Origin of the sequence: Nocardiopsis sp. L17-MgMaSL7 (assembly GCF_003182025.1) — a bacterium.
Taxonomy (GTDB): domain Bacteria; phylum Actinomycetota; class Actinomycetes; order Streptosporangiales; family Streptosporangiaceae; genus Nocardiopsis; species Nocardiopsis prasina.
The window spans coordinates 114,005-171,675 of the sequence record NZ_QGTF01000005.1 but is presented as its reverse complement, the minus strand read 5'-3'; the positions used below and the strand labels follow the sequence as shown (position 1 = coordinate 171,675).

General features: G+C 70.9%; 46 protein-coding genes, 1 pseudogene and 1 riboswitch (2 of these 48 running past the window's edge). Of the genes and pseudogenes, 29 read left to right on the top strand and 18 right to left on the bottom strand.

Going from position 1 to position 57,671, the window contains the following annotated elements; translation table 11 throughout:
* Positions 1-384, top strand: partial view of a SagB/ThcOx family dehydrogenase gene (locus tag BDW27_RS10660; RefSeq protein ID WP_110049191.1) — the 3' portion only. Its footprint begins 975 nt before the window's first position; 384 of the gene's 1,359 nt are visible here — the last part of the coding sequence; its start codon lies beyond the left edge, outside the window; its stop codon occupies positions 382-384.
* Between the two features lie 186 nt (positions 385-570).
* Here BDW27_RS10660 and BDW27_RS10655 read toward each other — a convergent pair whose 3' ends face one another.
* Both BDW27_RS10655 and BDW27_RS10650 read right to left on the bottom strand, forming a co-directional pair.
* Positions 571-1,746 carry an iron-containing alcohol dehydrogenase gene (locus BDW27_RS10655; RefSeq protein WP_017545986.1) on the bottom strand — a complete coding sequence of 392 codons (1,176 nt, stop codon included), beginning with the start codon at positions 1,744-1,746 and terminating at the stop codon, positions 571-573.
* The gene (locus BDW27_RS10650; RefSeq protein ID WP_233515717.1) at positions 1,743-3,008 is read right to left on the bottom strand and encodes an aspartate aminotransferase family protein; all 1,266 of its coding nucleotides are present in this window, start codon (positions 3,006-3,008) and stop codon (positions 1,743-1,745) included. Before BDW27_RS10650 ends, BDW27_RS10655 begins: the two co-directional genes overlap by 4 nt.
* Positions 3,009-3,376: 368 nt before the next feature.
* Between BDW27_RS10650 and BDW27_RS10645 the strand changes: the two genes are divergently transcribed.
* The 3 genes from BDW27_RS10645 to BDW27_RS10635 all read left to right on the top strand — a co-directional run bounded on the left by BDW27_RS10645 (position 3,377) and on the right by BDW27_RS10635 (position 5,555).
* The gene (locus BDW27_RS10645) at positions 3,377-4,099 is read left to right on the top strand and encodes an AfsR/SARP family transcriptional regulator (protein ID WP_026129502.1); all 723 of its coding nucleotides are present in this window, start codon (positions 3,377-3,379) and stop codon (positions 4,097-4,099) included.
* Between the two features lie 203 nt (positions 4,100-4,302).
* Entirely contained in the window at positions 4,303-4,662 is a 360-nt protein-coding gene (locus BDW27_RS10640) for a RidA family protein (protein WP_110049190.1), read from the top strand.
* Positions 4,659-5,555 carry a tyrosine recombinase XerC gene (locus BDW27_RS10635; RefSeq protein ID WP_110049189.1) on the top strand — a complete coding sequence of 299 codons (897 nt, stop codon included), beginning with the start codon at positions 4,659-4,661 and terminating at the stop codon, positions 5,553-5,555. Before BDW27_RS10640 ends, BDW27_RS10635 begins: the two co-directional genes overlap by 4 nt.
* A gap of 465 nt (positions 5,556-6,020) precedes the next feature.
* Here BDW27_RS10635 and BDW27_RS28145 read toward each other — a convergent pair.
* Positions 6,021-6,416: pseudogene (locus BDW27_RS28145) on the bottom strand (peptidoglycan DD-metalloendopeptidase family protein); the annotation flags it as partial.
* A gap of 351 nt (positions 6,417-6,767) precedes the next feature.
* Here BDW27_RS28145 and rpsB point away from each other — a divergent pair.
* The 6 genes from rpsB to BDW27_RS10600 all read left to right on the top strand — a co-directional run bounded on the left by rpsB (position 6,768) and on the right by BDW27_RS10600 (position 12,546).
* Positions 6,768-7,730, top strand: a complete 963-nt coding sequence (gene rpsB, locus BDW27_RS10625) for a 30S ribosomal protein S2 (RefSeq protein ID WP_110049188.1) — start codon at positions 6,768-6,770, stop codon at positions 7,728-7,730.
* Between the two features lie 132 nt (positions 7,731-7,862).
* Positions 7,863-8,699: a translation elongation factor Ts gene (tsf, locus tag BDW27_RS10620; protein ID WP_017545992.1), complete on the top strand. Its 837-nt coding sequence runs from the start codon at positions 7,863-7,865 to the stop codon at positions 8,697-8,699.
* Positions 8,700-8,923: 224 nt separating this feature from the next.
* On the top strand, positions 8,924-9,667 hold the full coding sequence (pyrH, locus tag BDW27_RS10615; RefSeq protein ID WP_040694415.1) for a UMP kinase: 744 nt from the start codon (positions 8,924-8,926) through the stop codon (positions 9,665-9,667).
* Between the two features lie 65 nt (positions 9,668-9,732).
* Positions 9,733-10,290 (top strand): ribosome recycling factor, encoded by a 558-nt coding sequence (gene frr, locus BDW27_RS10610; protein ID WP_017545994.1) that lies wholly within the window; start codon positions 9,733-9,735, stop codon positions 10,288-10,290.
* 3 nt (positions 10,291-10,293) lie between these two features.
* Positions 10,294-11,247, top strand: coding sequence for a phosphatidate cytidylyltransferase (locus tag BDW27_RS10605; RefSeq protein ID WP_110049187.1), 954 nt, complete (start codon positions 10,294-10,296; stop codon positions 11,245-11,247).
* A 117-nt stretch (positions 11,248-11,364) separates the two neighbouring features.
* Positions 11,365-12,546, top strand: a complete 1,182-nt coding sequence (locus tag BDW27_RS10600) for a pyridoxal phosphate-dependent aminotransferase (protein WP_017545996.1) — start codon at positions 11,365-11,367, stop codon at positions 12,544-12,546.
* 329 nt (positions 12,547-12,875) lie between these two features.
* On the opposite strand, the gene BDW27_RS10595 is transcribed toward BDW27_RS10600, so the two are convergent.
* From BDW27_RS10595 to BDW27_RS10570, 5 genes are all read right to left on the bottom strand, one after another.
* Positions 12,876-14,309 carry an APC family permease gene (locus BDW27_RS10595; RefSeq protein WP_110049186.1) on the bottom strand — a complete coding sequence of 478 codons (1,434 nt, stop codon included), beginning with the start codon at positions 14,307-14,309 and terminating at the stop codon, positions 12,876-12,878.
* Positions 14,310-14,569: 260 nt separating this feature from the next.
* Positions 14,570-16,714: a 1,4-alpha-glucan branching protein GlgB gene (gene glgB, locus BDW27_RS10590; protein ID WP_394341356.1), complete on the bottom strand. Its 2,145-nt coding sequence runs from the start codon at positions 16,712-16,714 to the stop codon at positions 14,570-14,572.
* A gap of 455 nt (positions 16,715-17,169) precedes the next feature.
* A complete protein-coding gene (locus BDW27_RS10580) occupies positions 17,170-18,549 on the bottom strand; it encodes a phosphotransferase (protein ID WP_110049183.1) in 1,380 nt (459 codons plus the stop codon).
* Position 18,550: 1 nt separating this feature from the next.
* Positions 18,551-20,464, bottom strand: a complete 1,914-nt coding sequence (treS, locus tag BDW27_RS10575) for a maltose alpha-D-glucosyltransferase (RefSeq protein ID WP_110049182.1) — start codon at positions 20,462-20,464, stop codon at positions 18,551-18,553.
* Between the two features lie 104 nt (positions 20,465-20,568).
* Positions 20,569-22,536: an alpha-1,4-glucan--maltose-1-phosphate maltosyltransferase gene (locus BDW27_RS10570; protein ID WP_110049181.1), complete on the bottom strand. Its 1,968-nt coding sequence runs from the start codon at positions 22,534-22,536 to the stop codon at positions 20,569-20,571.
* 743 nt (positions 22,537-23,279) lie between these two features.
* Between BDW27_RS10570 and BDW27_RS10565 the strand changes: the two genes are divergently transcribed.
* The 11 genes from BDW27_RS10565 (at position 23,280) to BDW27_RS10515 (ending at position 37,534) form a co-directional block, all read left to right on the top strand.
* On the top strand, positions 23,280-25,457 hold the full coding sequence (locus BDW27_RS10565; RefSeq protein WP_110049180.1) for a transglycosylase domain-containing protein: 2,178 nt from the start codon (positions 23,280-23,282) through the stop codon (positions 25,455-25,457).
* Positions 25,458-25,670: 213 nt separating this feature from the next.
* A complete protein-coding gene (locus BDW27_RS10560; protein ID WP_110049179.1) occupies positions 25,671-26,558 on the top strand; it encodes a glycoside hydrolase family 19 protein in 888 nt (295 codons plus the stop codon).
* A gap of 181 nt (positions 26,559-26,739) precedes the next feature.
* Positions 26,740-26,847, top strand: a riboswitch (TPP riboswitch).
* A gap of 83 nt (positions 26,848-26,930) precedes the next feature.
* On the top strand, positions 26,931-27,572 hold the full coding sequence (locus BDW27_RS10555) for an ECF transporter S component (protein WP_017546005.1): 642 nt from the start codon (positions 26,931-26,933) through the stop codon (positions 27,570-27,572).
* 3 nt (positions 27,573-27,575) lie between these two features.
* On the top strand, positions 27,576-29,120 hold the full coding sequence (locus BDW27_RS10550) for an ABC transporter ATP-binding protein (protein WP_110049178.1): 1,545 nt from the start codon (positions 27,576-27,578) through the stop codon (positions 29,118-29,120).
* A 23-nt stretch (positions 29,121-29,143) separates the two neighbouring features.
* Positions 29,144-29,908 (top strand): energy-coupling factor transporter transmembrane protein EcfT, encoded by a 765-nt coding sequence (locus tag BDW27_RS10545; RefSeq protein WP_110049313.1) that lies wholly within the window; start codon positions 29,144-29,146, stop codon positions 29,906-29,908.
* 47 nt (positions 29,909-29,955) lie between these two features.
* Complete coding sequence (locus BDW27_RS10540) at positions 29,956-30,756, top strand: enoyl-CoA hydratase-related protein (RefSeq protein WP_017546008.1); 801 nt, start codon at positions 29,956-29,958, stop codon at positions 30,754-30,756.
* Positions 30,757-31,197: 441 nt separating this feature from the next.
* Positions 31,198-33,615 (top strand): protein kinase, encoded by a 2,418-nt coding sequence (locus BDW27_RS10535; protein ID WP_233515716.1) that lies wholly within the window; start codon positions 31,198-31,200, stop codon positions 33,613-33,615.
* A 408-nt stretch (positions 33,616-34,023) separates the two neighbouring features.
* Complete coding sequence (locus BDW27_RS10530) at positions 34,024-34,803, top strand: electron transfer flavoprotein subunit beta/FixA family protein (protein WP_199560611.1); 780 nt, start codon at positions 34,024-34,026, stop codon at positions 34,801-34,803.
* Between the two features lie 33 nt (positions 34,804-34,836).
* Complete coding sequence (locus BDW27_RS10525; protein ID WP_049570769.1) at positions 34,837-35,781, top strand: electron transfer flavoprotein subunit alpha/FixB family protein; 945 nt, start codon at positions 34,837-34,839, stop codon at positions 35,779-35,781.
* Positions 35,782-36,164: 383 nt separating this feature from the next.
* Positions 36,165-37,085 (top strand): non-homologous end-joining DNA ligase, encoded by a 921-nt coding sequence (ligD, locus tag BDW27_RS10520; protein ID WP_110049175.1) that lies wholly within the window; start codon positions 36,165-36,167, stop codon positions 37,083-37,085.
* Positions 37,086-37,306: 221 nt separating this feature from the next.
* Positions 37,307-37,534 (top strand): DUF397 domain-containing protein, encoded by a 228-nt coding sequence (locus tag BDW27_RS10515; RefSeq protein ID WP_110049174.1) that lies wholly within the window; start codon positions 37,307-37,309, stop codon positions 37,532-37,534.
* Here BDW27_RS10515 and BDW27_RS10510 read toward each other — a convergent pair.
* Positions 37,497-38,231: a bifunctional 2-polyprenyl-6-hydroxyphenol methylase/3-demethylubiquinol 3-O-methyltransferase UbiG gene (locus BDW27_RS10510; protein WP_110049173.1), complete on the bottom strand. Its 735-nt coding sequence runs from the start codon at positions 38,229-38,231 to the stop codon at positions 37,497-37,499. The two genes, BDW27_RS10515 and BDW27_RS10510, sit on opposite strands and share 38 nt — an antisense overlap.
* A complete protein-coding gene (locus tag BDW27_RS10505) occupies positions 38,228-38,983 on the bottom strand; it encodes a class I SAM-dependent methyltransferase (RefSeq protein ID WP_370446478.1) in 756 nt (251 codons plus the stop codon). Before BDW27_RS10505 ends, BDW27_RS10510 begins: the two co-directional genes overlap by 4 nt.
* Before the next feature lie 139 nt (positions 38,984-39,122).
* Between BDW27_RS10505 and BDW27_RS10500 the strand changes: the two genes are divergently transcribed.
* The gene (locus BDW27_RS10500; protein WP_110049172.1) at positions 39,123-41,135 is read left to right on the top strand and encodes a hypothetical protein; all 2,013 of its coding nucleotides are present in this window, start codon (positions 39,123-39,125) and stop codon (positions 41,133-41,135) included.
* Between the two features lie 5 nt (positions 41,136-41,140).
* On the opposite strand, the gene BDW27_RS10495 is transcribed toward BDW27_RS10500, so the two are convergent.
* The gene (locus BDW27_RS10495) at positions 41,141-42,448 is read right to left on the bottom strand and encodes an acyltransferase (protein WP_110049171.1); all 1,308 of its coding nucleotides are present in this window, start codon (positions 42,446-42,448) and stop codon (positions 41,141-41,143) included.
* 157 nt (positions 42,449-42,605) lie between these two features.
* Between BDW27_RS10495 and BDW27_RS10490 the strand changes: the two genes are divergently transcribed.
* From BDW27_RS10490 to BDW27_RS10475, 4 genes are all read left to right on the top strand, one after another.
* Entirely contained in the window at positions 42,606-43,526 is a 921-nt protein-coding gene (locus tag BDW27_RS10490; protein WP_110049170.1) for a DUF3068 domain-containing protein, read from the top strand.
* 198 nt (positions 43,527-43,724) lie between these two features.
* Positions 43,725-44,639 (top strand): decaprenyl-phosphate phosphoribosyltransferase, encoded by a 915-nt coding sequence (locus BDW27_RS10485; protein ID WP_110049169.1) that lies wholly within the window; start codon positions 43,725-43,727, stop codon positions 44,637-44,639.
* On the top strand, positions 44,636-45,994 hold the full coding sequence (locus BDW27_RS10480; protein ID WP_110049168.1) for an FAD-binding oxidoreductase: 1,359 nt from the start codon (positions 44,636-44,638) through the stop codon (positions 45,992-45,994). The genes BDW27_RS10485 and BDW27_RS10480 overlap by 4 nt, the downstream gene beginning before the upstream one ends.
* A gap of 43 nt (positions 45,995-46,037) precedes the next feature.
* Complete coding sequence (locus BDW27_RS10475; RefSeq protein ID WP_110049167.1) at positions 46,038-46,790, top strand: SDR family NAD(P)-dependent oxidoreductase; 753 nt, start codon at positions 46,038-46,040, stop codon at positions 46,788-46,790.
* A gap of 27 nt (positions 46,791-46,817) precedes the next feature.
* Here the strand turns inward: BDW27_RS10475 and BDW27_RS10470 are convergent, their stop codons facing one another.
* Positions 46,818-47,420: a TetR/AcrR family transcriptional regulator gene (locus BDW27_RS10470; protein ID WP_110049166.1), complete on the bottom strand. Its 603-nt coding sequence runs from the start codon at positions 47,418-47,420 to the stop codon at positions 46,818-46,820.
* Positions 47,421-47,518: 98 nt separating this feature from the next.
* Between BDW27_RS10470 and BDW27_RS10465 the strand changes: the two genes are divergently transcribed.
* Positions 47,519-48,706 carry a DUF418 domain-containing protein gene (locus BDW27_RS10465; RefSeq protein ID WP_233515715.1) on the top strand — a complete coding sequence of 396 codons (1,188 nt, stop codon included), beginning with the start codon at positions 47,519-47,521 and terminating at the stop codon, positions 48,704-48,706.
* On the opposite strand, the gene BDW27_RS10460 is transcribed toward BDW27_RS10465, so the two are convergent.
* Positions 48,679-50,175 (bottom strand): DHA2 family efflux MFS transporter permease subunit, encoded by a 1,497-nt coding sequence (locus BDW27_RS10460; RefSeq protein WP_110049164.1) that lies wholly within the window; start codon positions 50,173-50,175, stop codon positions 48,679-48,681. The genes BDW27_RS10465 and BDW27_RS10460 overlap by 28 nt on opposite strands.
* Before the next feature lie 80 nt (positions 50,176-50,255).
* Between BDW27_RS10460 and BDW27_RS10455 the strand changes: the two genes are divergently transcribed.
* On the top strand, positions 50,256-50,912 hold the full coding sequence (locus tag BDW27_RS10455; RefSeq protein ID WP_017546023.1) for a TetR/AcrR family transcriptional regulator: 657 nt from the start codon (positions 50,256-50,258) through the stop codon (positions 50,910-50,912).
* Positions 50,913-50,955: 43 nt separating this feature from the next.
* Here the strand turns inward: BDW27_RS10455 and BDW27_RS10450 are convergent, their stop codons facing one another.
* The 5 genes from BDW27_RS10450 to BDW27_RS10430 form a co-directional block, all read right to left on the bottom strand.
* On the bottom strand, positions 50,956-51,966 hold the full coding sequence (locus BDW27_RS10450; RefSeq protein WP_110049163.1) for an oxygenase MpaB family protein: 1,011 nt from the start codon (positions 51,964-51,966) through the stop codon (positions 50,956-50,958).
* A gap of 253 nt (positions 51,967-52,219) precedes the next feature.
* Complete coding sequence (locus BDW27_RS10445) at positions 52,220-52,804, bottom strand: ATP/GTP-binding protein (RefSeq protein WP_110049162.1); 585 nt, start codon at positions 52,802-52,804, stop codon at positions 52,220-52,222.
* Complete coding sequence (locus tag BDW27_RS10440) at positions 52,785-53,228, bottom strand: DUF742 domain-containing protein (protein WP_017546026.1); 444 nt, start codon at positions 53,226-53,228, stop codon at positions 52,785-52,787. The genes BDW27_RS10445 and BDW27_RS10440 overlap by 20 nt, the downstream gene beginning before the upstream one ends.
* An 8-nt stretch (positions 53,229-53,236) precedes the next feature.
* Positions 53,237-53,698, bottom strand: coding sequence for a roadblock/LC7 domain-containing protein (locus BDW27_RS10435; protein ID WP_110049161.1), 462 nt, complete (start codon positions 53,696-53,698; stop codon positions 53,237-53,239).
* A 2-nt stretch (positions 53,699-53,700) separates the two neighbouring features.
* Positions 53,701-56,313 carry a nitrate- and nitrite sensing domain-containing protein gene (locus tag BDW27_RS10430; RefSeq protein ID WP_255421475.1) on the bottom strand — a complete coding sequence of 871 codons (2,613 nt, stop codon included), beginning with the start codon at positions 56,311-56,313 and terminating at the stop codon, positions 53,701-53,703.
* 464 nt (positions 56,314-56,777) lie between these two features.
* Here BDW27_RS10430 and BDW27_RS10425 point away from each other — a divergent pair, with 464 nt between their 5' ends.
* Positions 56,778-57,671 carry the 5' portion of an RDD family protein gene (locus BDW27_RS10425; RefSeq protein WP_110049159.1) on the top strand. Its footprint extends 186 nt past the window's final position, so the window shows 894 of its 1,080 coding nt (coding positions 1-894); it begins with the start codon at positions 56,778-56,780; its stop codon lies off the right edge, out of view.

Below are 57,671 nucleotides of genomic sequence, written 5' to 3'. Positions count from 1 at the left end.
GCGGTCGACTCCGTGCTGGGCCCGCTGGGCGGGCACGGCAGGCTGGTCCCGCCCAAGGACCCGAGGGTGGCCACCCGGATCGGGGCCCCGGGACACCGGCTCAACCTGTCGCTGGCGGGCGTGGTCGTTCCGGTCCTGGAACTGCCCGAACTGGTGCGGAAGCACGGCCCCGGCGCCTTCCGGGTGGGGGCCGTGGCGGTCGGCGTCTCACTCCAGGCGGCGGCCCTGGTCGCGGCCGACCGCGGTTTCGGGACCTTCCCGCTGTGCGCCTACGACGGCCCGGGGATCGAGGCCAACCTGGAGCTGCCCGAGGCGTCCACGATGTGCGTGGCGCCGATCGGTGTGGCCGCGCACGTCGGAGCCTCACTGGAGGTGCCGCTGTAGGCTTCCGAGAACGGCCCGGTCCCGGTGGTGGGGGATGCCGACGGGACCGGGCGCACGTGGGGCCGGTCCGGTCGAGAGGTTCTCGACCGGACCGGCCCTCGCACGTCGGAGTAGGGCGAAGGGGTTCGCGGACGCGTACCGGTCGAGGCTGCGCCGCCACCGACGAAGCGTCCGGAAAGAGACGCCCTAGACACCCTCGAAGAGGGAACGCACCTGCTCCCGGGTCCTGGGCCGCAGCGGCTCGGACCAGGCCCGCCACGTCTGCTCGGTCAGCTCCTCGGCGGTGGTGTCCAGGCCCAGCTCCTCGAACTCCGTGGGGAAACCCCAACGGCGCAGGAGGTCGGTCAGCGCGTCCGCGACCTCGGCCGGGGTCACGGACGTCCCCGTGAGACCCAGTGCGCGGCCACCGAGGTCGGCGAGCCGGTCGGCGTGCCCGGCCAGCTTGTCGCCGTCGACCACCATCCGCGCCCACCGGGTCAGCAGGACCCCGAGGGCCGGACCCTTGCGCAGTCCCTGCGCGGTGAGCGTGTTGGTCGGGTACCAGACCCAGAACGAGTGCAGGTGGCGGCCGATCTGGTGCAGCGTGAACGTACTGACGCTGGCGGCCAGCGCGATGGTGCCGCGCGCCTCCAGGTCGTCGCCGTCGGCCAGGGCCCGTTCGGCGGCCGGGATGACCGCCCTGATCTGACCGATCGCGACCTCGTCGGGCAGGGCCGTGGTCGGCGGGTCCGACACCATGGGGACCAGGAGGCGGGCGACCGTTTCGAGCGCGCCCTCGGCGGTCAGCGCGGGCGGCAGGGACGTGTGCAGCATCGGGTCGATCACCGCGACCCTGGGGAACAGGGACCAGTGGACCAGGAAGCGGCGGTCCGTGCCGTCGGCCAGGCTCGCCTTGGCGTTCACCTCGCTGCCGGTCGCCGCCGTGGTCGGTACCGCCACCACGGGCAGGCCGCCCCGCGTGACGGGCTCGGGCATGACGAACCCGCCGCCGGGCTTCCAGCCGGTGAGGAGACCGGGCAGCGCCACCGCCGCGGCGGCCGCCTTGGCCAGGTCCATCACCGTTCCGCCGCCGATCGCGCAGACGGAGCGCACACCCTCCGCGCGCAGGCGGTTGGCCAGGTCCTCGGCCTCCTGCCGGGTGGGCGTGGAGGCGGCGCGGCGGACGATCACCTCGGGGGCGAGCCGTTCCAGCAGCTGGGCGACGCCGGGGACGGCCGTCGCCGCGTGGTCGTCGACCACGACCGCGACCGGTCGGCCGGTCCGTTCGATCTCCAGCGGCACGTCGCGCAGACGGCCGGCGCCGAAGTCGACCCTGGTGGGTACCCACCAGTGGGGGTTGATGGTGGAGCCCGCTTCGGTCATCGTGACCTCACCGCCTTCAACGCGCCGGCCAGCCGGGCCGCGATCTCGTCCACTTCGGCGTCGGTGACGACGAGCGGGGGGAACAGGAGCAGGCAACGGCGGCTCAGGTGCACCAGGAGCCCGTTGCGCTGGCACAGGTGGCTGATCATCGCCATGTCCATGGGGGACAGGGGCTCGCGGCTCACCGGGTCCCGGACCAGTTCGACGGCCAGGGCCAGGCCCTCGCCGCGCACCTCACCGACGATGTCCAGTTCGAGGAGCGCGTCCAGGTGCTGCCGCAACCGGGCCCCGGCCTTCGCGGAGCGCTCCACCAGGTTCTCGTCCTCCATGACGTCGAGCGTGGCGAGGGCGGCGGCGCAGGCGGCGGGGTTGCCGGACTGGGTCTCCCCGTGGGTGAGATAGGTCCCCGAGGCCTCGTAGGCCTCGTACACCTCGGCGGGGAAGAGCGTGGCGGCCAGTGGGAGGTACCCGCTGTTGATGCCCTTGGACAGGGTGACCACGTCGGGTCGGACGCCGGTGTGCTCGCTCGCGAACATCCTCCCGGTGCGTCCGAACCCCGTGGCCACCTCGTCGACGATCAGGTGGGCGCCCATGCGCCTGGTGGCTGCGGCGACCTCCTCAAGGAAGCCGTCCGGCGGCATGAGCACACCGCCCGAGCACAGGATGGGTTCGACGATGACCGCCGCCACCTGGTCTCCCTCGGTTCGCTCCAGTTCGGCCAGGGCCTCGCGGCAGGTCCGCTCGTCGGGGCCCAGCCCGCGTTCGGCGGCGAAGGGGTCCGGGTAGGGGAGCAGCCGGTTCCACCGGCGGTCCACCCCGTACTCCTCCTGGTCGAGGTCCTCTCCGGTCAGGGCCATGGCGCCGATTCCCGTGCCGTGCCAGGAGTGGGCGTCGAACGAGACCACCAGGCGGCGCTCGGGCTGCCCCACCAGGCTGCGGTACCGGCGCAGCACCTTGACGGCCGTCTCGTTGGCGGAGGACCCGGAGGAGGAGAAGTAGACGCGTTCGAAGTCGCCGGGCGCGATCTCCAGCAGCCGGGCGGCGAGGTCCCGGGCCGTGTCGTGGCCGTAGCGGAACAGCGTGCCGTAGGAGAACCGGCGCAGCTGCTCGGTGACGGCGTCGACGATCCTCGGGTGGTTCCAACCGCAGGTCACGTTCCACAGGCCTGACGTGGCGGACAGGTAGCTGTTCCCCGCCTCGTCCCGGACCCGGACCCCCTCACCCTCCACGAGGGTGGTCCCGCCTCGCTCGAACATGGACATCGAGGTCATCGGAAGCCACAGGGGCGAGGCTCCCGAAGATCCCGGTGGAGCGGGGGGTCGCCCGTCAGAGTTCATCTCGCTCTTTCTTGGCAGGCTTCAGTCGACGCTGGACCCAGCATGCGGTAAGTCACTTACACCTCGATTACTGTCCAGTTGCGCCGAACAGGTCTTTCGACCTACTTTCATCACGTGCTGAAGGTGACCGCCGGCAATGATTTGCCACGTAAAGTAGTGATAAAGCTGGCCCGTTCCGGACGCACGGAGATGGGTAGAGCACTTCCCGAACAGGAGGCGACGTGATTGAGTTCGGGATTCTGGGTCCACTGGTCATTTATCGGGACGGAGTTCCGGTTGTGCTCAGGGCCCCCATGTTGCGCCGTCTGTTGGCCGTACTGCTGAGTCAGGGCGGGCACCGGCTCTCGCTGGACGAACTGGCGGAAGCTCTCTGGGAAGGGGCGCCTCCGGACGGGGCCCGGAGCACCCTACAGGTGTACGTTCACCGGCTGAGGAAGGTGCTGGACGACAGCGGCCGTCTGGTTAGGGACGGTCCGGGTTACCGCATGGTTTTGTGTAGCGCGGAGGTTGACGCGAAGAGGTTCGAGACGACCGTCGCCCTCGCCCGCAGGGCGCGCGGTCGCAGTGATCTCCAGCAGGCCTCCGAAATGTACTGCCACGCGATGGCGCTGTGGAGGGGAAGACCCTATTCGGATATTCCCAACAGCGGAGTGGTGGCGAACGAGATTCGGCGTCTGGAGGAACTCAGGCTGTTGACCAACCAGGAACGGATCGAGATCGATCTGGACCGGGGACACCACGCCCGTCTGGTCCCCGAGCTGACCGAGCTCACCACCGCCCACCCGTACCGGGAGAGGCTGCTCGCCCTGTTGATGCTCGCGCTGTACAGATCGGGCCGACAGGCCGAGGCACTGGGGATCTACCGGGGAACCCGCCTCCGGCTCGCCCAGGAGCTCGGAGTGGAACCCACCATGCCCCTGCGACGACTCCACGAGGCGATCCTGCGGGCCGACGGCCAGCTCCTGCGCATCACCGCCGACGAGCTGGACACGCAGTGGGAACCGAGCGCCGCCTAGGCGGGTCCCTTCGGAGGGGTGTCCCGGACCACCTCCGATTACGGACCTGACCGGCCACACACCATGACGCGACGGGGCACGGGTCCGACTCCGCGACGGACTCCGTGGCCCGGTCGCGGTCGAGCTCGGGCCCGGGAACGCGAACCCGTGCGGCCCGAGGCCCCCAAGGGGTACCGCCGCCCGGGCCTGGGTACGGTTCGACCATGGCCAGAACGTACAGTGACGCCCTGTTTGCCGACGGCCCGCTCCTCTTCGTCTCCGGACAGACCCCGGTGGCTCCCGACGGTGACGTCGCGGGAGACGCGGGCGGACAGACCCGGCAGATCTTCCGCAACATGGAGGCCGTCCTTGCCAGGCACGGAGCCGACCTGACGCACGTGGTGAAGCTGACCTACTACCTCCGGCACATCACCGACCTCGACGAGTTCCGCTCCGCGCTCCTGGACTCCCTGCCCGGAGAGCACCGGCCCGCGGCCACGCTGGTCGAGGTGAGCGGACTGGTGGACCCGCGCTTCCACGTGGAGATCGACGCCGTCGCCTGCCTGCCCCGGGAGCGCGCTTGACCGCCCCCGAACCCGCCGCCGTGCTCCTGGAGCGCTTCGCCGCGCACCTGTCCGGCGAACTGGGCCGGTCCCCGCACACCGTGCGCGGCTACCTCGCCGACCTCACCTCCCTCGTCGAGGACCTCGACGCGCGCGGCCGCACCCCGGCAGACCTCGACGTCCCCCTGGTCCGTGCCTGGCTCTCCCGTGCCCGCGCGGCCGGGGCCAGCCGGTCCACCATCGCCAGACGGGTGGCGGCGGTCCGCGCCCTCACCCGCTACCTGCACCGCGAGGGGATCCTGGCCACCGACCCGGGCCCCCGTCTTTCCACCCCACGCCAACAGCGCGGCCTCCCCACGGTCCTGGACGAGGAGCAGGCCGCGACCGCCCTGGAGGGCCCCACCCCGACGACCCCGGTGGAACTGCGCCGCCACGCGGTGGTGGAACTGCTCTACGCCACGGGCATCCGGGTCGCCGAGCTCTGCGCCCTGGACATCACCGACCTCGACCGCTCCCGCGACACCGTCCGGGTCCTGGGCAAGGGCGACAAGGAGCGCACGGTTCCGGTGGGAGCCCCGGCCCTGGACGCCGTCGACGCCTGGACCGCCCGGGGCCGTCCGGAGTTCGCCTCAGGGGCGCCCGTCGGAGCCCTCTTCCTCGGGGCCCGGGGCGGACGCCTGGGTGTCCGCCAGGCCCGCGAGGACGTCCACGCCCACCTGCGCGCCGCCGGGGTGGACTCCGGTCCGCACGGACTGCGGCACAGCGCCGCCACCCACCTCCTCAACGGCGGAGCCGATCTGCGCAGCGTCCAGGAGTTCCTCGGCCACTCCAGCCCGCGCAGCACGCAGATCTACACCCACGTCTCCGTGGAGCGCCTGCGCTCCGCCTATCAGCAGGCCCACCCCCGCGCCTGACTCCGCCGGGCACCGACCCGGCGAAGGGGCACGGCCCTGTCTCCGTGGAGCGTCTGCGCTCCGCCTATCAGCAGGCGCATCCCCGCGCCTGGTCCTGCCGGGCACCGGTCCGGCGAAGGGGTGCGGCCCCTCTCCCGCAGCAGCCACCCCCAGCGCCCGAGCGGACGGGGACCCACCTCTGCCCGCCGCGGCCCCTGCCCGCGGCGGCCCGGACGGGGGCCGGGTCCGCGCCTCGTGACGGTCTCCGGGCACGCGGTGCCGGTGGCCGGTCCGGGACGGCCGGGACCGGCGGGCACTCGTCCCCCGGACCGGGACGTCGGCCCGGCCGCTCGTCGTGTCCGACCCGATCGGCGCCGTGCTGTACAGGGGGAGGAGGCGCACCTCCCCGCGCCCCAGGAGGCTCAGCGGGTCCAGGTAGGCGGAGCCACGGATCAGGCCCCAGTGGAGGCAGTGGCGGTCGGGGCAGTGCCGGGGCTCGGTGGACAGGGTTCCCAGGGGCCGGTCGCCCACCGGGTCGCCCCGGGCGACGGAGGCGTCCACCGGTTGGTAGGTGGTGCGCAGGTCCCCGTGGGAGACGCTCACCACTCCCACGCCCGCGATCCGACCGGCGAAGTGGACCCGCCCCGGACCCGCCGGGTGGATCGACTCCCCAGGCTCGGCGGCCAGGTCCACGCCCCGGTGGCCGGGCAGCCAGGGTTGTTCGGGCGGGTCGAACCCCCGCAGGACCTCGGCCGGGGGGTCCACCGGCCAACGCCACGAGGACACGGCGAAGGTCGTGGGAGCCGTGGTGCGGTGCGAGAGGACCGGAAGGAACAGGAGCGAGAGCGACAGCAGGAGGTGCCAGACACGGCGAGGGCTCATGCCTCCAGCGTGCGCCACGGGGCCGGACTCCGCCACCGCCGATCCGGATCTGTGGACAACCCGTTCCGAGACCCGTCCGCACTCCCCAACGGCCTCCCCGGAACCGCCCGTGGCGGAGCTCCGCTCACCCACTGATCTGCCTGGGCACGGAGCTGTTCCGGGGTGTGTCCCACGGAGGATAGAATCATCCGTGGTCCGCTGGACCAACCAACAATACGCACGCCCACACGCCTCCTCAGGGAGGGGTCGCACCCACGGTCCACACCGTTTCGGCGGGGTGGCGGTACGGCCGGGGCGTCAGGATCAACCGACGGCGGAGCACTCCTCCGCCACCGCAAGGAGGACCAGGTCATGGCCACAGTCGTGACGATTCGCCAGCTCCTGGAGAGCGGCGTCCACTTCGGGCACCAGACCCGTCGCTGGAACCCCAAGATGAAGCGCTTCATCTTCACTGAGCGCAACGGCATCTACATCATCGACCTCCAGAAGTCGCTGGCGTACATCGACCGCGCCTACGAGTTCGTCAAGCAGACGGTCGCCCACGGTGGCACCATCCTGTTCGTCGGCACGAAGAAGCAGGCGCAGGAGGCCATCGACGAGCAGGCTCGCCGCGTCGGCATGCCGTTCGTCAACCAGCGCTGGCTGGGCGGCATGCTCACCAACTTCTCCACCGTGCACAAGCGGCTCCAGCGCCTCAAGGAGCTGGAGGAGATCGACTTCGACGACGTCGCCGGCTCCGCCCTCACCAAGAAGGAGCTGCTCAACCTTCGCCGTGAGAAGGACAAGCTGGAGCGCACCCTCGGTGGTATCCGCGACATGTCCCGCGTGCCCAGCGCCGTGTGGATCGTGGACACCAAGAAGGAGCACATCGCGATCAGCGAGGCTCGCAAGCTGAACATCCCGGTCGTCGCCATCCTCGACACCAACTGCGACCCGGACGAGGTCGACTACCCGATCCCGGGTAACGACGACGCCATCCGCAGCGTCAGTCTCCTCACCCGCGTCGTCGCCGACGCCGTCGCCGACGGTCTCCTGGTCCGCTCCGGTGCCTCCGGCGCGACCGAGGAGAAGGCCGCCGAGGAGCCCCTGGCCGAGTGGGAGCGCGAGCTCCTCGAGGGCAAGAGCGAGACGGCTGCCGCCGAGGCCGCCGCCGAGCAGGCCCCCGCCGAGACCCCGACCGTCGCTCCGGCCGACGAGGTCGCCGCCGAGGCTCCGGCCGAGGCCACCTCCGAGGACTCCCCGGTGGACGCCCCCGAGCAGGCCCCCGCCGAGGCTCCGGTCGAGACCCCCGCCGAGGACAAGACCGCCGAGTAGTCAGCGGCCCCTTCCGGGGACACCGTTTCCCGCGCGCCGCCTCGCCCTTCCGGGCGGGGCGGCCCGCGCGGTGCTCACCCGGGTCGCTCCACTTCCAGATCAGACTTCACTCAAGGGAATCCGAGAACAGTCATGGCGAACTTCACCGCCGCGGACGTCAAGAAGCTGCGCGACGCGACCGGCGCCGGCATGATGGACTGCAAGAAGGCCCTGACCGAGGCCGACGGCGACTACGACAAGGCCGTCGAGGCCCTGCGCATCAAGGGCGCCAAGTCCGTCGACAAGCGCGCGGACCGCACCGCCGCCCAGGGCATGGTCGTCCTCAAGCAGGAGAGCGAGGGTAAGGCCACCCTCATCGAGCTCAACTGCGAGACCGACTTCGTCGCCAAGAACGCCGGCTTCATCGAGCTCGCCAACGAGGTCGCCGACTTCGTCGCCGCCCAGGACGGCGACGACATCGCCGCCATCGCCGCCGCCGAGATCGAGCCGGGCAAGAGCCTCCAGGCCTACATCGAGGGCAAGAGCGCGATCATCGGCGAGAAGCTCGAGTTCCGCCGCATCGCCAAGTTCGACGGCGCCTACGTCGCGAGCTACCTGCACAAGTCCGACCCGGACCTGCCCCCGAGCATGGGCGTCCTGGTCGAGCTGGACAAGCAGGACGAAGAGGTCGGCAAGGACCTCGCCCAGCAGATCGCCGCGCTGGCGCCGCAGTACGTCAGCAAGGACGAGGTCCCCGCCGAGGTCGTCGCCAACGAGCGCCGCATCGCCGAGGAGACCACCCGCGAGGAGGGCAAGCCCGAGCAGGCGATCCCGAAGATCGTGGAGGGCCGCCTCAACGGTTACTTCAAGGACGTGACGCTGCTAGGCCAGCCGTTCGTCAAGGAGAACAAGAAGACGGTCCAGAAGATCGTCGACGAGGCCGGAGTCACCGTCAAGCGTTTCGTGCGCTTCAAGGTCGGCCAGGCCTAGGGAGTTGTTCGGTGGATCGTTCCGAGAAGGCGTCCACCGCACACACCCTGGGGTTTTGACATGATGGAGGTGCCGGGGAGACTTCTCTCCCCGGCACCTTTTGGTGGATATGGGCGGATTTGGGGCGTCGTGAGCCCCCGCCGCCCGCAGCAGGAGCACTCGGGGGACCCTGTGCCACTCGGGGAGAACAAGGGAGGCCGCAGGCCGTGTCGGAGAACGAAGCGATGACCACCGAACCCGCCATGCACGATTCCGGTTGGAAACGTGTGATGCTCAAGCTGTCGGGGGAGGCTTTCGCGGGCGGTGGCGGTCTCGGCATCGAGCCCGAGGTCGTCCAGTACGTGGCGGAGTCCATCGCCGAAGCCGTCTCCGAGGGCATCCAGGTCGCCGTCGTCGTCGGCGGCGGCAACATGTTCCGCGGCGCGCAGCTCACCGAGGGCGGGATCGAGCGCGGTCGCGCCGACTACATGGGGATGCTCGGCACCGTCATCAACTGCCTCGCCCTCCAGGACTTCCTGGAGCGCCTGGGCGTGGACACCCGCGTACAGACCGCGATCCACATGAGCCAGGTCGCCGAGGCCTACATTCCGCGTCGCGCCATCCGCCACCTGGAGAAGGGCCGCGTGGTCATCTTCGGTGCCGGTCTCGGTGCGCCGTTCTTCTCCACCGACACCACCGCCGCTCAGCGCGCGCTGGAGATCGGTGCCCAGGCGGTCCTCAAGGGCACCCAGGTCGACGGGGTCTACGACTCCGACCCGCAGCGCAACCCGGACGCGGTCAAGTTCGACAAGCTCAACTACAACGAGGTCCTCACCCGCGGCCTCAAGGTCATGGACGCCACGGCCGTCAGCCTGTGCATGGACAACGGGCTGCCCATCGTCGTGTTCGACCTCATGAGCCAGGGCAACATCCTGCGCGCCGTCCGCGGTGAGAAGATCGGCACCATCGTCGGCCCCGTCTCCGCCTAGAGAGCGGACGGTCCGGCCGCGACCCCAAGCCACGAACACCCAGCCGAGAACCCGGGAGCGCCACAATGACCGAAGAAACCCTCCTTGAGGCCGAGGAGAAGATGGAGAAGGCCGTGGTCGTCGCGAAGGAGGACTTCGCCACGATCCGGACCGGCCGCCCCACCCCGGCCACCTTCAACAAGATCACCGTCGACTACTACGGTGCCCGCACGCCGATCAACCAGCTGGCGTCCTTCTCGGTTCCCGAGCCGCGGATGGTCGTCATCTCCCCGTTCGACGTGAACTCGCGCACCGACATCATCAACGCGATCCGCAACAGCGACCTCGGCGTCAACCCCTCCGACGACGGCCAGGTCATCCGCGTGGTGTTCCCGGACCTGTCCGAGGAGCGCCGCAAGGAGTACGTGAAGGTCGCGCGCACCAAGGCCGAGGACAGCAAGATCTCGATCCGCAACGTGCGCCGTCGCGCCAAGGACAGCTTCGAGAAGGCGGTCAAGGCCGGTGACCTCGGTGAGGACGAGGCGCACCGCGCCCAGGCCGAGCTGGACGAGCTCTCCCAGAAGTACGTCGCCGCCATCGACGAGCTGTTGAAGCACAAGGAATCTGATCTTCTCGAGGTTTAGCCGGTGAGCACACCTTCCAAGGGTTCCGGAGGCGATGACCACTCACCGGAGCACAGACCCGACGACATTCCCCCGTCCGGGGCGGACGACCCCTCCTCGGACACGGCCGCCGGGCAGCGCTTCGTGCTGCACAAACCGGGGGGCGGACCGGTCAGGACCGGTCGCAACCTCCCGGTGGCCATCGCCAGCGGGTGCGCCCTGGGCGCGCTCGTCTTCTTCTCGGTCTTCCCCTGGCCGCAGCTGTTCACGATCATCACCTCGCTCGGGGTGCTGATCGGCCTGCGCGAGCTCAACCGGGCCTTCGGCGGCAAGGGCATGACCCTGGCCGTGGCCCCGTTGGCCGTGGGCGGCGTGGCCATGCAGGCCGGAGCCTACTTCGGCGGCGCGGACTGGCTGGTGGGCATCGCCGCCCTCACGGCGATCTCCTGCCTGGTCTGGCGGCTGAGAGGAGGAGCGGAGGGGTTCGTCGCCGACGCGTCGGCGAACCTGTTCGTCCTGGTGTACCTGCCGTTCCTGCTGGCCACGTGGATGCTGCTCATCGCGCATCCCGAGGACGGGCAGTACCGGCTCGTGGTGTTCATCGTGGTGACGATCTCCAGCGACATCGGCGGGTACTTCGCCGGGATCCTGCTGGGTCGGCACAAGATGGCCCCGGTGATCAGCCCGAACAAGACCTGGGAGGGTTTCGGCGGCTCCGTGGTGGGCTGCGCGGTGGCGGGCGCGCTGTGCGTGACCCTGATGCTGGGCGGCCCCTGGTGGGTCGGCGTGGTCCTCGGCCTGGCCGTGGTGCTGGCCGCCACGGTCGGCGACCTCATCGAGTCGCTCTTCAAGCGCGACCTCGGGGTCAAGGACATGGGCCGGTTCATGCCGGGCCACGGCGGACTGATGGACCGTATCGACTCGCTGCTCATCGCGGGTCCCGTGGTCTGGATCGTGCTGAGTCTGCTCCTGCCGTAGACGACGGGTCGGGCCCCCGACCTCGTGGCACCCAGCGATCGACTGGGCGCGACGAGACCGGGGGCCTTCGTCGTGCCCGGGGATGCCGGAGCGGGTCGGGGTGGATACGCTCGACGGGTGGATGAACCTCTGATCGAACGCATGCGCGAGTACGGTGAGACGATCTTCGCCGAGATGACGCGCCTGGCCGTGGAGACCGAGTCCGTTAACCTCGGACAGGGTTTCCCCGACACCGACGGGCCGCGCTCCCTCCTGGAGGGGGCCTCCCGCAACATCATGGCGGGGGTGAACCAGTACCCGCCGGGACCGGGCCGCCCGGAGCTGCGCCAGGCGGTGAGCCGCTACCGTTCCCGCCACTACGGCCTGGAGTTCGACCCGGACACCGAGGTGTACGTGACCGTCGGCGCGACCGCGGGGATCGCCGCGTCCATGCTGGCCTTGGTGGAGCCCGGGGACGAGGTGATCGTCTTCGAGCCGATGTACGACTCCTACCCGGCGACCATCTCACTCGCCGGAGGGGTGCGCCGCCCCGTCACGCTGCGCTGCGACCCGGAGAGCGGACGCTTCACCTTCGACCCGGCCGAGCTCCGGGCGGCGGTGACCCCGCGGACCCGGCTGATCATGGTGAACTCCCCGCACAACCCCACCGGGACGGTCTTCACACCCGCCGAGCTGGAGGTGATCGCCGGGGTGTGCCGCGAGCACGACCTGATCGCGGTCACCGACGAGGTGTACGAGTTCCTCACCTTCGACGACCGCGAGCACGTGCCGCTGGCCACGCTTCCGGGCATGCGCGAGCGGACCCTGTCGATCTCCTCGGTGGGCAAGACGTTCGCCGTCACCGCGTGGAAGACCGGCTGGGTCACGGGCCCGGAACCCCTGGTGCGCGCGGTGCGCACGGTCAACCAGTTCCTCACCTTCTCCGCCAACGGCGCGCTCCAGCTGGCCATCGCCGACGCCCTGGACAACGAGGGGGAGTGGATCGAGCAGCAGCGGCTCGGGCTCCAGAACAAGCGGGACCGGCTCGCGGAGGGTCTGACCCGGGCGGGGTTCGAAGTGAACGTCTGCGAGGGCACCTACTTCCTGATGACGGACATCCGTCCGCTCGGATTCCTGGACGGCGTGGACGTCGCCCGGGCCCTACCCCGTCAGGCTGGGGTTGCGGCGGTCCCCGCCAAGGTGTTCTACGACCGCGAGGACGAGGGGCGGCACCTGCTGCGCTTCGCCTTCTGCAAGAAGGACGAGGTGCTGGACGAGGCGGTCCGCCGACTGGCCTCCTGGCACGGGTGGGTGAACTGAGTCCGGTCAGTCGGGCCCGCGTGAGACCGGGCTGGCCGAGGGCAGGGGGTCGAGGCCCCCGGCCAGCCGCGCGCTGAGGCGTCGGCGTCGGGCAGGCCAGGGGCCCAGCACCCGGGCGAGTTCCCCGCAGGTCTCCACGAGTTCGCCCAGGTGGGGGCGTCCCCGAACCGCTCGGCGCGGTCGAGGGTCCAGGGCTCGTGGTCGGCCGCGTGCCGGTTGCCCGCGTCCGCCAGCGCGACGACGGCGCCCGTGGCCGCCTGCGGGTCGTGGGCGCACCGGCCGCGAGGACGGGTGGTGGCCCCAGGAGCCGCGGCCCGCCCGGGCGGTTCTCAGGGCGCGGGGGTTCTCCGTCTCGTGTCCCGGGAGTCCATGAGGTCGATGAGGCGCTCCTCGGCGTTCGGGCCCGGACTGACGCGGGGCAGGCGCCACATGAGCGCGGCTCCGCCGAGCCACCAGGCCAGGACCATGCCCCACTCGTTGGGCCAGCTCAGCGCCGCGGGCATGCCGGGCAGGTAGAGCAGGAAAAGGCCGAACGCCAGGACGAAGGCGGTGACGCCCACCGGGGTGCCCGCGCGGACCCTGAACGGCCGCTCCATCTCCGGTTCACGGCGACGCAGTACCAGGAAGCACACGATCACCATCAGGTAGGCGATCACGATGTTGAGGCCGCCCGCGTTGACCAGCCACACCAGCATCGGGCGGCCGAAGAGCGGGGCCAGGACCGAGAGCGCGCCGATGAACAGCACCGCGTTGGCGGGGGTCCGGAAGCGCGGGTGGAGCTCACCGAACCACGAGGGGAGCATCCTCGAACGGGCCATCGCGTAGATGAGGCGGCTGCCACCGATGAGGAAGGCGTTCCAGCTGGTGAGCAGACCGGCCACACCGCCCAGGACCAGGAGGTTGCCCATGGCGGCGCTGTCCCACATGGCGGCCATGGAGTCGGCCGAGGCGAGCTCGGAGCCCAGGAGGTCCGAGGAGGGCAGCCCGGCGCCGGCGGTCAGCATCACCATCACGTACCAGGCGGTGGCGCAGAAGACCGAGACCACCAGGAGTGATCCGACCAGACGATAGGGCAGCCTGATCTCCGAGGCCGACTGCGGGATGACGTCGAAGCCCACGAACAGGAACGGGACCGCGACCAGCACCACGAACATCCCGGACACCCCGCCGGTGAACAGGGGCTCCATGTTCGCGGAGGACCCGCCCACGAAGGCGCCGGTGAGCATCGCCGCGCCTGCCGCCAGCAGGAACAGGACGGTGACGCCCTGGAAGACACTGGCAGGGCGGATCCCGACGTAGTTGAGCGCCGTCATGGCCACGGCGCTCAGGACGCCGATGGCCACCAGGCTGGCGTGGACGTCGTATCCGGCGATCGTCCACAGGTGGCCGACCTCGATGTTCGGGAACAGGTAGACGAGGGTCTGCGGGACGGCGACCGCCTCGAAGGCGACCACCGAGACGTAGCCCAGCACCATGGCCCACGAGGCGACGAAGGCGCCCTTGGGGCCGATGGCGCGCATGGCGTAGTGGTGTTCTCCGCCCGCGTGCGGCATGGCGGAGACCAGCTCGGCGTAGGTGAGGCCGACGAAGGCCATCACGACGCCGCCGATGACGAAGGCGAGGGCGGCGCCACCGCTGCCAGCCGCGTCGACGAAGTCGCCGGTGAGGACGATCCAGCCGAAGCCGATCATCGCTCCGAAGGCCAGGGCCAGGACGTCGGTCCTTCCCAGGACCTTGACGAAACCCGGACTTGTGTTGGACATGGAGGGGGCTCCCAACGGGTCGTGCCTGTGTCGGGGGACACACGTGTGGGGGACAAGAGAACACGCGGGCGCCCCGAGGAGAAGTGCCGTGCTGGCCAGGTGCGCTGCCGGGGTTGTACAGAGTGGCTGGTGGTGGGTTGACGGGATCTTTGGTGCTCGTGGGTGTGGGGAGGGGGCCGGTTTCCAGTAGAACCGGAATCCGGGGCGAGCGAAAGCCCCGGGGCGTCGCCTGTGGACAACTCCCCGGGGCCGGGTTCGGGTCAGCGCTCCGGTTCGAACCAGACGGCGGCCAGCGGCGGCAGCGTGATCTCGGCGGAGAACGGCTGACCGTGCCATTCCTGGGCCTGGGTCTCGACGGACGTCGGCGCCTCGTGGCCGGAACCCCCGAAGCGCGGGTCGTCGGAGTTGAGCACCGACGTCCAGCGGCCCTCGGAGGGCAGGCCCACCCGCCAGTTCGGGCGGGGCACGGGCGAGAAGTTCACCGCGCACGCGAGCACCGAGCCGTCCTCGCCGTGGCGCAGGTAGCTGAGCGTGTTGCCCTGGCGGTCACCCCCGTCGAGCCAGCGGAACCCGGCCGGGTCGGTGTCCAGCGACCACAGCGCCGGACGCGGTCGATAGGCCTTGTTGAGTGCCCTGACCAGCCTCTGGGCCCCCGCGTGGTGCTCGAACTGGAGCAGCCACCACGGCACGCCCTCCTCGTGCGACCACTCGTCCCCCTGGGCGATCTCGCCGCCCATGAAGAGCAGTTGCTTGCCCGGGTGCGACCACATGAACGACAGCAGCGCCCGCAGCGTCGCGGCGCGCTGCCACTCGTCACCGGGCGGCTTGTTGAAGAGCGCCTGCTTGCCGTGCACGACCTCGTCGTGGGACAGCGGCAGCACGTAGTTCTCGCTGTACGCGTAGACCATCGAGAACGTGATGTCGTCGTGGTGGTACTCGCGGTGGATCGGCTCCTTCTTCACGTACTCCAGGGAGTCGTGCATCCAGCCCATGTTCCACTTCAGCCCGAACCCGAGACCGCCCATGTCCACCGGCTGGGTCACCCCCGTGTACGCGGTGGACTCCTCCGCGATCATCGCCACGTTCGGGTTGCGCCGGTAGACGGTGGTGTTGAGCTCCTTGAGGAAGTCGATCGCCTCCAGGTTCTCCCGGCCGCCGAAGGCGTTGGGCTCCCACTGCCCGGAGTCCCGCGAGTAGTCGAGGTAGATCATCGAGGCCACGGCGTCCACCCGGAGGCCGTCGATATGGAACTCCTCCAGCCAGTACAGGGCGTTGGCGACGAGGAAGTTGCGCACCTCGGTGCGTCCGTAGTTGAAGATGAGGGTTCCCCAGTCGGGGTGCTCCCCGCGCCGCGGGTCCGGGTGCTCGTACAGGGCCGTCCCGTCGAACCGGGCCAGCGCCCACTCGTCCTTGGGGAAGTGCGCGGGCACCCAGTCCAGGAGAACCCCGACCCCGGCCCGGTGCAGGGAGTCCACCAGGTGCCGGAACTCGTCCGGGCTGCCGAATCGCGGCGTCGGCGCGTAGTACGACGTGACCTGGTAGCCCCAAGAACCGTCGAAGGGGTGCCCCGCCACCGGCAGGAACTCCACATGGGTGAAGCCGAGGTCGACGACGTACTCCACCAGCTGCTCGGCCAGCTCCCGGTAGCCCAGGCCGGGCCGCCAGGAGCCCAGGTGCACCTCGTAGACGCTCATCGGCGAGCGGTGCGGCTCCGCGCCCTTGCGCTCGGCCATCCACTGCTCGTCGGACCACACGTGCTCGGAGGTGGTGACCACCGACGCCGTGGCCGGGGGCACCTGGGTGCGCCGCGCCATGGGGTCGGCCTTGTCCCGCCAGTGTCCGTCGGAGCCCAGGACCTGGAACTTGTACAGGTCGCCGTCGCCCATGCCGGGCACGAACAGCTCCCACACGCCGTTGGCGCCCAGGCTGCGCATGGGGTGCGCGATCCCGCTCCAGTAGTTGAAGTCACCGATCACCCGCACGCCGCGGGCGTCGGGCGCCCAGACCGCGAAGCGCGTGCCGGGGATCTCTCCCATGGGGCTCTCGACGGTGGTCGTGTGCGCACCGAGCGCCCGCCACAGCTCCTCGTGCCGACCCTCACCGATCAGGTGCAGGTCGAGTTCGCCCAGGGTGGGCCCCACCCGGTGGGCGTCGGCCTGCACCAGTTCGGGGCCGCCCTCCTCGTAGCGCACGGCGATCCGGTAGTCGGCGGTGCGGGCGGGAAGCCGGGCTGTGAAGACGCCCCGGTGGCGGTGGGTGAGCCCGATCCTGGTGTTGTCCGGCAGGACGGCGTCCACCTCGACCGCTCCGGGGCGCAGGACCCGCAGGTCACGGTCGTGCAGGCCGAGGACGGAGTGCGGGTCGTGGTGCCAGCCGTCCACGACCCGGTCCAGCTCGGCGGCCAGCTCCGAGGAGATCCCGGCGGGCTTGCGGGGCCGCTTGGCTGCGGGCTTCTTCGCTGCGGTCCCGGCGGCGGTCCCCGCCCCCGGCCTGCTCGCGGCCCTCTTGACGGTGGCGGCCTTGGACGCGGCGTTCCCGGCGGCGGTGCTCTTGGCGGCGGCCTGCTTCGGCGTCGCCTTCCGCTCCGCCGTCTCCTTGGACGCGGACTCCTTCTTCGCGGCCGGCGCCTTCGCCTTCGTGCCCTTGGACCCCGTACCTTTCGCCGCCGTGCTCCCGGCGGCGGCCTTCTTCGGCGCCTCCTTCGGCTGCTCGTCGGCTGTCGCGGACTTCCTGGTCGTGCGCGGTGACAATTCGACTCCGTGATGACTCGTGGTGGTCGGATGGCGGGAGGCGGTGAAGCGGTGGGCCGGAACGGCGAACGGGGCGGCCGCCGTTCGTGAACGGCGGCCGCCCCTGGGAATCAGCCGGGCACCCGTGGCGCCCCGGCGGCAGTGGCGATGGACTCCAGTGGGACCCGGAGCCAGTTGGGCCGGTTGCGGGCCTCGTACAGGACCTCGTAGACGGCCTTGTCGAACTCGAAGGCCCGCAGCACGGTGAGGTGCTTGTCCGGATCGGCGCCGCCCCCGTCGGCGTAGCCCCGGCAGAAGGCCTCCCGGTTGCGCCGCGCCCAGTCACGCGCGGCCCACGCGAGGTCGGGGTCGTCGTCCTGTTCGACCAGCAGGAACCCGGCCGCGTAGTCGAAGGAGCGCAGCATCCCGGCCACGTCCCGCAACGGACTGGACAACCGTTGGCGTTCGCGCACAGGCACGGTCGGCTCGCCCTCGAAGTCCAGCAGCACCCACCCGGACTCGGGCCGGATGACCTGCCCCAGGTGGTAGTCGCCGTGGACGCGCTGGATCGGCAGCGGCTGGTCCAACCGTGCGAGGTCGGCGTAGGCCTCCATCACCCGGGGCGCGTGCTCGGCCAGTTCGGGAACCTCCGCGCTGGCCATGGCCAGGCGTTCCACCATGGTGTCGGCGAGCTCGCTCGCCGCGCTCGGCGACAGCACGTCGGTGGGCAGCGCCGTGGCCAGGGAACTGTGCACCTTGGCGGTGGTGTGCCCCAGTCGTGCGGACTCCTCACTGAAGTCGGCGTCCGCACCGTCGAGCAGCGTGCGGACGTTGGCCGTGGCCATCACCCATCCATCCTGGGCGTCCGGGACGAAGGTCTGGAGCAGGGCGAGCGTGGTCGGTGCCGAGTGGCCGGACAGGTCCGCCTCGATCCACCCGCACGGGCGCGCCACATACGGCGAGCCCGACAACGCCACGTTCAGCTCCAGATCCGGGTTACGTCCCGGCCAGAGTCTCCGGAAGGTCTTGAGGACGTAGTCCCGCCCGTACACCAGCGAGGTGTTGGACTGCTCGCCGGTGAGCAGACGCCCCGGACCGAGGGCCTCCACGGTGGTTCCAGGCAGGGTACGGAAGCGCACCCGGCCGCGCCGGTCCCTGTCGCCGCCGCCGGTGAACCGTTCCAGCAGCAGCGCGGTGAGCTGCGGGTCGTGCGCGGCGTCGTACACCACGCGGGGACGGCTGCCCGAGACCTGGCACACGCCGATGGCCGCGCGGGCCAGGTCGGGAGGCAGGGACCGGGGCGGTCGGGAGCCGAGCAGCACCTGGTAGCGGGAGCTGAGGCCGCGCTGCCCCGCCTGCACGACGAGAACGTTCAGATCAGGTCCGCCGGGACCGGCCGAGACCAGGGTGTACCTGCTCTCGATCCGGACCCGCTGGATCGGTATCCCCTTGCCGGAGAACCATCGTTGCCGGGGAAGCCAGACCGCCAGGAGTTCTTCTAGCTGCGACATCTCAGTAAGGACCGTGTCCCTTCCCGCCACCGTCCCCGGGTCGGGAGCCGGACACTGTGGTGGACGTGCGGTGGCCGGTGTCGAAGGCGTCCCGGGCGCTGACCCCGGCCGAGGGCAGGCCGTAGGTTGCGGCGCCCTCGCGGGTCTCGGAACCCGGCTCGGCGGTGCGCTCGGCCGGGAGCTGGAACCAGTAGAAGCCGTGGCCGGGGAGGGTGAGCAGGTACGGAAGCTCACCGATCTCGGGGAAGCTCACCCCGCCCACGCACTCGACGGGCCTGACCCCCGCGTAGCGGGAGAGGTCCAGCTCCACGGGCTGCGGGTGCCGGGACAGGTTGTTCACGCACAGCATGCGGTCGTCGCCGTGCTCCCGGATGAACGCCAGCACGCTGGGGTTGGTGGCGTTCAGCTCGGTGAACTCCCCGGTGCCGAACACGGGGTGGCGCTTGCGGATCTGGATCATCCGGCGCGTCCAGTTCAGCAGCGATCCCGGGTTCTCGCGCTGGGACTCCACGTTGATCGCCTGGTAGCCGTAGACCGGGTCCATGATCAGCGGGAGGTACAGGCGGGCGGGGTCGCCCCGGGAGAACCCGGCGTTGCGGTCGGAGTTCCACTGCATGGGCGTGCGGACGGCGTCGCGGTCGCCCAACCAGATGTTGTCGCCCATCCCGATCTCGTCGCCGTAGTACAGGACCGGCGATCCGGGCAGGGACAGCAGCAGCGCGGTGAACAGCTCGATCTGGTTGCGGTCGTTGTCCAGGAGGGGAGCGAGCCGCCGGCGGATCCCCACGTTCGCGCGCATGCGGGGTTCCTTGGCGTACTCGGAGTACATGTAGTCGCGCTCCTCGTCGGTGACCATCTCCAGGGTCAGCTCGTCGTGGTTGCGCAGGAAGATCGCCCACTGGCAGTTGCGGGGGATCTCGGGGGTCTGGGCGAGGATCTCCGAGATCGGGAACCGCTGCTCCTGCCGCACCGCCATGAACATGCGCGGCATCAGCGGGAAGTGGAAGTTCATGTGGCACTCGTCGCCGCCGGACTCGAAGTCGCCGAAGTAGTCGACGACCTCCGACGGCCACTGGTTGGCCTCGCTCAGCAGCACCCGGTCCGGGTACAGGCGGTCCACCTCGGCGCGCACCCGCTTGAGGAACTCGTGGGTCTCCTTGAGGTTCTCGCAGTTGGTGCCCTCGCGCTCGTACAGGTACGGCACGGCGTCCAGGCGGAACCCGTCGATGCCCAGGTCCAGCCAGTAGCGCAGGACCTCCAGGATCGCCTCCTGCACCGCCGGGTTCTCGAAGTTGAGGTCCGGCTGGTGGGAGAAGAAGCGGTGCCAGTAGTACTGGCCGCGCACCTCGTCGTAGGTCCAGTTGGAGGTCTCGGTGTCGACGAAGATGATCCGCGCCTCGTCGTAGAGGTCGTCGGTGTCCGACCACACGTAGAAGTCGCCGTAGGGGCCGTCGGGGTCCTCCCGCGAGGCCCTGAACCACGGGTGCTGGTCGCTCGTGTGGTTCATGACCAGGTCGGTGATGACCCGGATGCCGCGGCGGTGCGCCTCGTCCAGGAGCTCCACGAAGTCGGCTGTGTTGCCGAACTCGGGGAGGATCTTGAAGTAGTCCGAGATGTCGTACCCGCCGTCACGCAGCGGAGACTCGTACATCGGCAGCAGCCAGACGCAGTCGATGCCCAGCCACTGGAGGTAGTCCAGCTTCCGCACGAGCCCGGTGAGGTCACCGGTGCCGTCGCCGTTGGAGTCGAAGAACCCGCGAGCGAGTACCTCGTAGAAGACGGCGTGCTTGAACCAGTGGGGATCACTGGTGCCGCCGGTGGACATGAGCGGGCCGGTGGCGGCCCCGGTGGCCGGGGCGAGCGGACCGTGTTCGGCGTGCTCGTGGGCGACGGGTCCGGGCTCGTCGTTGCTCATCTACTGCTCCCCACCAAGAATGTTCGACGTCGGATCAACAGGCTTTTCGCACGATGGAGGGGACGGCACCCGGTTCGGGTGGCCGCCCGCCTCGCCAGGGCCCGTCATCTGCCGTGGACGGTGAACACGTGCGCGGGTCCGGTCGCGGGGTCAAGGCGGACGTAGTTGTTCGCCCGCCAGGTGTAGGCGCGTCCGGTCAGCTCGTCGGTCACCCTGAGGTCCTCCTCCCACGTGCGGCCGATCGACGGCAGGTCCAGGTGCACCGTTGCCTCGCGGGCGTGGTGCGGGTCGAGGTTGACGACGGCGATCACGACGTCGTCGGGCTCACCGGGGGCGCCGGGCCGGTGCTTGGAGAAACACACCAGTTCGGGCCGGTCCACGTGGTGGAAGCGCAGGTTCCGCAGCTCGCGCAGGGCGGGGTGGGTCCGGCGCAGCACGTTCAGCCGGGTGATCAGCGGGGCGATGGTGTCCCCGGAGGCGTCGGCGGCGGCCCAGTCGCGGGGACGGTACTGGAACTTCTCCGAGTCCAGGTACTCCTCGCTGCCCGGGGCGGCGGGGGTGTTCTCGCACAGCTCGAAGCCCGAGTAGACACCCCAGGTGGGGGAGAGCAGGGCGGCGAGGACCGCGCGGACCTCGAAGGCGGGGCGCCCGCCCTCCTGGAGGTAGGCGTTGAGGATGTCCGGGGTGTTGGTGAACAGGTTCGGGCGCAGGTAGTGCGCGGTCTCCCGGCTGAGCTCGGTGAGGTAGTCGGTGAGCTCGTCCTTGCCGTTGCGCCAGGTGAAGTAGGTGTACGACTGGTGGAAACCCACTTTGGCCAGGGTGCGCATCATGGCGGGGCGGGTGAAGGCCTCGGCGAGGAAGAGCACGTCCGGGTCGCGCCTGGCGACGTCGGCGAGCAGCCGCTCCCAGAAGGCGACGGGTTTGGTGTGCGGGTTGTCGACGCGGAAGATCCGCACGCCGTGGTCGATCCAGTGCCGGACCACGCGCAGGCACTCCTTGTAGAGGCCCTCGAAGTCGTGGTCGAAGCAGAGCGGATAGATGTCCTGGTACTTCTTCGGCGGGTTCTCGGCGTAGGCGATGGACCCGTCCGCGCGTGTGCTGAACCACTCGGGGTGCTCGGTCACCCAGGGGTGGTCGGGGGAGCACTGGAGGGCCAGGTCGAGGGCGATCTCCAGGTCGTGCTCGCGGGCCTCTGCCACGAAGGCGTCGAAGTCGGCGAGGGTGCCGAGGTCGGGGTGGACGGCGTCGTGGCCGCCGTCGGCGGAACCGATCGCCCACACCGATCCGGGGTCGCCCGGTCCGGGCCGGAGGGTGTTGTTGCGGCCCTTGCGGTGGGCCTCGCCGACGGGGTGGATCGGCGGCAGGTAGACGACGTCGAAGCCCATGTCGGCGATGGCGGGCAGGCGCTTGGCGGCGGTGGCGAAGGTGCCGGAGACCTCCCTGCCGGGCCCGGCGTCGACCTGCGCGCCCTCCGAGCGGGGGAAGAACTCGTACCAGGAGCCGAAGAGGGCGCGTTCGCGGTGGACGGTCACCTTGGTGCGCTTGGAACGGGTGACGAGTTCGCGCAGGGGGGCGCGCTCCATCCTCGCGAGGACCTCGCCGGTGACGGCGGCCCCGAAGCGCTCCATGGGGGAACGGGAGGTGTCGCGCAGTACTTTGGCGGCGGCGGTCAGGGCGGGTGTGCGGGGGGTGCGCCGGCCGGCGCGTGCCAGGAGGCGCGCGCCCTCCTCCAGGACCAGTTCGGTGTCGGTGCCCAGGGGGAGCTTCACCCGCGCCACGTGGAGCCAGGTGGTGAACGGGTCGGTCCACGACTCGACCGAGAACGACCAGTGCCCCTCGCTGGGCAGGCTGATCTCGGCCTCGTACCGGTCGGTTCCGCGGTCCCGCTCGCGCATGGGGACCAGCGCCTCCCGGCGGCCCTTGGGGGAGTGGAGGACCACGCCCGCGGCGAGGGAGTCGTGGCCCTCACGGATGACGGTGGCGGACACGGTGAAACGCTCACCGGGAACGGCTTTCACGGGGCCGAGCTCGTTGTCTGGAGAGATGTCGAGGATGGGCAGTCGTCCGATCACTGGCTACACCGTAATTGTCGTGGTTCGGGCGTTATGGGATGGCACGGACAAGTGTCCGTGCGTAAATAACCGGGAGTTCATCCATGGAAATACGGAGTTAACGAAAGCTCGGATCGGAAACTGTCCGGATTGCGGCTTCGGTGCCCTCCGCTGTCTATCGTCGGCCCTCTAGTGGGGTTTGGCAGAGTGGCGAGGCCGCAGAATTAATGTGATCCTCGTCACTCTAGGCGAGGGCGCCAAGACCTGGTATTTGCCGCGTTTCACCTTGGCGAACCTCGCAATGCGGGCATAGGTCACCAAGCGATTCAGGTGTCTCTGTGGTTGTTTTCGTATTCCGCTTCATGAAAATTCGGAAAAATCAGGTCGCATGTTGGCGAAGAGGCTGGGATGGGTAGGGCTGTTCAAATACTCGGATGGGCGGGAGAGCTGGATTCCGGGCATCCCCGCGAGTCCGATCAGTCCCTCGGGAAACGTTCGCCCCGTATTCGGGTGTCCTGTCACTCGCCGATCCGGTATCGGCGGTCGATCCGTCCTGGCGTCAGCAAAAGGTTCGATGGTTTACAGACGATCCATCCGGACTCGCGCGGCATGCACGATCTGCACGGCTTTGCCGTGGTTTGAGGAAGGTTTTCGCTAACACGCCTGATTTGACGGACTTCCCTTTGCATGCCGGCTGCGAGTGTGGGCGTCGCAGTGTTCGTGTCGCGTGGCGCGCGGACAGCACACGGCCGTAGGGGGGCGACGTGACGGAGTCGAACCGGGGTGGTGCGTTCCTGGATCCGTTCCTGGAGGCGTTCCGGGGGTTCCTGAAGCACGACCAGCCGCAGGACCGGCGTGAGGCGCTGCTCAGGCTGTCCGGGCTCGGGGTCGTCGCCGGGCTGTTGTCAGCGGCCCTGGTCATGCCCTGGGTGGGCGGTGTCGGACTGGTCGCCCGTGACGCGGCGGCCGGGTTCATGTCCCTGCCCGGTGACCTGGACGTACCCAGCCTGTCCTCCCGCGTCCTGCTCACCGCCGACGACGGAACCCCCTTCGCCGAGGTCTCCGAACGCGAACGCCGCGTGGTGGGCCTCGACGACATCAGCCCGTGGGTGGGCACGGCCCTCATGGCCATCGAGGACGACCGTTTCTACGAACACAAGGGCCTGGACCTGCGCGGCGTGATCCGCGCCGCCGCGCGCACCGCCCAGGGCGACACGCAGGGCGGTTCGACCATCACCCAGCAGTACGTGAAGAACCTCCTCATCGAGACCGCGGACACGGAGGAGGACGTCGAGGGCGCCAGCGCGCAGAACCTGGGCCGCAAGCTCACCGAACTGCGCTACGCCATCGACGTCGAGGAACGTCTCACCAAGGACGAGATCCTGGAGGGGTACCTGAACCTGTCCTACTTCGGTGGAGGCGCGCACGGTGTCGAGATCGCCGCGCAGCGCTACTTCTCGATCCCCGCCGCGGACCTCGACCCCGGGCAGGCGGCCATGCTGGCCGGTCTGGTGCGCGCTCCCTCGTTCTACGACCCGCTGAACAACCCCGAGGGCGCGCTCGAACGCCGCAACGTCGTGCTGGACCGCATGGTGGCCACCGACGTGCTCGACGCCAAGGAGGCCGAGGCCCACAAGGAGCGGGGGCTGGGCATCGACTCCACGCCGCGCGGAGGCAGTTGCGCGGAGAGCGACTACCCGTTCTTCTGCGACTACACCATGCGCTGGCTGCGGAACTCGGACCTGATCGGCGGCACCGCCGAAGAGCGCGAACAGCGCATCGTCCAGGGCGGGCTGACCGTGCGGACGACACTCGACGCGGCCGCGCAGGACGCCGCGGAGAAGGCCATCGAAAAGCGCGTCCCGCACAAGGACTCCACCAAGTTCGCGGCCCAGGCGATGATCGAACCCGGCTCCGGCCGGGTGCGCGCCCTGGCCCAGAACCTGAAGTACGGGTTCGACGACGAGGCGGTGGGCACGACCTCCCTCAACCTCGCCGTGGACCAGGCCGACGGCGGCTCCTCTGGTTACCAGGCCGGGTCCACCTTCAAGACGTACACGCTGGCCGCGGCGCTGGAGAAGGGCCTGGGCTACGGGACCAGCTTCTCCTCGCCCAAGAGCATGTCCGTCAGCGGGATGTCCGGCTGTGACGGCACCAGGATGTCCGCGTGGAACGTGCGCAACGCCGGTGAGAGCGACGACGGCAGCCACAACATGATCAGCGCGACCAAGGGGTCGGTGAACACCTACTTCGCCCAGCTCCAGAAGCGCGTGGGCCTGTGCGAGACCTCGGAGATGGCGGAGAAAGCCGGGGTGCACCGTGCGGACGGCGGAGACCTCGGGGTGTGGAGCTCGTTCACCCTGGGCGACCAGGAGGTGTCCCCGCTGAATGTGGCCGCCTCCTACGCGACCTTCGCCGCACGCGGTGAGTACTGCGAGCCCCGCCCGGTGCGCTCGGTGACCGAGGAGGGCACCGGCGAGCAGCTCAAGACCACCTCCGAGTGCGAGCGGACGGTCAAGCAGGACGCCGCCGACGGAGTGAACCACCTGCTCCAGCAGACCTTCGACGGGGGCACCGCCAAGGGACTGGACATCGGCCGGCCGGCCGCGGGCAAGACCGGCACCACGGACGGGGCCGCCTACGCCTGGTTCGCCGGGTACACCCCGAACCTCGCCTCCGCCGTGGTTGTGGGTGACGTGCGCGGCGGCGAGCAGAACCCGCTCCAGAGCGTGACGATCGGCGGCCGCTACTACGGGATCGTCTACGGCGGCACCCTGCCCGGTCCGATCTGGCAGGAGAGCATGCGCGGCGCCACCGATCACCTGCCCTCCGACAGTTTCGCGGGCTCGCCCGGCAGCTTCGGGGACCCGAAGACGGAACCGGCGGAGCAGAGGGGCGACGACAGCGACGACGACGGCGACGACGGCGACGAGGAGGCCTAGGGGCGTCCGGGGGTCCGCGCCCCGGTCCGGTGGTCGTGCGGGAACGGCGATCACTCGACCGGGGCGCGGACCCGTGTGGCGGGCCCCGCCGTCATCGTGTTCTCACAATCCGTGGTTGGGGATCTTGACAGGTCTAGACCACCCTTGCTTAGGTGACGTCACCCCCTGCGGCGCGCGGTCGGACGCAGCGCCGCACCCTAGGAGTGTGATCACGTGATCCGACGTCTCCTGAGTCAGCTCGCCGCGCTGGGCGCGATCGCGGCTGTGCTCGTTACCCTCCCCGCGACGGTCGCGCAGGCCGCCACCTGCGCGACCGCCTGGAGCTCCTCCGCCGTCTACACCGGCGGCGGCCAGGTCTCCTTCGAAGGCCGCAACTACACCGCCAAGTGGTGGACGCAGAACGAACGTCCCGGCGCCTCGGACGTCTGGTCCGACCAGGGTCCCTGCGGCACCGACGGAGGCGGGGAGCAGCCCGGCCCCAGTGACTTCGTGGTCAGCGAGGCCCAGTTCAACCAGATGTTCCCGAACCGGAACCCCTTCTACACCTACGCCGGCCTCACCGCCGCCCTGAGCTCGTACCCGGGCTTCACCAACACGGGAAGCGTCGAGGTGCAGCGGCGGGAGGCGGCCGCGTTCCTCGCCAACGTCAGCCACGAGACCGGTGGACTGGTGCACATCAAGGAGACCAACGAGGCCAACTACCCGCACTACTGCGACTGGAGCCAGCCCTTCGGCTGCCCGGCCGGACAGTCCGCCTACTACGGCAAGGGCCCGATCCAGCTGAGCTGGAACTACAACTACAAGGCCGCCGGTGACGCCCTCGGCATCGACCTGCTGAACAACCCCTACCTGGTCGAGCAGGACGCCGCGATCGCCTGGCGGACCGGCCTCTGGTTCTGGAACACCCAGCCCGGCGCCGGAACGATGTCGGGGCACACCGCCATCGTCGACGGTCACGGCTTCGGCGAGTCGATCCGCTCCATCAACGGCTCGATCGAGTGCAACGGCGGCAACCCGGGACAGGTGCAGAGCCGTATCAACACGTTCACGCACTTCACCCAGATCCTCGGCACCACCACGGGGTCGAACCTGAGCTGCTGATTCCCGGGTGCGTCCAGGCACCCGTGACGGCACCCCGAGCGGGGGTGCGACCGGCGACCACCGTCGGGCGCGCCCCCGCTCCGGCGTTCCCGGACCCTCCGCGGCCTGTCCGGCGCCGGTGCGTTCGCGTCCCACAGGAGGGAAGGTCTTCACCACTCGTCACGTTTGCCCCATAATGGAGGCAATCCGACAGGGGAGCGCGTGAGCGCTGAGAGTGCGGCACCCGGCCGCAGACCCTTACACACCTGATCTGGGTCATGCCAGCGAAGGAAGTCATAGGAAACCGCCACCGAGGCGTGCGCGTGCGCGCGCCCGGCTGGCGCTCTTGGCCACATGGGCCCTCGTCACCCCGACGAAGGGACATCAACCACCATGAGTACCGAAAGCGGCCGTGAGACCGGTCCCGGAACCGCCGCCCGGCCCACGGGCACCGTCCAGGAGGTCCTGGCGAAGTTCCGGAGCTGGCGCACCGTCGACATCGTCGTGGCCGCAGTGATCGGCGTCGCGGTCGGCGTCGTCTTCTGGCTGTGGAACATCGTCTGGTCGGTCACCACACCGCTGTTCGTCGCCTTCCCGCCCGGGCAGGCCGTCGTCTACGGCATGTGGCTGATCTCCGGCGTGCTCGGCGGCCTCATCATCCGCAAGCCCGGCGCGGCCCTGCTCACCTCGATCGCGGCCGCCTCCGTCTCGGCCGTGCTGGGCACCCAGTGGGGGATCATGGTCGTCCTCGACGGCGCCCTCCAGGGGCTGCTGCCCGAGCTGGTCTTCCTCGCCTTCGCCTACCGGCGCTGGAACATGGGCGTGGCCGTGCTCGCCGCCGCCGTCGCCGGGCTCTCCCCGGCCATCCGGGACAACATCGCCTACAACGTCACCTGGCCGATCGAGTACCAGCTCACCTACGGGGTGATCGTGGTCCTCAGTGCGGCTGCCATCGCGGGCGTGGGCGCCCGGCTGCTCACCACCGCGCTGGCCCGGGCCGGTGCGCTGGCCCCCTTCCCCTCGGCCAGGGGCTGACCCGTGACCCGACCCGACACAGGCGGTGCGCGCGTCGAACTCTCCGGCTGGGGATGGCGGCACTCGGGCCGCGACGACCACGCCCTGCGCGGGGTGGACCTGACCGTCGAACCGGGGGAGAGGGTCCTGCTGCTCGGCGCCTCGGGTGCGGGCAAGTCGACCCTGCTGCACTCCCTGGCCGGGCTCACCGGTGAGGACGGCGCCATCAGCGGCGAGCAGGAGGGATCGCTGCTCGTGGACGGCGCGCCCGCCGACCGCGGCCGGGGCGGCGTCGGGCTGGTGAGCCAGGACCCCGAGACCCAGCTCGTGATGGCCCGCGCCGGGGACGACGTCGCGTTCGGACTGGAGAACCTGGGGGTGGAGCCCGGACTCATCTGGCCGCGGGTCGAGCGCTCCCTGGCGGAGGTCGGCTTCCCCTACGGACTCCGGCACTCCACGGGCGCGCTCTCCGGCGGCGAGAAGCAGCGCCTGGTGATCGCCGGTGCGCTGGCCATGCGGCCGCGCCTGCTGCTCCTGGACGAACCCACCGCCAACCTCGACCCGGCCGGTGCCGTGCTCGTGCGCGACCTGCTCTCCCGCCTGCTCGGCGAGACCCGGGCCACCCTCGTGCTGGTCGAACACCGGGTGGCGGACGTCGTGGACCTGGTGGACCGGGTGGTGGTGGTCGAACCCGGCGGGGGAGTGATCGCGGACGGAACCCCGGCACGGGTGTTCGCCGAACACGGTCGCTCCCTGGCCGAACAGGGCGTGTGGATCCCCGGCAACGAGCCCGCCCCCGAACTCGCGCCCGGCCCCGGCGGCGGACCGCTGGTGGAGACCGTGGACGTCACCGCACGCACCCCCTTCCAGGTGGGTGTGCGCGCCGCGCCCCGGCGCGCGGTGCTCGACGACGTGAACCTCACCCTGTGCGCGGGGACCGCGACCGCCCTGACCGGCCCCAACGGGGCTGGCAAGTCCACACTCCTGACCATGCTGGCCGGGCTGTCCCGCCCGCACCGGGGACAGGTGCTGCCGCGCGGTCCGCTGGCCGAGGCGGACCGGCGTCCTCTGGTGCGCTGGCCGGCACGCCGTCTGGCCCGCCACGTGGGCACGGTGTTCCAGCACGCCGAGGACCAGTTCGTCACCGCCACGGTCCGCGACGAACTCCGTTTCGCGCCGCTGCGGGCCGGGATGGGCGAGACCGAGACCGACGCCTGGGTGGGTGAGCTGATGGAACGGCTGCGGCTGACCCGGTTGGCCGAGGTGCACCCCTACACGCTCTCCGGCGGAGAGAAGCGGCGCCTCTCGGTGGCGACCGCGCTCAGCTCCGGCCCCTCACACGCCCCGGACCTGCTGGTCCTGGACGAACCCACCTTCGGCCAGGACACCCGCACCTGGACGGAGCTGGTGGAGCTGCTCGGCGTCCTGCGCGCCGAGGGGCGGGCCGTGGTCATGGCCACCCACGACGAACTCCTCCTGCGCCGTCTGACGGACGTGGAGGTGCGGGTGGCCGACGGGCGCGCGGCACCCCTGGAGACGGCCGCCGCGGCGGGAGAGGGGGGCGTGTGAGTTCCCAGCACACGCACCGATCCATGGGAGGGGACACCCTCACCCTGGACGTGCCCGAGGGCGGCGGTGCCCGCTACTGGCTCACCGGCCTGAACCCGGCCGCCAAGCTCCTGGCGGCGCTGGCGATCGGGATCGGACTGATCCCGGCGGTGGACGCCGTCACCGGAGGAGTCGTGCTGCTCGCGGTACTGCTCACGGTGCCGTTCAGCGGGGTGGACCGGCGCACACTGCTGATCCTGGGCGGACCGTTCCTGCTCATGGGTCTCAGCAGCGGTGCGGTCAACTACCTGTACGGCGAGCACGGCCTGGAGGGCGCCGTGGGCGCGGCGGTGCGCCTGCTGACCATCGCCCTGCCCGGGCTGCTCGCCGCGATCAGCAGCGACCCCACGGAGATGTCCGACGGCCTCGTGCAGCGCCTCCGGGTGCCCGAACGGCCCGCGATGGGCGTGCTCGCCGCGCTGCGGCTCATCCCGCTGCTCGCCGACCAGTGGCGGACCATCACCCTGGCCCGTCGGGCACGGGGTCTGGAGGCCGGGCGCAACCCGCTGCGGATCGTCTCGCTGTTCTTCGGGCGGCTCTTCGCGCTGCTTGTGCGGTCCATCCGGACCGGGACGCTGCTGGCCACCGCGATGGACGCGCGGGCCTTCGGCACCGGAACGCGCACGCACGCGCGGTACAGCCGCTGGCGGGCGGCCGACACCCTCCTCCTGGTGGGCACCGCCGTGCTGCTGGTTTCCGCCTACACCGTGTCGGCCCGCCTGGGGACCCTGGTGCTGCTCTTCCGCTGACACGGGTGGTTAGGTAAGCAGCGGACACTGACGTCGAAGCGAAGCAGGTGGAGAACGTGAGCGAGTTCGTGCGCGTCGAGGCCGACCCGGAGAACCCCGGTGTGGCCGTCATCCGGATCGATCGTCCCAAGGCGCTGAACGCGCTGAACGGCACGGTCACCCGGGAGATCGCGGAGGCGGCCGCCGCCGTGTCCGCGGACCCCTCCGTGCGCGCGGTGGTGCTCTACGGCGGTGAGCGGGCGTTCGTGGCCGGGGCCGACATCAAGGAGATGGCCGACCTCACCCACGCCCGCATGTTGGAGTACTCGCGGTCACTCCAGAACGCCCTGACCGCGGTGGCCCGCATCCCCAAGCCCGTGGTCGCGGCGATCAGCGGCTACGCGCTGGGCGGCGGCTGCGAGCTGGCGCTGTGCGCCGACTTCCGGGTGGCGGGAACCAAGGCCAGGCTCGGCCAGCCCGAGATCCAGCTGGGCGTCATCCCGGGCGCGGGCGGGACCCAGCGGCTGCCGCGCCTGATCGGCCCGTCCCGGGCGAAGGACCTGGTGTTCAGCGGCCGCCACGTGCGGGCCGAGGAGGCCGGGGAGATCGGTCTCGTGGACGCGGTCGTCCCCGACGAGGAGGTCTACTCGGCCGCCGTGGCCCTGGTCGCCAAGTACGTGGACGGTCCCGCCGTGGCTCTGGCCGCCGCTAAGGAGTCGATCGACCGGGGGCTGGAGACCGATCTGGACACCGGTCTGGAGATCGAGCGCCTGCACTTCTCCGGCCTGTTCTCCACGGAGGACCAGAAAGCCGGGATGAAGAGCTTCGTCGAGCAGGGGCCGGGCAAGGCCACCTTCGTCGGCCGCTGAATCCCCCGGTCGTGACCGGGCCCCGGGCCCCCGTGACGGCCGATGGGGCGTTCGCGCAGTTCGGGGCGGGTAGTGTCGGGGCGTCCACCTCGGTGTCCCGCCTCGGACCTGCGCGAGGTCCGGTGGAACTCCGCCGCCGCTCCGATTCATTGTCGTGTCGCCTGGCGACACGGGACCCAGGGAAGACGTCCGGAACCGGCCAGCCGGGACGGGGGACGGGGAACCGCCCGCGTGGTTTTTCCGTCATACTCGTCAATGGTCGTCCGAGGACGGACGGTTCGCTCGGAGTCCCCGGTGGCGCGTGTGGCGCCCACACCCTCCGGCGGAACCGAACAGACCGCAGGGCCCCTCGGAGGGGCCACACAAGCCAATGTTGACCCATCCCCCCGGCCGATAAGCTGGACGTGGTGGTATGTGGTCTTTTGAGGGGATGAGTTCTCGATGGCAATGTCGGCAGGTTTCCCCACGGGTGAAGAGCTGCCGGAGCGCATCGGCCACTACGTCATCCGCCGCCGCATCGGCGCCGGCGGGATGGGTGTGGTGTACCAGGCCGAGGATCCCCGGACCGACCAGTTCGTCGCGGTGAAGGTCCTCAAGCCCGAGGTCGCCGGTGACCACATCGCACGCGCCCGGCTCGCCCGCGAGGTCGAGACGATGCGCCGCGTGCAGAGCCCCAACGTGGCCGAGGTCATCGACGCGGACACCCAGGCCGAGCTGCCCTGGGTGGTCACCGAGTACATCCCCGGGCCCACCCTGGACGCCACCGTCACCGACCACGGCCCCCTGCGCGGCCGCGCTCTGACCCGCTTCGTCACCGGCATGGCCCGGGCGATCAAGGACATCCACGCGGTGGACGTGATCCACCGCGACCTCAAGCCCGGCAATGTGATCATCTCCAACGGCGAGCCGATCGTCATCGACTTCGGCATCGCGCACGCCGTGGACGGCGCCAAGCTGACCCAGACCGGCACGTTCGTCGGCACGCCCAGCTACCTGTCACCCGAGGTCATCGAGGGTACGGACCTGGGGCCCGCCACCGACGTGCACGCCTGGGGCGGCACCGTCGCCTTCGCCTCGACCGGCCGCCCGCCCTATGGCGCCGGTTCGTTCGAGGTCATCTTCTTCCGCATCCTCAACGGTGAGATCGACATGGACGGGATGCACGAGGCGCTTCGCCCGCTCGTCAACCGCGCGGTCTCACGCGACATGTCGGCCCGACCCACCGCCGCCGAGCTGATGGTCGAGACGGGTCGCCTCAACCTCGACCTGCCCTGGACCGAGCCGGCCGGCGGCATGCCTCCCACCGGGCAGACCGGCAGCCACACCATGCACGCCCCCACCCCGACGCAGAACCCGGCCGCCTCGGGCGGCCACGGAGGCGGTTCGGGCTTCGGCGGTGCGGCTGCGGCCGGTGCCGCGGGGGCGGCGCTCGGCGGTGCCGCCGGATACCTCGCGGGCCGGGCCACCGACGGCTGGGGCCCCGCGCACACCCGGGGCGGCAACCCCACCAACACCGCGAGCGCGTGGGCCAGCCCCTCCGCGCCGCAGACCAGCCACGCGCGGTCCGGCGGCTGGAACGACGACGCCACGGACGACCTCAGCGGTGGTCGGCCCGCCAACACGGCTTCGGGCTGGAACTCTGACGACGAGGCCACCAACGACCTCAACGCGGCGCGTTCCACGGGCTGGGGCACGGACGCGGAGGCCACGGACGACCTCGGCGGCGGGCGCGCGGCCGCCACGGGGTGGGGTGAGCCGGACGAGGCCACCGACGACCTGTCCCACCTGCCCGGCACCGAGCGGATCACCCCGGGGTCGTCCCACGATCTCGACGACCCGCAGGGCACCGAGCGCATCCAGCCCGGTCAGGGCGACGCGCACGGCACCCAGCGCTTCGAGCCGGGTGAGCTGGCGCGCAGGGACGACGCGCACGGCACCCAGCGCTTCGAGCCGGGAGAGGTGGCGCGCAGGGACGACCCCGCCGGGACCATGATGATGGGCCAGGCGGAGATCGCCCGTCAGCAGGCTCAGCCGGACGCGGCTCCCCAGACCCAGTTCTTCAACTCCCCGCTGGACCCCAACGCCTTCCAGGACATCCTGACGCCGGTCGGCCAGCAGGGCCGGGCCAACAGCACGCAGGAGTTCGGCGAGGAGGAGTTCGAGGAGCGCGGCGGCCTGCTCGGACGGTTCCGGCGCGGGCGCGGTGACAAGTTCGGCGACTACTTCCGGGGCGACGGCCACGGGGACGAGTACGACGAGCACGAGGACGACGAGTACTACGACGAGTACTGGCGGATGCACCCGCTGGTGCTCGTCCCGATCATGGTCTCGCTGGCGGGTGTGGCCCTGTGGTTCCCGTGGATCGGCATCATCCTGGGCATCGTGGTGATCGCCGGTCTGGGCGCGCTGGACGTGGTCAAGTCCGAGCACGCGCGGCGGCTCCAGACGCGCGGGCCGCGCAACTCCGACAGCATGGTCGTGGCGCTCAGCTTCCCGTGGGCGTTCGGCCGCATGGCGCTGCGCACGGTCGGGTTCGGCCTGATCTACCTGCTGGGCGGCATCCTGGTCGGGATGGTCTACGCGAGGATCATGGACGCACCGGGGGAGGGCGCCAACTACACCGGGGCCTTCGCGGTGTTCGTGATGATCCTGCTGAGCTACCTCATGCCCAGTGGGCGTGAGGCTCGTCACCAGGCGGTGTGGCTGGTGGAGCGGGCGAGGTTCAGCAACCTCTACGTGTACGTGGGAGTGGTGGTCGCCATCCTGCTGTTCACCATGCTGATCCTCTCCATCGGGCTGACCTCGGCGCCGATCTGGACCACGGGCCCGCTCAGCGGCCCCTCCGACTGGTTCGGCTAGACGAAGAGCCACCGAGGACGCTCCTTCTCCCGCCGGGAGGGGGAGCGTCCGTCGTTCGGCGGCGGTGTGCCCGCCAACGGCGTGGAACCGGTCACTAAGGTGGGTGTGGGGACTCCGCGTCCCGACCGGTCGGCACTGGTGAACGCCGTCCAGTGGGCCCGGCGACGGTTGCCGGACGGGTTCTGGTTAGGGTTTCCTAAGTCGAACGTGGGGGCGCGGGTTGGCCTTCAAGCTACTAGCGAGTAACATCACTGGTATGAGCACACGGGCGGGTCGGATGTAGACGTGTACACCGGACCCGCCGTCGGATGACCGAACGGCATTCGGCATTGTTGGCAGTAACGGGGCGCGCCAGCGCCCACCCGCCTGACGGCGGATATGGGAGTGCAGGGAGGTCGGCCACCGGCCATGAATATTGTCGTTTTGGTCAAGCAGGTCCCGGACACGGCGACCGAACGGAAGCTCAACGCCGATGACAAGACGCTGGACCGCGCAGCGTCCGACGGTGTCATCAACGAGCTCGACGAGTACGCCATCGAAGAGGCGCTCCTCCTCAAGGAGAAGCACGGTGGCGAGGTCACCATCCTGACGATGGGTCCGGACCAGGCCACGGACTCGATCCGCAAGGCCCTGTCCATGGGCGCCGACAAGGCCGTCTTCGTCAACGACGAGGCGCTGCACGGCTCCGACTCGATCCAGACCGCCTACGCGCTCGCGCAGGCCCTGGGCACCCTTGAGTTCGACCTGGTCGTCCTCGGCTCGGAGTCCACCGACGCCCGCACCGGTGTCGTCGGTGCCGCGCTCGCCGAGTACCTCGGCCTGCCCCAGCTCACGCTGGCCGGCAAGGTCGACGTCGACGGCGGCGCCATCAAGATCCAGCGTCAGACCGACTACGGCTACGACGTCGTCGAGGCTCAGCTCCCGGCGGTCGTCTCCGTCGTGGAGAAGATCAACGAGCCGCGCTACCCGTCCTTCAAGCTGATCATGCAGGCGAAGAAGAAGCCGGTCGACAAGAAGTCCGCGGCCGACGCGGGCATCGACACCGGCAAGGTCGGTCTGGCCAACGCCACCACCGAGACCGTCGACTTCGCCGCCGCGCCGCCACGCGCCGCGGGCACGATCGTCAAGGACGAGGGCGACGGCGGCACCAAGGCCGCCGACTTCCTCGCCGAGAAGAAGTTCGTGTAGGTCAGGCGAGAGACTCAGGAAGGTTCAAGGATTATGGCTGAGGTCCTCGTCCTCGTCGACCACGTCGACGGACAGGTCAAGAAGGTCACCACCGAGCTGCTGACCGCTGCGCGCCGCATCGGCGAGCCCGCCGCGGTGTGGGTCGGCGAAGGTGCGGAGTCGGGCCGGGCCGCGCTGGCCGAGTTCGGCGCCGAGAAGGTCTACGTGGCTCCGGCCGAGGTGAACGACTACGTCGTCGCGCCCAAGGCCGAGCTGCTCGCCAAGCTCGCGCAGGAGAAGGGCGCCGCCGCCATCCTCGTCTCGGCCACCGCCGAGAACAAGGAGATCGCCGGTCGTACCGCCGTGAAGCTGGGCTCCGGTGTGCTCACCGACGTCGTCGACGTCACCGCCGAGGTCGTCACTGAGCACAGCATCTTCGGTGGCGCCACCGTCACCCACGCCCGCGTCACCACCGGTGTCCCGGTCGTCGCGGTCCGCCCGAACTCCGTCGTGCCGGAGGCCGCCGCTGGCGCCGCCGCCGAGGAGGCCGTGACGGTCGAGATCTCCGACGCCGCGAAGACCGCCAAGGTCGTCGAGCGCGTCGTCCAGGAGAAGGGTGCGCGCCCCGAGCTCGCCGAGGCCGCCATCGTGGTCTCCGGTGGTCGCGGTGTGGGTTCGGACGACTTCAGCGTCGTCGAGAGCCTGGCCGACTCCCTCGGTGCCGCCGTCGGTGCCTCGCGCGCCGTCGTCGACTCCGGCTGGTACCCGAACCAGTTCCAGGTCGGCCAGACCGGTAAGACGGTCAGCCCGAACCTGTACGTCGCCCTGGGCATCTCCGGCGCGATCCAGCACCGGGCGGGTATGCAGACCTCGAAGAACATCGTCGCGGTCAACAAGGACCCCGAGGCGCCGATCTTCGAGCTCGCCGACTTCGGCGTCGTGGGTGACCTGCACAAGGTCGCCCCGCAGCTGACCGAAGAGATCAACAAGCGCAAGTAGAACGAGCGCTTCGCTGATTCGAGCCGACGCCCGGCCGGAGGAGACTCCGGCCGGGCGTCGGCTTTCGTTGTGTGAGTTCTTCGGCCTCGTCGCGGGTGATGCTCGTGCTGGGCGCGCAACCGGCGGCGATCACGGCCAGGGCGGCGGCGAGCGCCACCCGCCACGGTCCTTCGATGGATGTGCGCATGAGGGTCCCTGGTTCGTGCTCGGGAGAGGTGTCCCTGTAGATGCCGACGGGGTCGGGATCGTTCGCTGACGGGTCGTGTGTCCGGCCCGGAACACGGGAACGCGCAGGTGGTTTGCGGTATATGAAAGGTTTGGTGTGGTTTTCGGAGGAAGTGTCCGGGTAGGTCCCGCGCACGACGACCTGAGGAGGCTCGCTCATGCGGACGACGGTGCGGGCGGGACGGCGCAAGGTGGAGGTCCGCCACTCCGACAAGTCGCTCTTCGGGCCCGACGGGGCGACCAAGGCCGACCTGGCCGACTACTACGCGCGGATCGCACCGCTGATGCTGCCGCTCATCAAGGGGCGCCCCGTGGCGCTGGAGCGGTACGTCGACGGGATCGAGTCGCCGGGCTTCCTCGTGCAGCACCCGGCCCACCCCAAGTGGGTCCGCACGCTCTGGACCGCCACCGGGCGGATGATGGAGTGCCACGAGGCGGCCACCCTCGTCTGGTGCGCGGACCAGGACGCCATCACCCTCCACTCGTGGTCCTCACGCACGCCCCGGCTGGGGGTGCCCGACCGGATGGTGATCGACCTCGACCCCGTGGAGGACGGGGAGGAGGCCTTCGACTCCTGCCGTGACGCCGCGTGGAACGTACGCGAGGTGCTGTCCGAACTCGGCCTGGCCTCCTACGTGATGACCACCGGTTCCCGGGGGCTGCACGTCCACTCGCCGCTGCGGCCCGAGGTGGAGGACATGGAGGTGCGCAGACTCGCCAAGGCGGTCGCCGACCGGGTGGCGGCGCGGGCGCCCGACGAGTGGACCACCCGGGTGCGCAAGGCGGCCCGGCACGGCCGGATGTTCGTGGACTACCTGCGCAACGGGACCGGGCAGCTCGCGGTGGCGCCCTACTCGGTCCGCCCCCGCCCGGGAGCTCCGGTGGCAACCCCGGTGACCTGGGAGGAGCTGGACCAGCTCAGCACGTCGAGGGACTTCACGATCGAGATGGAACGCGAGGAGTGCCCGTTCTCCGGGATGCGCAGGCACGCGAGGTCGCCGCGCCGGGCGCTGGCCCAGCTGGACCGGGACGAGGGGCGCGCGGTGCCCAGCCCCCGCACCGGCCAGAGCGAGGGATAGGTCGGGTTCCGGCCGGGATCGGAGCGTGGATCGTCACTCTCAGTGAAGGTCGTTGAGGGCTGGTTTCTGGTGGATTTATGGGGTCTGACCTGCGATGGGGCTTCTGTGGTGGGATGGGTCGAGCTGGTCAGGCATTCAGGACGTTCGCCTCTGATTCCGGAGCGTGATCACGGGCAGGAGTGTGGGTGAGTCCTGCCCAATCCCCCGCGAAAGGCCCTGACATGCTCCTCGCCGTTGACGAGCCCACCTTCCGCAAGTCCTCGTACAGCACCACCGCGAAGGAGTGCGTGGAGGTCGCCGACGTGCGTGCCCGTGCCGTCGTCCGTGACACGCGGAACCCGGGCCTCGGGATCCTGGCCTTCCCCCACACGGAGTGGGCGGCCCTGCTCGGCGCGCTGGGCAGACCCGGGCTCAGCGTTTGCGCAGGACGATCAGGAGGTTCCACGTGACGACCTCCCGCAGCAGCGGCACGTGGACGATCGGCTTGATCCACGTGGGCAGGTAGCGCGGCCGCAGGTCCACGACGTCCACGTCGGTGCGGCCCCGCACCCAGCGGATCATCTCCTTGGCGTGCGCCGCGTACATGGTGCGCCCGAAGTCGTTCTTGGGCCGTCGCCCGTTCCGGCGCGTGAACCTCTCGGCCGCGTACGAACCGCCCAGGTAGTGCCAGGGCGAGGTCTCGTGCCCGCCCCAGGGCGACAGCCAGAGTGTGTACGACAGGTACACCAGCCCGCCGGGCCGGGTCACGCGCACCATCTCGTCGGCCATCCGCGTTCGGTCGGGCACGTGCTCCAGCACGTTGGAGGAGAAGCACACGTCCACCGTGTCGGTGTGCAGGGGCAGGTCGAGCGCGCTGCCCTGCACGGCGTTGGCGTCGGCCTCGCGTCCGTGCAGGGTCATCTCGTGCGCGTCCGAGTCCACGCAGAGGCAGCGGGCGCCCTCGGCGCGCAGCGCGTCGGCGAAGTAGCCCGGTCCGCCGCCCACGTCGAGGACGAGCCTGTTGTCCAGGGGCGTGTAGGAGCGGAGTTGATCGACGGTGTCGCGAGCGAGCATCCCGTAGAAGAACGCCGGGTCGCTCTGCTCCTTGCGGAAGGCGGAGAACAGGCGGACGGAGCGGGCCAGGGTGGCGCGGAACGGGGTGGTCATGCCCCGACCTCGACGTAGTGGCGCAGGTGGCGCCAGTGGTCCCCGCCCCAGTACTCGTCGGAGGCGGCGATCCGGTGGGGCAGGAGTTCGCGGATCCGCTCGGTGCTCAGGGTGTGCATCCTCATGGGCGCCGGGTAGCGCAGCACCACCCGCTGGGCCAGGGCCACGAGTGGCCAGGGCGCGTACCGGAAGACCAGGCCCTTGAAGGTGCGCCGCTCGGACTCGGGCACGCCGACGACCAGGGCCCCGCCGGGCCGGACCACGCGGGCGAACTCCCGGAGGTAGCCCTCGGCCAGGTCCGTGGGCAGGTGCTGGAGGACGAGGTCGGTGTAGACGAGGTCGAAGGAGTCGTCCTCGAACAGGGAGAGGTCGGGCCGCTCGTTCAGGACGAACTCGATCCGTCCCCCGGAGCGGTCCAGGCGGCGTGCCTCGTCGAGCATGGGCGCGGAGATGTCCACGCCGACGACCTGCCGGAAGTGTGCCGCCAGGGCGTTGGAGAGCCGCCCGGCACCGCAGCCGAAGTCGAGGACGCGACCGCGTTCGGGCGCCAGTCCCAGTTCGTCGAGGCGGCTGACCGCCGGGTCGATCTCGGCGCGGCCGGAGGCGAGGAACTCGTCGTCGTCCCACCCGCCGCCGCGCTTGTCGGGATCGACGCAGACCGCCCACAGCGGCTCGGTGGAACCCAGCCGGGTCCAGTCTCGGCGGACCTGTTCGAGCCCCACCGGCATCACCTCCACGGCACTGGTGACCACCCCCAGGAACTGGAGCTTGTTCCTGTTCTGGGTTCGCGGTCCATCGGGACCTGCGACAACGGTCAGGGAAGAAAGTGGAACGTGTTGTATTCTGGCACCCATTTTCCGGGTTGGCCAACCTACGGCGGGGAGAGTACCCATGGCGCCTGATTCCCCCACGGAGCGCGGCGGGGCGGCCCCCAGCGTACGCAGGGCGGCGGAGCAGCCGGAGGAGGACCCCGCCTACGGCGACGTGCTGGGCGAGAGCCTGGCGGGGTTGCGGCGCCTCCGGAGTGACCGGATCCTCCAGGCCGGACTGCTGATCGTGCTGGCGGCGCTGGCCCTGAAGGTGTACGTCCTCAGCGAGTCGTACTTCGTGGAGGACGACTTCCTGTTCTTCGCTGCCGCGCACGCCCAGGACCTGTCGCCCGAGTACCTGCTGGAGCTGCACAAGGGCCACTTCATGCCGGGGGCCCTGTTCCTGGTGTACGTGCAGACCGCCTTCGCGCCGTTCCACTGGGCGTCGGCGGCGGGCACCATGCTGGTCGTGCAGGCGGTGGCGGTCCTGGCCTGCCTCCGCCTGCTGTGGGAGCTCTTCGGCCGCAGGTGGGCGCTGCTCGTCCCGCTGACGGTGTACGCGCTGGCGCCGCTGACGGTCCCGGTACTGGGCTGGTGGTCGGCTGCGCTCAACGCGGTGCCCTTCCAGCTGGCGATCGTACTGGCCCTGCTGTGGACGGTGCGCTACCTGCGCACCGGCAACGTCCTGTTCTCCTGGTGGGCCGTGGGCGCCGTGGCGTTCGGGATGCTGTTCTCGGTCAAGGCGCTCTTCCTGCCTTCGCTGGTGTTCGTGGTGGCGGTGGCCTTCCTGTACCCGGGCCACCTGGTGGAGGCGGTGCGCCAGGCCTTCCGGCGCCACCGCGGACACTGGCTGGCGATGGCGGGGATCAGCGTCGGCTACCTCGTCCTGTACCTGGCCCGGCAGCGGGCCTCCACGAGTGGCGAGGGCGCGTCGGTGCCCGAGTCCGAGGTGGTGGCGCAGCTGGTGCGGCGGATGCTGGGTGAGGTGTTCCCGACCGGCGCCCTGGGCGGGCCCTTCGAGTGGGGGCCGGTCACCCCGGCGGGCGGGCTGGTGGACCCGCTCGGCCCGGTGCTGGTCGGCGCGTGGGCCGTCCTCGTGGTGATCGTGCTGGTGAGCCTGTGGGTGCGGCGCACCTCCTGGCGGGCCTGGGCGATCCTGGCGGGGTACCTGGTGTTCGTGGACGCCGTGCCCACGGCCGTCGCCCGGGGCGGTGCCTACGGGGAAGTGGGTTCCGATCCCCGCTACGTCGCGGACGCGGCACTGGTGTTCGCCCTGGTGCTGGCCCTGGCCTTCCTCGCCACCAAGGAGGAGCGCGCCCGCGAGTGGGTGGAGCGCGGGCGGCGCCCGATCCAGCTGCTGCGGCCCTCGCGGAGCGTGTGGGCGGCGGCCGTCGCGGTCACGCTGGTCTACGCGGGTTCGGCCTCGTACTCCACGTACACCTACGCCGGGACGCTGAGCGGGGACCGCCAGCGCGAGTACCTGGCCAACGTGCGGGCCTCCCTGGAGGACGTGCCCAGGGGAGCGGGCCTGTACAGCCGGGCCGTTCCCGACGACATCGTCCTGGAGTGGAACGGACCGCGCAGGCTCAGCTCCTACGTGCTGTCCCCGTTGGCGGACCGCGAGGTGGCCGGGCGGATGTACGCGCCGGAGGAGTCCGACAGCGCCCACGTCTTCGACGACGAGGGGCACCTGGTGGAGGCCGCGCCGACCGCGCGGGCCAACGCGTTCCGCCCCTCGGAGGGCGAGGAGTGCATGGCGAGCTGGGACGGACTGATGTCCTGGAGCGTGTGGGAGGTCGGCGGTATCGAGCAGGTGGCGACCATCGGCTACACGTCGGAGGAGGACGCCGATCTGCTGGTGGTCGTGGGTGAGGAGGAGGTGGAGACCGAGCTCCCCGCCGCCCCCGACGGCGGGTTCTGGTACGTGCCGGTGAGCGAGCGGGACACCACGTTCACGCTGTTCACCGACGCCGGGAGGACCTGCGTCACCTGGGCCTCGCTCGGCCAGCTGTTCCCGGCCAGCCAGGTCGCGGAGGAGGACGCGGAGGCCGAGGAGGGCGCCGAGGCGGTCGGGACCGAGGACGACCGGGGCTGAGCGTCTCAGCGCCTCCCGGTGAAGAACCGCCGGGACCAGCGCCGGCTGGGTTCCTCCACCAGGTGGTAGGTGAGCTTGCCCATCAGCACGCTGCCGATGAGCACCGGGATGATGTCCAGCCAGAACGACCCGGTGAAGATCTCCTGCCCCGTGAAGTCGCGCCACAGGTACAGCACGACGAACTGCCACAGGAACACCCCGTAGCTGATCGGCGCGAAGAACACCATGACGGGGTGGCGCATCAGTCCGTCGAGCCAGGCCCCCTCGCTCCAGGTGGAGAGCGAGCGCAGGCGGCGGCGCGGCCCCTCGGGGGCGGGCGGTGCCAGGGCGACCGGGGCGACGACGAAGAAGGCGAAGCCGATGCTGGTGGTCGACTCGATCACGGACACCCACAGGTTGCCGGGCTCGAAGAACCGTCCTCCGGCGGCGGGCGTGGACTCCAGCACGTAGAACGCGGCGGCGACCGCCCAGCACAGTCCCGGCGACGTGCCCACGGTCCGGCAGAACCGGCGCACCGGGCCGTCGGGGCCGCTCTCCCGCCAGGCCCACTCCGAGAGGGTGGCCAGCGCCATCCCGACCGCGAACATCCCCATGCAGCGTGGCAGCCAGGAGTGCATCAGCTCGCGCGGCTCCGGGAAGTACTGCGGGACCAGGGCCAGGTACGACAGCAGCGTGACGACCACCAGACCGCCGATGAGCCTGCGGCCGCGCGCGTCCACGGTCGTGCCGCCCTTGGCCCACAGGCCGAGGAAGACCGCGAGGAGCGGGAGCGTCAGGTAGAAGGCCACCTCGACCGACAGGCTCCACATCTGGCCGAGCCCCTCGGGCCCCGGCCCGGCCCAGTGCGGGCTGGTGTTGAAGGGGAAGGTCAGCGTGAGCACCTCGACCCAGTGCCGGACCGATCCCAGGTGCTCTCCCGCGTACAGGGCGAGGGCCACCGCGGCCACCACCCAGTAGGCGGGGAAGACGCGCATGACGCGTCGCCACAGGTAGGCGCGGGTGTTCGGCCCCCGCGTGCCGTCCAGCGCGGCCCGGGCCCAGGGGCGGTAGAGGAGCACCCCGGACAGGGCGAAGAACAGCGGCACCGCCAGGGCCGAGGCGCTGAGGAGAGCCCCCACCGGCCCGGGGGCCAGGGCGTCCCCGGTCTCCGTGGACACGTGGACCACCAGGACCATGAGGCAGGCCAGCCCGCGAACCCCGTCGAGTGCGTGGTGCCGACCGCTCACCTGCGGCAGCAGGAGCGCGGGGTCCGCGGTGGTGGTTCGGGCGTTGCCGGAGGTGGGGTCCTCGGGCGCGGAGGAAGTGGGCGCCATGGGGCCTTCCAGAACGGGAGGGAGCCGAAACGCGTTCTACTAGAACGTGTTATAAAAATTCAGACACGCCCAGGTGACGTCGTTCACTACTGGGCAGTACTCTACCCGGAACTGAACCTAGTTCCAGATCTGGACTCTCATCCGCCCAGGAGGGCACATGCGCCGTACCGTTGCGGTTGTTCTCATCGCGCTGGGGGTCTTCTGTCTCGCCCTGGCACCCATGATGCGCACGTGGATGTCCAGCTCCCTGATGAAGACTCCGCTGGACTACTACAACCCCACCGTCAACGTCGGAGAGGTCACCTACTTCAACATCGAGGACGTCGAGCTCGTCGAGGACGCCGACGTGGAGGCGCACTCGACCATCCGTGCCGACGTGGCCTCCAGCACTGACGACGTGGTGGTGTGGGACCAGTTCACGTGGATCAAGGACGCCGACACCGACTTCGGTATCAGCTCCACGAACCGCCGCGCCGGGCACGACCGCGTCACCGGTGAACTCGTCGACTGCTGCGACGCCATGATCAACGACTCCTCCGTCAAGCAGACCGGGCAGGGGTGGAAGCTCCCCTTCCTCACCGAGCAGCGTGACTACGACTTCTTCGAGACCACCGTCGAAGAGGTCGTCCCCATGGAATTCGAGGGCGTCGAGGAGGTCGACGGCGTCGAGGCCTACAAGTTCGTCCAGACCGTCGAGCCCACCGTCATCGACGAACGCGAGATCCCGCGCTCGGTCGCCGGGCTGGAGGGCGACGGCGACGTGGTCGGCGACGAGACCTTCTCCATCGTCCGGACCTACTGGATCGAGCCGGTCAGCGGTTCCCCCATCGACATGAGCGAGGAGCACCACCGCGTCGTCGTCGTCGACGGCGAGGAGGTCCTCACCCTGCTCAGCGGCGAGCTCCGGTTCGACGACGCCACCCGCGCCGCCGCGATCGACAACACCACGCAGGCCCGCACCGTCCTGCCGTTGCTGCACACCACGCTGCCCATCGGCGCGCTGGTGCTCGGCGCCGGGTTCGTCGGCATCGCGGTCGTCCTGCTGGTCACCGGCCGACGCACCGAGAACCACGGCTGACACCCCCGCGCACACGAGGAACGTCGACCCCCCACCCAGGGGCGCCCCCACGCCGCCGCCGACCCCCACGCCGCAGACGGCCCCGCACCGTGACGGCCGCTCCCGCGGCCGCACCGCTGGAACCCACGGCCGGACCGCCCACCCCCCTCGCGGGCGGTCCGGCCGCCACACTCGTCGCGATCACCAGGAGGGGCGCGCATGCACCGGACCGGCGCCCTCGTCCGGGCGTGCCGCCCGCGCCAGTGGGTGAAGAACCTCCTGGTGTTCGCCGCACCGGCCACCGCCGGAACGCTCGGCGACCCCCGCACCCTGCTGCTGTGCGCGGCCTCCTTCGGACTCTTCTGCCTGGCGGCCAGCGGCACCTACCTGCTCAACGACGTCCGCGACGCGGAGCGCGACCGCGAACACCCGCGCAAACGGAGCCGACCGGTCGCCTCGGGCGACCTTCCCGTCCCGCTCGCCCTGTCCGTCGGAGTGGTGTTCGTGACCGCCGCCCCGCTGGCCTCCCTGACCCTGGGCAGCGCACCGTTCACCCTCGTGCTGCTCGGATACGTGCTGCTCACCCTGGCCTACACGCTCAGGCTCAAGGAGGTCGTCGTCTGCGACCTCGTGGCGGTCGCCTCCTGCCACATGCTGCGCGCCATGGCGGGCGGCTTCGTGGTCGGGGTGCCGCTGACCTCGTGGTTCGTCATCGTGGTCGCGCTTGCCGCGCTGCTCGTGGTGGTCGGCAAACGCGAGGCGGAACTGCGCGCCACCGCCCCGGTCCTGCCGACCGGTGGACCGAACACCCACGCGGGGGAGGAGGCCACGGCGCACCCCACCCGCACGGCGCTGCTGGGCTACACCCCCGGTTACCTGTCCCAGATGCGCATCATGGCCTCCGGCGCCATGATCGTCACCTACTGCCTCTGGGCGCTGGAGCAGGGCGGCGGACCGCAGTCCGTGTTCCACGCGGTCAGTATCGTTCCGTTCATCATGTTCGTGCTCCGCTACAACCTTCTCGTGGACCGGGGCGCGGGCGAGGAACCCGAGGAGATCGCGCTGCGGGACCGCCCGCTCCAGCTCGTCCTCGCCTCGCTCGCCCTCCTGGTCGGACTGGGGATCCACCTGTGAGCCGCCCGACGCTCCTCACCGGCTGGGGCCGCACCGCACCCACCGCCGCCCGCGTGGTGCGCCCGCGCACCGCCGAACAGGCCGCCCGTATGCTCGCCGAGGCGGGCCCGCGCGGCGTCCTGGCCCGGGGGCTGGGCCGCTCCTACGGGGATGCCGCCCAGGTCGCGGGCGGGACCGTTCTGGACTGCACCGAACTCACCGGGCCGCCGCGCCTGGACCCCGTGCGAGAGGAGCTCACCGCGCCCGCCGGGACCAGCCTGGGGCGGATCGTCGAGCACCTGCTGCGCCACGGGTACTTCCTGCCCGTCACCCCCGGGACCAGGCACGTCACGCTCGGAGGGGCGATCGCCGCCGACGTGCACGGCAAGAACCACCACGTGGACTCGTCGCTGGGCGCGCACCTGCGCTCCCTGACCCTGCTCACGCCCACGGGCGGGGTGCTCCGGCTCGGCCCCGAAGGGCCCGACCCCGACCTATTCTGGGCCACCGTGGGCGGGATGGGCCTGACCGGGGTGATCACCGAGGCCACCCTCGGAGTGCTCCCGGTGGAGACCGCCTACGCCCGTGTGGACACCGACCGCACTCCGGACCTCGACTCCACCCTGGATCTCATGGCCCGTGCGGACCGCACCCACCGGTACGCGGTGTGCTGGGTCGACCTCCTGGCCCGGGGCGCCTCCCTCGGACGCGGCGTTCTGACCCGCGCCGACCACGCCCTCCGCGCCGACCTGCCCGCACCCCAGCGCCGCGACCCCCTGCGGCACCGGACCGGACCCACGCTGGCCGCGCCGCCCTGGGCCCCGCCTGGGCTGCTCAACCGGTGGACGGTGGGCGCCTTCAACAGCGCCCACCACCGCGCCGCGCCCCTGCGGGAGCGGGGCCGGGCCCGGTCCCTCGCCGGGTTCTTCCACCCGCTGGACGCCGTGTCGGGATGGAACCGGATGTACGGTCCGCGGGGGCTCGTCCAGTACCAGTTCGTCGTCCCCTTCGGAGAGGAGAACACCCTGCGTGCCGTGGCCGAAGGGCTGTCCCGGGCGGGGGCGCCGTCGTTCCTGGCTGTCCTCAAGAGGATGGGCGCACCCACCCCCGGGCCGCTGTCCTTCCCGCGCCCCGGCTGGTCCCTGGCCGTGGACCTGCCCGCCGGTCTCCCCGGACTGGCGCGTCTGCTGGACGGGTTCGACCAGCGCGTCCTGGCGGCGGGCGGGCGCGTGTACCTGGCCAAGGACAGCAGGGCCGGACCGGAGACCGTGCACGCCATGTACCCGGCCATCCCCGGTTGGCGGGCCACGCGTGCCCGCGTGGACCCGGACGGCGTACTCGTCTCTGACCTCGCCCGGCGCCTGCGCCTCGTCTGAACACGCCCACACGAACCACGAACCGTCCCGGAAGGACCCGACCATGCGTGACTCGCTGGGAAGCGTGCGTACCGTCCTGTTGCTCGGAGGACGCAGCGAGATCGGCCTGGCCGTCGTCGAACGGCTGGTCCGCGAGGGCGCCCGCGAGGTGGTGCTCGCCGCCCGGGGCGGGGTCGCCGAACCGCCGGGTGTGTTCGGCGCCCTGGACGCCACCACGCACTCACTGGAGTTCGACGCCGAGGCCTCCGGCACCCACGCCGCGACCGTGGCCGCCGCAGTGGAGCTGGTGGGCGACCTGGACGTGGTGGTGGACGCCTTCGGCGTGCTGGGCGACCAGGCCGCCTACGAGGCCGACCCGCTCTCCGCCGCCCGCGCCGCCGCCGTGAACTACACCGGCCACGTGTCCGTGGGCCTGTCCGTCGCCGCCCGACTGCGCGAACAGGGCCACGGAGCCCTCGTGGTGCTGTCGTCCGTGGCCGCGGTCCGGGTGCGCCGGGCCAACTTCGTGTACGGGTCCGCCAAGGCCGGGCTCGACGGGTTCGCTCAGGGGCTGGCCGACTCCCTGCACGGTTCGGGCGCCCGGGTCCTGGTGGTCCGGCCGGGGTACGTGGCCACCCGGATGTCGCGGCACGTGGACCCGGCGCCGTTCCCCGCCACCCCGGCCCAGGTGGCCGAGGCGGTGTCCCGGGGGCTGCGCGGCAACGCCACCACGGTGTGGGCTCCGCGCGTGCTCCGGCCGCTGTTCACCGGCATGCGGCTGGTGCCGCGCCCCCTGTGGCGCCGCCTCGGGCGCTAGGAGTCGCCGGAGGGTGGGCCGGGGCGGTCAGGCGGTCCCGGTGCGGCGGCCCAGGTAGGCCGCGATGATCCGGCGCAGTTCCGCACCGTCCTCGGCGGGGTCGAACTCCTCGTTGTCGCTGATCAGATACCCGGCGTCGGTGAGCGCCACGATCCAGCGCGCCGCGCGGTGGGGGTCCACGGCCGCCTCGAAGACCCCGGAGCCCCGACCGGCCCCGATGATTCCGGCGAGAGCGGCCCGGGTGCCCTCGTCCTTGGCCACGACCGTGGCGCCGAACTCCGGATCACGCTGGGCCAGTTGGATCATGGCGGCGGCCAGACCGGGGGCGATCGGGTCGCCCAGGTCCGCCGTGAGGAGGTCGAGGACCTCGTCCAGCGCCCGGGCGGGGTCGGTGCGGTCGATCCGTTCCAGGCGGGTGGTGACCGCGGCGAGGTCGTCGGTGACGATCGCCAGGAACACGGTGCGCTTGTCCGGGAAGTAGTGGAACAGGGTGCCCGAGCCCACACCCGCCCGCTTGCAGATCGCCGCCGTGGTGGCGCCGTCGTAGCCGCGTTCGGCGAACACCTCGGCCGCCGCACCGAGGATCGAGGCCCGGCGAGCCGCGTGCTTCTCGGGGTTGACCGTCCGCATGAGCGGCGTCTCCGTTCGTTCGGGGGTGTTGGGTCCTGGGCACAGTCAATCGCCTCATTGTTGTAGTGGTTACTCTACTAATGACGTACGCTGACCGCATGAACAGTCCACGAGGGCCGGTGGCGGCCGGGCGGCGAGCACTGGGCCCCGACCTGGCCCGGGGCGTGATGCTGCTGTGCATCGCCCTGGCCAACTCCCACTACTTCGTGCGCGGCGACGCCCACCTCGCGGGATTCCCGCTCGACGGCGGCTCCGTGGACCGGGCGGTCGCCTGGGTGATCGCCACCTTCGTGGACGGCCGAGCCTTCCCCATGTTCGGCCTGCTCTTCGGCTACGGCGTCGCCCTCCTGGTCGGCCGCAACACCGACGCGGGCCGCCCCGCCACCCGCGGGCTGCTGTGGCGGCGCGCGGCCGTGCTGGTCGTGGTCGGCGTGGTGGACGGGTTCCTGTTCTACGCCGGGGACATCCTCGCCATGTACGGCGTCCTGCTCCTGCTCGGATCCTTCGCCGTCTTCTGGCGCGACCGCTGGCTCTTGGCCGTGGCCGCCTTGTTCTTCCTGGTCACGTCCCTGCCGGACGCGGGTGTCTACGGTACGGAGGGGCCGGACCCCGTGCTCCTGCCCCCGGACCCGGTCACGATGCTCACCGATCGCGCGGCTGCGGTGGCGCTGGTGTCGCTGGTCGGCCCGATCGGTTTCGCGGCCCCCTTCCTGGTCGGCCTCTGGGCCGGGCGCCGCAGGATGCTGGAGCGCGGGGGACGGCACCGGGGACTCCTGGTCACCACGGCGGTGGTGGGGCCGGTGATCGCCGTGCTCGGCGCGCAGCCGCTGGCCCTGGCGGTCGCGGGCGCGGTCCCGGTGCCACCGGTGCAGGACCAGGCGGTCCTGGGCGCCCTGCACGGCGCGAGCGGGGTCGCGGGCGGGTTCGGCTACGCGGCGCTCATCGCGCTCTTGGCGCTACGGATCGAGCGCCGCCCGGCCCCCGGTCCGGTGGTGACCGCCCTGGCCTCGGCCGGGCAGCGCTCCATGACCGGCTACCTCGCGCAGTCGCCGGTGTGGGCGGTGGTGTTCACGCCGTTCCTCCTCGACCTGTCCGGCACCCTCAGCGTGACGTCGACCGCCCTGCTGGCCACCGGGGTGTGGCTGGCCACCGTCGTCCTGGCCGACTCGATGCGTCGGGCAGGACGACGGGGTCCCTTCGAGACCCTGGTGCGGCGGGTGACCTACGGCCCGGAGCCGGGGGCCGAGCCCAAGGCCGGTCAGGGGGCGGAGCTCGGAGGCGTCTGACCGTCCGGGCCGGTCCGCCCCGGTGTGAGGTCGGGCCGGGTGCTGGGCAGGAACATCGCGGGCACCATCGCGGCGGCGGTCAGGCCGGTCATCCACGCGAAGGTGGCCTGGAAGGCGGTCTCGGGCCGCGCGGTGTCGGCGAGCAGCGACGCCAGCAGCAGGGCCAGCACTGCGGTGCCGATGGCCGCGCCCAGCCGCTGGGTGACGTTCAGGGCGCTGCTGGCCCTGGGCACCCGGTCCGAGGGCAGACCCCGGTAGGCGGTGGCCAGCATCGGCACCATCGCCGCTCCCAGCCCCAGCCCCCGCACGAACATCGCGGCGGCCAGCAGGGCCGGGGAGGTGTCCGGCCCCGCGAGGACGAAGGGGGCGGTGGCGGCCGCGCCCACGAAGAGGCCGCCCACCACCAGGTAGCGCGGACCGACGTTGTCCGTCACCGACCCCATGAACAGGTTCACCAGGGCCACCCCGGCGGCCATCGGCGCCATGAGCAGCCCCGCGGTCATCGCGGAGGTGCCCTGGACCTGCTGGAAGAAGAGCGGGAGCAGGAACATGCCCGCCCACACGCAGATCCCGAACACGAACATGAGCAGGGCCCCCAACCGGAACAGCAGGTTCCGGAACAGGCGGAGGTCGATCACGGGTGGCGGCCCGCCCGGCCTCTCGCGCAGCGCGTGCACGACGAAGCCGACGATCAGCAGCAGGCCGACGCCGGCGAACAGCGGGGCCGGACGGGAGCTTCCCAGCACTGACAGTCCGTAGAGCAGGGTCGCGATACCAGGGGAGAGCAGGAGCAGGCCGACCACGTCGAGCCGTTCGGTGGCGCGGGGGGTGCCCCTGGGCACCCCGCGCACGGCCAGGGCGATCGCGAGCAGGATGAACGGCACGGAGATCACGAAGATCCACCGCCACCCCAGCGTGTCCAGGACGATCCCGCCCAGCACCGGGCCGAGCGCGGGCGCCAGCTGGATGGGCACGCTGATCAGGCCGATGGCCCGGCCGAGCCGCTGCGGACCGGCCGCCTGCACGAGGATCGTCATGACGAGAGGCAGGACCATGCCGCTGCCCAGCCCGGTGAACACGCGGAAGACGATCAGACTCTCGATGGACCACGCGGCGGAGCACAGCAGAGACCCCACCCCGAAGAGCACGAGGGCGGTGATCCACGTGGCCCGCTGGCCGTAGCGGTCGATCGCCCAGCCGGTCACCGGGATCACGGCGGCGGTGGAGAACAGGTAGGCGCTGGCCACCCACTGCGCCGTGGACACGGGGGCGTCCAGCTCGCGGGAGAGGTGGTCCACGGCGACGTTGACGATCGTGGTGTCGAGAAGGGCGGCCATCGAGCCGACCAGCAGGACGGCGGCCAGCTTGATGAGCGGTCGATCGAGCCGGTGGGGCGCGGAGGGGCCCGGGCCGGGCGGCTTCGGGGGGTCGGCGGACACAGCTGAGGAGTGGGGGTCGTGCTTCGCCATACCAGGTAAACTACACGGTGCAGTTTCGCCGGGACCTGGGTGCCTCCCGGTCGACGAGGGACGAGCACGGAGGACGAGGGATGACCGACACGTGCGGAGACGGGCGGGATCGCCGGTCGGCGGTCAAACGCGAGGCCATCACGGAGGCCGCGCTGCGCGTGTTCCTCAGGGAGGGCTACGCGCGGGCCAGCGTCGACGCCATCGCCGCGGACGCCGGGGTCTCCAAGCGCACCATCTACAACCACTTCGAGGACAAGCAGCGGCTGTTCCTCACGATCGTCACCCAGAGCAGCGCCGTCCTGGCGGCCGACCACGCCGAGGCCACCGCCCGCCATCTGGGGCGGGCCGGTGACGCCAGGACCGCGCTCGTCGGGTTCGAGGACGAGTGGCTGTCCCCGCAGGGCCGCCGGGCCGACCACACGGCCCTGGTCCGGCTGCTGATCGGTGAGGCGACCCACTTCCCCGAGGCGGCGCGCGCCTGGTCCGACAGCGGTTCGGAACTGGTGGTGCGGGCCCTGGCCGCGCACCTGCGCGCCCTGGCCGACCGCGGGCTGCTGGAGATCGCCCCGAAGGGGGAGGAGGCCGCGGCCGGGCACTACCTGGCCCTGGTACGCGGCCCCGCCAACAGCAGGTCGTTCTTCGGCGCGCTCCCGCTGCCGGAGGAGGAGCGGATCGCCATGGTCCGCTCCGGAGTGGACGCCTTCCTACGCATCCACGGCCCGGCCCCGGGCCGGTAGGGGTGGAGGGCGCGGGCCGCCCCCACCGGCCCGGCGGCGGCGATCAGCGCTCGGTCGGCTCGGGGGCGGTGCTCGCGGTCTCGGGTGCGGCGTTCGCGGTCTCGGGGGCGCGGGGCGCCGGGGCCACCGCCTGCCCGGGCGCGGGGACCTTGGCTCCGGTCGCCCCCACGTCACGCGTCAGCATGTCGTGCGGGACCGGGCAGCCCTTGGGGAACGTGCCGATGCGGTCCGGCTCGTAGCCTTCGGGGTAGCTGCGGATGTTGGGGCTCATCCGGGCCCAGCGCTGCTCCTTGCGGGGCCTCATCCGCCGCACGATCCTCGCACGCAGCCGCAGGGCGAGGTCCCCGCCCTTGCGCCAGAACGCCGAGGGCTCCGGGTAGTCGAAGGCCTTGATCAGCGGCGGGTCCAGGAGGCCCCGGGTGAAGGGGCGCACCAGCGGGCGCTGCCAGGCAGGGTAGAAGTCGACCATCAGGTCGAGGGTGGCGTCCGAGACCGCGCGCCCGCCCTTGGTGAAGGCGAAGTGCTCCGCCTCGTAGGAGTCCATCAGCTGGCGGAACTCGGCGTAGGTCTCGGGGATGTCCTTGATCCCCATGTGCCGACCGAGCTTGCGGTAGTAGTTCGTGCTGGCCGCGATCTCGTGGTCGCTCAGGCGGCGCCACCCGTAGCCGTAGTCGTTCAGCCAGCGCACCGGCATGACGACGAAGGTGCTCAGCACGTACCGGTAGTCGTCGTTGCTGATGTCGTACGAGCGGTGCATCTGGTTCATCCGGCGCAGCGCGTCGCGGCCCCGGCCCGGGCCGAACCCGTGCTCCATGATGTCGTTCAGGATGAGCGCGGTGTCGTCGTAGCGGTGCTGGGTGCGCTCGGTGAACTCGTGGGTGTCCCCGAGCAGCTGGCCGATGGACGGGACCGCGTAGGTGCGGTACAGGGCCAGGCCCAGTGCCTGCTCCAGGTCCCAGGGGAACTCCAACGTGCCCAGGATCCGCACGATCCGCTCACAGTCGGCCTCCGCGTCCAGGCCGCGGATCTCGTCGCGCCAATGGAAACGCTGCATGGAACTCCACCTTCGTCCTGGACCGCCCGGGGTGTGCCCCGGTTTCCTCCGAACGCCGCCGCCAAGGGCGTGGCGCGCGCCCCGCACTTTACCTGGAACCTACAGGTGTACAAGGGAAGGGGCGACCCTTCCACCTCCGACACCCCGTGCGGCGCGTCCGGCCGCACGAAGGAGGGGCGGGTGGAGCGGAATCCCCCGATCCCCGCTCAACCCGCCCCTCGGCGGCCGGTCGCTACCGCGCGACCGGCCAGGGTCACGCCGCGACCTGCTCCGACACCCGGTTCATCAGGGTCAGCAGCACCTGCTTGGCGGACTCGCGCACACGGGCGTCGCACAACGTCACCGGGATGTCCGGGTTCAGGCTCAGCGCCTCACGGACCTCGTCCGGCTCGTACTGGTGGGCTCCGTCGAAACAGTTCACCGCGACCACGAACGGCACCCCGCGCCGCTCGAAGAAGTCGACCGCCGCGAAACAGGTCTCCAGACGGCGGGTGTCGGCGATGACGACGGCGCCCAGCGCACCCTCGGACAGCTCCTCCCACATGAACCAGAAGCGCTCCTGGCCCGGTGTGCCGAACAGGTACAGCACCAGGGACGGGCTGATGGTGATGCGGCCGAAGTCCAGCGCCACCGTGGTGGTGGTCTTGGACTCCACACCGGAGAGGTCGTCGATGCCGTAACTGGCCTCGGTCATCATCTCTTCGGTGCTGAGCGGAGCGATCTCGCTGACCGCGCCGACCAGGGTGGTCTTCCCGGCGCCGAAACCGCCGGCGACCAGGATCTTGAGTGCGGAGGGGACGGGGGCCTCGGGGCCCGGGTCAGAGTCTCTGGATGCCATCGAGAACCGCCTGGAGTACGTCCCGGCTCACCGGGCTCTTAGCTGTGTAGGGGGCGCGGGCCAGAGCCAGCCCGCGGTTGAGCAGGTCACTGAGCAGGACCTTGACGACGGCCACCGGGATGTCCAGGTGGGCGGACACCTCGGCCACCGACAGGGGACGACGGCACAGCTCCAGGATGCGGAGCTGCTCCGGTTCGAGCGCCATCTCGTCGACCTCGGCCCTCTTGGCCGCGATCACCACGCTGATCATGTCCAGCTGGACGGCGTCGGCGTGGTCACGGCCCTGCGCGATCACGTACGGCCGGACCAGCGGTCCGGCCTCCTCGCTGTCGGGCGCCGCTTCCTCGCCGAAGCCCCCGACGGCGTCGCGGTGCGGCAGACCGTGCTGGGTGTCACCAGGATCGAACTCGTCGTGCGCTTGCATACGGACCCCTATCGCGTGGCTTCCCCGGACGCCTCGTCGGCATCCCCGTGGCGGGGAGCGGTCTCGAGGTAACGGCCCACCTGGTCGACCAGGACGTTCATCTCGTAGGCGATGAGACCGACGTCGGCGCTCTCCTCGGCCAGGACGGCCAGACAGGCGCCGCGACCCGCGCCCGTGACGAAGAGGTAGGCGCTCTCCATCTCGACGACGGTCTGGAGGACCTCGCCGCCGCCGAAGTGACGGCCGGTGCCCCGGGCCAGGCTCTGGAACGCGGAGGCGACCGCGGACAGGTGCTCGGCGTCCTCCTTGACCAGTTCCTTGGAGCGGCCGATCAGCAGGCCGTCAGCGGAGAGGACGATCGCGTGGCGCGAACCCACGGCGCGGTCGAGCAACTCGTCCAGGAGCCAGTCGATGTCCTTCTTGCCCGCGGCGCTTCCGCTGCCGCGCTCAGCGCTTTCGGTACTCGTCACGGTTACGCGTCCTTGTCGGTGTCGTTGGTGTTCTGCTTGCTCTCGCGCCGTCCACGGTCCGTTCCCTGCTGGAACGCGGACATGTTCCGGCGCAGGCGCGCCAGCCGTTCGGTGCCCTCCAGGTTGGACTCGGCGGAGGCGCCACCGGAGTTGGGTCCGAAGGTCCCCGACTCGGTGGGTTCGGTCGCCAGCTGCGGCGCCAGGTTCTCCTGCGGCCGACGCTTGGGCAGCGCGGGCCGGTCTCCGCCCGCCTCGACGGTCTCGGGCTCCTCAGAGTTCTCAGGTGCCTCGGCGGGGGGTGCGGCCGTCTCGGACGGCGCGCTCGCCTCGGGTGAGGAGGTTTCCCCGGTCGGGGCCTCCTGGGGGGCGTCCGGCACCGCGCTGATACGGGGGTTGCGGGTGGGCAGGACGGGGCGGGACTCGTCCTGCCTGACGGGGGCACTGAGCAGGTCGCTCTCCGCCGACTCCGGGGCGGTGGAGCCGGCCGGACCCTCCGGCTCCTCCACGCTCGGGGAGGTGGAGACCGAGGTCAGTACGGGCTTGCCGGGCCGGGCGGACCGGCCCGCCTCCAGAGCGACCTCGGGGGTGCGGTCGACGATCTCGCGCACCTCCCAGATGTCGCCGGGCTCCTCCGAGGAGGGCAGCGGCGTGCGGTCGCCCGAGATGAGCTCCTGCGGCAGCAGCACGATCGCCTGGACACCGCCGTACGGCGACGGGCGCAGGTGCACCCTGATCCCGTGGCGGTGCGCCAGGTGCGAGACCACGAACAGGCCGAGGCGCATCTTCTCGTTGAGACGCATGACGTCGAACTCGGGCGGGTCCGCCAGCAGGGCGTTGGTCGAGGTGAACTCGGCTTCGGTCATGCCCAGACCGCGGTCCTCGATCTCGATCGTCACACCGTTGGGCACGTCGTCGCTGCTCAGGCGCACCTGGGTGTGCGGAGGAGAGAACATGGCGGCGTTGTCGACCAGCTCGGCGACCAGGTGGATGACGTCCGCGACCGCGGGACCGTTGAGGTTCACGCGGGCGATGCGCTCACGCTTGACCCGCGTGTAGTCGCCGGACTCCGAGATCGCGCCGCGCAGGACGTCGATCAGCGGCATCGGGCGGTGCCAGGTACGGCCAGGCGCCTCGCCACCGAGGATCAGCAGGTTCTCGGCGTTTCGGCGGGAGCGGGTGGCCAGGTGGTCCAGCTTGAACAGCTGGGCGAGCTGGTCCGGGTCCTCCTGCTCGCGCTCCATCTTGTCCAGGAGCCGGAGCTGGCGGTGCACCAGCGTCTGGCTGCGGTGGGCGATGTTGAGGAAGACGCGGTTGACGCCGTGGCGCAGTTCGGTCTGCTGGACGGCCTCCTCGACGGCGGCCCGCTGGGCGGTGTTGAACGACTTGGCGACGTCACCGATCTCGTCGTCCTCCGTGCGCAGTTCGGGCAGGGAGGAGACGATGTCCACGCGCTCGCCTCGGTGCAGGCGGCCCATGATCTCGGGCAGCTTGTTCTCGGCCAGGTCCTGGGACTCCTCGCGCAGGGTGAGCAGCCGCGAGGTGAGGTTCCGGGAGGAGCGTCGGGCCAGGGTGAACGCGACCAGGATGACGGCGGCGACACCGAGGCTGCCGCCGACCGCGAGCATCACCGCGCTGTTGGCGTCGTCGCGGGTCACCTCGGCGGCGTACAGCGACTCCTCCGCGCCCAGCTCGGTGAGCTCGGTGATCACGTGCAGGTACGCGGCGTCCCACTCGGACTCGGAGACCGGCATGGAGAGGTCGTCGACCGTCTCCGGGACGAGGGTGACGGGGTCGGTGACCGTGGTGGTCTCGACCTGGCGGTCGGTGATCCGCTCCGAGAGCCGGTTGAGGGTGGCGTACTCGGGGCTCTCCCGAACGGCCTCGTACCGCTCCAGCAGACCGTCGCCCGCGAGGTAGGGGGCGTTGGCGTCCAGGAGGGCCTCGAAGGCGCCCATCATCCTGGTGAACTCTCGCTGGTCCTCGACGGTGAGGTCGCCGGTGGCGAAGGCGCGGGCGAGCTGGGCGTCGGCCTGCGCGGCCACGTCCACGGTGCGGAAGAGGTAGATGGCGGTGAAGCCGGGGCTGACCGCGTCCCCCTCGTTGCCCTCGCGGCCCTGGCTGTCGAAGCTGTCGGCGCCGTGCAGGACGAGTTCGTTGTAGTAGTCCAGGACGTCGGCGCGGGAGGCGTCACCGTCGTCGACGCTCGTACGGACGTCGCCGATCTCCTGGTACATGTCGTACAGCATCTCGATGTGCATGCCGCCCTCGCCGGGAGCGAGGTCGGCGAAGCCCATCAGGTCGTCCAGTACGGCACCGAGCGAATCGTCGGTGGCCTGGCGGCTCTGCTCCAGCCGCTGCGCCAGTTCGGCGTCGTCGGGGTCCTCGATGTAGGCGATCGTGGCCGAGCGCTCGGACATCGCGGAGACGAGGCCGACGGCCGCGGGGGTGACGAGGTCGTCGGTGGCCTTGGAGCGGATCAGCTGGTAGACAGCGTCGCCGCCGAGGACGATGGTGAGGATCAACCACAGTGCGAACAGCGCGGTGGTGGGGATCATGACCATGGCGCGAATACGGGCGGCGATGGTCCGCCCACGTTTCTTCGGTACTGCCTGCACGGTTCTCCTGTCGATCCGCGTCAAAGTCTTCTCAGGCACTGTCGGAGCCGGGCGGTCGCCTGGCCGCGTCCTGCGGGCCGGCGTGCGCGGACCTCCCGTCGTGTGGTCCGCGCTCGTCCCTCCAGGGGGTGGGCTCGCCGGAGAGTAACCACATGCGGGGGTTTTCGGCGTTGGGGATCGTATCTCGCCCGAGAAACGGCGGATTATCCGGGTGGTGCAGGCAGTCTGCCATGAAGTAGTGAATTGTTCACACAAGGCCTCGTATGACGCTCGCGAACCACCAGATGGGTGATCAAGGCGCTCACCCTGGGACGAACTTCACATGGGGCTCCGGGGTGTGGAGCGGGGGAGCGCGTTCGGGTCCGAGGGGGCACTCGCAGAGTGATATCACGGTTCCCTCCCCACACGGGCGCGGCCCGTACTAGCCTGGCGCCCCGGGAACGAGCAAGGGGAACGCACACGCCATGGGGCAACCGTTCGGCGGAGGTCAGGCCGCCATCGAGGTGGCGGTCGCCGCCATTCCGCTGTTGATGGTCACCGCATCCGCCCTCTACCTGCGCGGACAGCACCGGAGGTACGGGCGCCTGGTGGGCTGGCCCGGACAGCTCACCCTCGCGGCACTGCTCACCGGGCTCGGTCTGGCCGTCTACGCCGTCTGGCCGCTGCCCGCCTCCGCGGACGGGCTGTGCGCCGTCGAACCCGCCACCGCGCCGCCCCTGACCGTGCGCGACGCGGCGCTGGCCCTGGCGGTCTTCCTGCCGGTCGGCCTGCTGGCCCGCGCCCGGTTCCGCCGGGGCCCGCTCACCACACTCGCCCTCGGTGCCGCCCTGGCCCTCGCGGTGACCCTGGTCCGCGCCACCGGGGTCCTCGGCCTGTATCCGTGCGCCTACGACACCGTCGCGTTCGAGACGGCCGGGATCGGCGTCGCCGCGACCCTGCTGGGCTGGCTGTCGGCCCGGTGGGTGCCGGTGGTGTGGCCCTATGGTCCGCACCGGTCCTGGCCCGCCGCCGTTCCGGACCGGGTCGCCCCCGACCTCGGCCGAAGGATGCTCGGCACCCTGCTGGACCTGGGTCTGTGGTGGTTCGGCGCGGCCACGTTCGTCGCCCTGGTCGGCGCCAGCGGCGGGGTTCGCCCCGGCGCACGGGACGATGTCCTCGCCGGCGCCCTCCTGGCCCTGGCCGTGGTCTTCGCCCTGGTCATGCCGCTGCTGCGCCGCGACCGGAGCACCCCGGGGGCGGCGGCGGTCCGTCTGGCCCTCACCGAGTGGCAACGGCCCCGACCGGCCCCCCGGCTGCGCGTCCTGGCGCGCACGGCGCTGCTGCACGCACCGGTCGTCGCGCTGATCGCCCTCGGCCTG

Coding starts and splice junctions, on each gene's coding strand:
- BDW27_RS10495 (WP_110049171.1), bottom strand. CDS start 42,448: ATGGCGCCCACTTCCTCCGCGCCCGAGGACCCCACCTCCGGCAACGCC.
- BDW27_RS10650 (WP_233515717.1), bottom strand. CDS start 3,008: ATGTCCATGTTCGAGCGAGGCGGGACCACCCTCGTGGAGGGTGAGGGG.
- BDW27_RS10595 (WP_110049186.1), bottom strand. CDS start 14,309: ATGTCCAACACAAGTCCGGGTTTCGTCAAGGTCCTGGGAAGGACCGAC.
- BDW27_RS10645 (WP_026129502.1), top strand. CDS start 3,377: ATGTTGCGCCGTCTGTTGGCCGTACTGCTGAGTCAGGGCGGGCACCGG.
- BDW27_RS10500 (WP_110049172.1), top strand. CDS start 39,123: ATGGCGCCTGATTCCCCCACGGAGCGCGGCGGGGCGGCCCCCAGCGTA.
- BDW27_RS10515 (WP_110049174.1), top strand. CDS start 37,307: ATGCTCCTCGCCGTTGACGAGCCCACCTTCCGCAAGTCCTCGTACAGC.
- pyrH (WP_040694415.1), top strand. CDS start 8,924: ATGACCACCGAACCCGCCATGCACGATTCCGGTTGGAAACGTGTGATG.
- BDW27_RS10490 (WP_110049170.1), top strand. CDS start 42,606: ATGCGCCGTACCGTTGCGGTTGTTCTCATCGCGCTGGGGGTCTTCTGT.
- BDW27_RS10485 (WP_110049169.1), top strand. CDS start 43,725: ATGCACCGGACCGGCGCCCTCGTCCGGGCGTGCCGCCCGCGCCAGTGG.
- BDW27_RS10580 (WP_110049183.1), bottom strand. CDS start 18,549: ATGTCGCAGCTAGAAGAACTCCTGGCGGTCTGGCTTCCCCGGCAACGA.
- BDW27_RS10455 (WP_017546023.1), top strand. CDS start 50,256: ATGACCGACACGTGCGGAGACGGGCGGGATCGCCGGTCGGCGGTCAAA.
- BDW27_RS10450 (WP_110049163.1), bottom strand. CDS start 51,966: ATGCAGCGTTTCCATTGGCGCGACGAGATCCGCGGCCTGGACGCGGAG.
- BDW27_RS10545 (WP_110049313.1), top strand. CDS start 29,144: ATGGGAGGGGACACCCTCACCCTGGACGTGCCCGAGGGCGGCGGTGCC.
- BDW27_RS10445 (WP_110049162.1), bottom strand. CDS start 52,804: ATGGCATCCAGAGACTCTGACCCGGGCCCCGAGGCCCCCGTCCCCTCC.
- BDW27_RS10470 (WP_110049166.1), bottom strand. CDS start 47,420: ATGCGGACGGTCAACCCCGAGAAGCACGCGGCTCGCCGGGCCTCGATC.
- BDW27_RS10530 (WP_199560611.1), top strand. CDS start 34,024: ATGAATATTGTCGTTTTGGTCAAGCAGGTCCCGGACACGGCGACCGAA.
- BDW27_RS10465 (WP_233515715.1), top strand. CDS start 47,519: ATGAACAGTCCACGAGGGCCGGTGGCGGCCGGGCGGCGAGCACTGGGC.
- rpsB (WP_110049188.1), top strand. CDS start 6,768: ATGGCCACAGTCGTGACGATTCGCCAGCTCCTGGAGAGCGGCGTCCAC.
- BDW27_RS10510 (WP_110049173.1), bottom strand. CDS start 38,231: ATGACCACCCCGTTCCGCGCCACCCTGGCCCGCTCCGTCCGCCTGTTC.
- BDW27_RS10440 (WP_017546026.1), bottom strand. CDS start 53,228: ATGCAAGCGCACGACGAGTTCGATCCTGGTGACACCCAGCACGGTCTG.
- tsf (WP_017545992.1), top strand. CDS start 7,863: ATGGCGAACTTCACCGCCGCGGACGTCAAGAAGCTGCGCGACGCGACC.
- BDW27_RS10525 (WP_049570769.1), top strand. CDS start 34,837: ATGGCTGAGGTCCTCGTCCTCGTCGACCACGTCGACGGACAGGTCAAG.
- ligD (WP_110049175.1), top strand. CDS start 36,165: ATGCGGACGACGGTGCGGGCGGGACGGCGCAAGGTGGAGGTCCGCCAC.
- treS (WP_110049182.1), bottom strand. CDS start 20,464: ATGAGCAACGACGAGCCCGGACCCGTCGCCCACGAGCACGCCGAACAC.
- frr (WP_017545994.1), top strand. CDS start 9,733: ATGACCGAAGAAACCCTCCTTGAGGCCGAGGAGAAGATGGAGAAGGCC.
- BDW27_RS10640 (WP_110049190.1), top strand. CDS start 4,303: ATGGCCAGAACGTACAGTGACGCCCTGTTTGCCGACGGCCCGCTCCTC.
- BDW27_RS10535 (WP_233515716.1), top strand. CDS start 31,198: ATGGCAATGTCGGCAGGTTTCCCCACGGGTGAAGAGCTGCCGGAGCGC.
- BDW27_RS10555 (WP_017546005.1), top strand. CDS start 26,931: ATGAGTACCGAAAGCGGCCGTGAGACCGGTCCCGGAACCGCCGCCCGG.
- BDW27_RS10460 (WP_110049164.1), bottom strand. CDS start 50,175: ATGGCGAAGCACGACCCCCACTCCTCAGCTGTGTCCGCCGACCCCCCG.
- BDW27_RS10655 (WP_017545986.1), bottom strand. CDS start 1,746: ATGACCGAAGCGGGCTCCACCATCAACCCCCACTGGTGGGTACCCACC.
- BDW27_RS10475 (WP_110049167.1), top strand. CDS start 46,038: ATGCGTGACTCGCTGGGAAGCGTGCGTACCGTCCTGTTGCTCGGAGGA.